Raw genomic sequence first — 56,175 nt, forward strand, 5'->3', positions numbered from 1 at the left:
GGGGGGTCGGCCCCCCGGGGGGGGGGGGCCGCGCGGGGGGGGGTGCGGAGGGGGCTGGGGGGCGGGGGGGGGGGGGGGCCCCCGGGGGCCCCCCCGCCCCCGACCGGGGGGGGGGGGTTGGCCGGCGGACGGAGCGTTGCCATCCGTGCCGGGGCTGGGGACACTGACGGCATGAGCCGAACCCGCCGCGCCATCTCGCTGGCATGTGCAGCCTCGTTCGGCGTCGCCGGTGTCATCTTCCTGGTCGACTCCCACCCCTCGGCCTACCTCGCCATGGCGGTCGGCTTTCTCCTCCTCGGGCTGAGCCGAGGCCGATGGTGGACGGCGATCGTCGGGCTGGTTCCCGCCCTCGGGTGCCTGTTCGTCTGGGACCTCGCGGTGCAGTACCCCTCCTCCACCGTCTACAACCTGAACGACGGTCTGGGTGCGATTGCCGACCTGGTCTGGCCCTTGATGGGTTTCGCGTGGGTGACCGCGCTGATGGCGCCCGACTTTGCCCAGGACGCCGCGACACCCACAGATCACGTGATGTCGGCTGTCGCCTTGAGCGCACTCCTCATCGGTCCGTGGCACCTGGCCTCGTTCAACGTCTCGATCAACGAGATTGGCGGCCCCTACGGCCCGGCGCAGTATGTCGTCGCGGGGACCCTTTTGGTGGCGGCCGCGGCCATGATGGTTCGAGACTTCTCCGCACGGCGCAGGGGTCAGCGGGCGCACCCCGCCGCGACGTGATCCTGGTCGGAGGACCGCAGCGGGACGAGGCGGCACACGCAACGCGTCCTCTGGAGATGGGCGGGCTGGCGACCCGGTCAGCCAGGGCTTCGACCTCGACGCCTTCGCGGCAACGGGTGGAGAAGACCACCGATGACGGTGGCGGAATCCACCCGTTAGCTACGCGGCCCACCTCGTGGGCAGCGCCTCGCAGCAACGGGTGGAGAAGGCCACCGATGACGGTGGCGGATTCCACCCGTTAACCACGCGGCCCACCTCGCGGGCAGCGCCTCGCAGCAACGGGTGGAGACGGCCACCGATGACGGTGGCGGAATCCACCCGTTAGCTACGCGGCCCACCTCGTGGGCAGCGCCTAGCAGCAACGGGTGGAGAAGGCCACCAATGACGGTGGCGGATTCCACCCGTTGGCCACGGCGCGGGCGCTGGCAGGGCCCAGGGCAGTGCTCGCAGCTAGCGGACGAGGCGGTCGAGCAGGGTGGTCAGCTCGGCCGCGGGGTCGCGGGTGAGGCCGCCGTGGGGGCGTGACGGCTGGATCACCGTGCTGCGGGGCGCCTCCAGCCAGCCGAACCTGCGCCAGGGCCGGGCCGCTGCGTCCAGCCCTGCGACGGCCTCGCCACGGCATACGGCACGAACCGTCTCAAGCCCGTCGCCCAGCGCGTCGAGGTCGACGTCCGCGCAGAGGGCCCGCAGCCGCGACGCGTCGACGTGCACGGCCGCGTCGAGGAAGCCCGCGTCCTGGCTGTAGATCACGACCCCCACGTTGACGAACTCCTCGCGCTCGACGCGGGGGACGGCGCGCAGCACGAGGTACTGGTAGGCGAACCAGGGGGAGCGCTCGGCGTCGGCGGTCGGGACGTAGCGCCGGGCCGGCTCGCTCATCGGGTCCACCGCCGACGGGCCTCCTGGGACCGGGCCAGGTCCTCCGGGCCCTCGCTCGGCGGTCCCGCGGGCGGGCCGGGCAGCCAGGCCGAGCGGTCGGCCAGCCGGGCGAGCAGGCAGTCGACGTATGCCGCACGCACGGCCTCGGGGGAGTCCAGGCCGGCGAGGCCCTCGACGGGGTGCAGCCACTCGGCGGGCACCGCCTCGACGGCCGCCCGCACCACGTCCGGCGTCAGCACCGCAGCGCACGCACCGTCGAGCGCCGACACGTCACCGGCCGGGCCGCGCAGGATGTGCCGCTCGGCGTCGTAGGGCTGCGCCGCGAACCGGGCGGGGTCGACGCCGCGGGACGGCCACGAGTGGTGGAAGTACAGCGCCGCCCCGTGGTCGATCGCCCACGTCTGGCCGTGCCAGCGCAGCAGGTTGGGGTTGCTCCAGGTGCGGTCGACGTTGGCGGTGAGGGCGTCCAGCCACAGGATCCGCCCGGCGAGAGCCGCATCCGGCGGCTGGGACCCGTCATACCCGAAGGCACCCGGCAGGAAGTCCACCCCGAGGTTGGGGCCGAGGCTCGCGGTCAGGACGTCCTGGACCTCCTCGTCCGCCTCGAACCGGGCGATCGCCTCGTGCAGCTCCAGCACCACGAGCTCCGGCGTCGGGATGTCGAGGGCGCGGGCGAGCCCGGCCACGATGACCTCGGCCACGAGCACGCGCGGGCCCTGGCCGGCGCCGGTCAGCTTCATGACGTAGGTGCCGTCGTCGGACGCCTCCACCAGGCCGGGCAGCGAGCCGCCCTCACGCAGCGGCAGGACGTAGCGTGTCGCCGTCACCCGCGCGAGGGCGGTGGACAGGGTCATCGGCGGGCGACCGTCATACGCGCCCGGCCTCCTTGGCGACCGCGTAGGTCTGGCGGGCGATCTCGCCCTCCTCGTCGGTCGGGATGACGAAGACGCGCACCCGCGAGTCGGCGGTGGCGATGTCGTGGGCCTGCTTGGAGCGGCCGGCGTTGAGCTCGGGGTCGACCTCGATGCCGAGGATGCCGAGGCCCTCGGTCGCCATGCGCCGCACGACGACGGAGTTCTCACCGATGCCGCCGGTGAAGACGATGGCGTCGAGCGACCCGAGGGCAGCGGTGTAGGCGCCGATGTACTTCTTGAGGCGGTAGGTCGCGACCTCCTGCGCGAGGCGGGCGCGGTCGTCGCCGGAGGCGCGCAGGTCCTCGACGTCGCGGCTGTCGCTGTGCCCGGTCAGGCCCTTGAGCCCCGACTCCTTGTAGAGCGCGTGGTCGACCCCTTCCATGGTCAGGCCGGCGGCGCGGACCATGTGCATCGGGATCGCGGGGTCGATGTCGCCGCTGCGGGTGCCCATGACCAGGCCCTCGAGCGGGGTGAGGCCCATCGACGTGTCGATGCTGACGCCGCCCTTGACGGCGGTGACGGAGGCGCCGTTGCCGAGGTGCAGGACGATGACGCTGACCTCGCTCGGGTCCTTGCCGAGCATCCGCGCGGCCTCCTGCGAGACGTAGAGGTGCGAGGTGCCGTGGAAGCCGTAGCGCCGCACGCCGTGCTGCTCGCGCCACGCGTGCGGGACGGCGTAGGTGTAGGCGTAGTCCGGCATCGTCTGGTGGAAGGCGGTGTCGAAGACGCCCACCTGCGGCAGGTCGGGAAAGAGCTCGAGCGCGGCGCGCAGCCCGACGAGGTTGGCGGGGTTGTGCAGCGGCGCGAGCGGCGTCAGCTCGTCGAGCGTGTCCAGCAGCTCGTCGGTGACGAGGACGGCGTCACTGAACTTCTCGCCGCCGTGGACGACGCGGTGGCCGACCGCCACGAGCTCGGCGTCGGCGAGCCTCGGCCCGACGCGGTCGAACATCTCGACCACGGCGGCGATGGCGGCCTTGTGGTCGGGGCAGTCGATGGCCTTGGCGACCTTGTCGCCGCCGCCGGTGTGGGTGATCTTGGCGCTGGGCAGCCCGATCGCCTCGACCAGCCCGACGGCGAGCACGTCACGCGTGCCGACCTGGACGAGCTGGTACTTCAGCGAGGACGACCCGGCGTTGAGGACGAGGACCGAAGGCATGGGTGTGACTCTCTGGCTGGCGGGGCGGTCTGGGCGGGCTGGTCAGGGGGTCTCGGCCAGCTGGGCGGCCGGCGCGGGCAGGGTGGACTGGATGGCGGTGATCGCCACCGTGTTGACGATGTCGCGCAGGGTGGCGCCGCGGGACAGGTCGTTGACCGGCTTGCGCAGGCCCTGCAGCACCGGGCCGATCGCCACGGCGCCGGCGGTCCGCTGGACGGCCTTGTAGGTGTTGTTGCCGGTGTTGAGGTCGGGGAAGATCAGCACGGTCGCCTGCCCGGCGACGGCGGAGCCGGGCGCCTTGCTCGACCCGACCGCGGGGTCCACGGCGGCGTCGAACTGGATCGGTCCCTCGACGAGCAGCTCCGGCGCGCGGCGGCGCACGATCTCGGTCGCCGCGCGGACCTTGTCGACGTCGGCGCCGGACCCGGACGTGCCGGTGGAGTACGACAGCATCGCCACGCGCGGCTCGATCCCGAACGCCGTGGCGGTCTGCGCCGAGGAGATGGCGATGTCGGCGAGCTGCTCGGCGTCGGGGTCGGGGTTGACGGCGCAGTCGCCATACACCGTCACGTGGTCCTTGAGGCACATGAGGAAGCTCGAGCTGACCACGGAGACACCGGGATTGGTCTTGACGACCTCGAGGGCCGGCCGGATCGTGTGGGCCGTGGTGTTGACCGCGCCGGAGACCATGCCGTCGGCCTCGCCCATCAGCACCATCATCGTGCCGAAGTAGGACGGGTCGATCACGACCTCGCGGGCCCGCTCGACGGTCATGCCCTTGTGCGCCCGCAGCTCGGCATAGCGCGCCGCGAACCGCTCGACGTGGTCAGGGTCCTGGGGGTCGATGATCTGGGCGCCGGTCAGGTCGACGCCGATCTCGCGCGCCCGCGCCTGCAGCTCGTCGGCGACGCCGAGCAGCGTGATGCGCACCGTCTTGCGGCTGAGCAGGATCTCGGTGGCGCGCAGGATCCGGTCGTCCTGCCCCTCCGGCAGCACGATGTGGCGGTCGGCGGCGCGGGCCTGCTCGAGGAGGCGGTGCTCGAACATCAGCGGCGTGACGATCGAGGGGTGCGGCTCGCGCAGGTGGCCGAGCAGCGCGTCGGTGTCGACGTGCTCGGCGAACAGCTCGACGGCGGTGGCGACCTTGCGGGTCGAGGCGGGCGTCATCCGGCCGCGGACCCCGCTCAGCGCCATGACGGTGTCGTGGGTGCCGCCCTGCGTGGTCATGATCGGCAGGCTCGAGCCGAGGCCGTCGATCAGCCGGCGCACCTGCGGGGGCAGCTCGAAGCCGCCGTTGAGCATGACGCCGGCGATGCTCGGGAAGGTGCTCGACTGGTGCGCGAGCAGCACGCTCAGCAGCACGTCGGCCCGGTCGCCGGGGGTCAGCACGAGGGACTCGTCGAGCAGCCGGTCGAGCACGTTGGGCATGGTCATCGCCGCGGTCACGAAGGCGAGCGCCTCGCGGTCGAGCAGCGACTCGTCCCCGGAGATCAGCTCTGCGTCGGTGGCCTTGAGCAGGTCGCGGACCGTCGGGGCGGACAGCACCGTCGAGGCCGGGATGACGTATGTCGGCAGGCCGGCGCCTCCCGCGGAGCCCGCCGTCACGCCCTGGACCGCCGCACGGAGGTCCTCCGCAGCGGCGTCGGCGCGGTTGACGACGACGGCCAGGGGAGTGGCGGAGTTGGTGCGCAGCTCGGTGAGGGCCATCTCGACGACGGTGGCGACGTCCTCGGTCTCGCGGCCGTGCGCGCCGACGACGAGCAGGACCGGGGCCGCGAGGTTGGCGGCGATCCGGGCGTTGTAGGAGAACTCTGTCGGGCTGGTGACGTCGGTGAAGTCGGAGCCGAGCACGAGGACGATGTCGGCGCCGTGCTGGATCTCGTGGTAGCGCTCGACGATCCGGGACAGCGCGCCGTCCGGGTCCTGGTGGACGTCGTCGTACGACACGCCCACCGCCTCGGCCGGCGACAACGGCACCGAGCTGCGCGACAGGACGGTCGCGAGGACCGTGTCGTCCTCGGGCACCCCCTCGGTCACGGGTCGATAGACCGCGACCCGGGCATAGCGCCGGGTCAGGGACTCGAGCAGCCCGAGGGCCACGGCGGACTTACCGCTGTGGCCCTCGGCGGACGCGACATAGACGCTGGTCTCCACAGGGACGAGGGTAACGGGCGGCGCCCGTCGACGTCGGGCGGGGTCAGCGGGCGAGGGCGAAGACGCGCCCGGAGACCTCGTCGAGCTCGACGAGGACGAAGACCTCCTTGCGCGTGTCCACCCACGGGTGCAGGCCGAGCTCCTCGAGGCGGTCCGCCTCGTCCATGTTGTGCACCACGTGCGCGTCGCCCTTGCCGATGACGCTCCACGCGGTCTGGGTGGTGACGTCGTCGATCTCGATGGCGACGCGCGAGGCCACGACCAGGGAGGCCAGCTTGCTGCCCTCGGCGGTGCGGAACACGAGGCGGCCGTCGTGGACCACGTAGTTGATGGGGGTGATCTGCACGTCCCCGACGGCGGCGGTGGCGAGTCGGCCGAAGGTGGTGGACCCCAGGCGCTCCCAGCACTGCTCCTCGGTCATCTGCTGCACGGGCTCGTTGACGTCGCTCATGGGTCAATCCAAGACCCGCCCCCGGGGGTTGTCGACCGGAGGATCGTGTCTGCTTCCTCACGCCCGCGCGCCCGCGCTGGTCGGAGCCCGAGGGTTGAGCCCCCGGGCGGTCGGGGTATCCGACCCGCCATGACCTACCCCCCGCAGCCCGGTTCCGGCCCCTACGACCCCCGGCCCGGCGACGCCTACGACCCGCGTCCCGGTGACGCCTACGCCAACCGCCCGACGGACGCCTACGGCAACCCGTCCGACGCCTACGGCCAGCAGGGCGGACAGTTCGGTGGACAGCCTGGGCAGTATGGCGGCCAGCAGGGCCAGTACGAGGCGCAGGAGTCCGGCCGGTCCGGCCCGAGGCTCTTCCCCTTCCCGCACTGGAGCACGCGCACCCGCAACGGCACCTCCGTGTCCGTCGGCGGCTGCTGCCTGCCGCTGCCGATCGGCTGCCTCGCGACGACGCTCACGGTGGGTGCGGTGGCCGCCTCGCGCGTCTATCGCCACGTGCGTCGCTGAACGTCATTGAGCGTCTCTGAGCCTCTCCCAGCGCGGCTGACCAGAACCTCGCCGTCGATGGCGTAGGGTGTGGGCAGCGGTCCGCCCTGTCTTGCCTCGGGCTGCAGGTGTCACGACCGGTGTCCTCACCCCGGTCACGCTCGTCGGCTCGTGCCGGCGCGCCAGGTGCACACGTCGATGCGTCATCGCGTCGCTCGTGCCCGGCGAGACGCTCGCCGTCTTACGGAGATCTTTTGAGCAACAATGCTTTTGCGCGCCTTGGCGTGCCCACGTCCCTGTCCTCTGTCCTGGAGGGCAAGGGCATCACCGAGCCGACGCCCATCCAAGCCGTCACCCTGCCGGACTCGCTCGCCGGCCGCGACGTCCTCGGTCGGGGCCGCACCGGCTCCGGCAAGACCTACGCGTTCCTGCTGCCGCTCGTCACGCGTCTCGCGTCGTCGGGCAGCCGCCGCACCCCGAGCCGCCCCCGCGCGCTGATCCTGGCGCCGACCCGTGAGCTCGCCACCCAGATCGAGGCGGCCGCCGCGCCGCTCGTCGCGGCCGAGGGCCAGCGCACGCTGACCGTCTTCGGCGGCGTGGGCCAGGGCCCGCAGGTGTCGGCCCTCAAGCGTGGCGTCGACATCCTCATCGCCTGCCCCGGCCGTCTGCAGGACCTCGTCCAGCAGGGTCTGTGCGACCTCGGCGGGATCGAGATCACGATCCTCGACGAGGCCGACCACATGGCCGACCTGGGCTTCCTGCCCACCGTCAAGCGCCTGCTCGACCGCACGCCCGAGCGCGGTCAGCGCATGCTGTTCTCCGCGACGCTGGACGCCGGGGTCGACGTGCTGGCCAAGCGCTACCTGCACGACCCGGTCACCCACCACGCCGACTCGGCGCAGTCGCCCGTGTCGGCCATGGACCACCACGTGCTGCACGTCCACACCGACGACCGCCTGCCGGTGCTGGTCGACCTGACCGCGGGCCCGGGCCGCACGGTCGTGTTCACCCGCACCAAGTACGGCGCCAAGAAGCTCACCAAGCAGCTCAACCGCTCCGGCGTGCCGGCCGTCGAGCTGCACGGCAACCTCGGGCAGGGGGCGCGCACCCGCAACCTCGACGCGTTCCACTCCGGCACGGTCCAGACGCTGGTCGCCACCGACATCGCCGCCCGCGGCATCCACGTCGACGACGTCGCGCTGGTCATCCACGCCGACCCGCCGGTCGAGCACAAGGCCTATCTGCACCGCTCGGGGCGCACCGCGCGCGCCGGGGCCGCCGGCACCGTCGTCACGATGATGCTGGACGACCAGATCAAGGACGTCCGCGACCTGACCCGCGCGGCCGGCATCAAGCCGACCACCACGCGCGTCGGCCCGGACCACGCGCTCCTGCGCCGTCTCGTGCCGGGGGAGCGCACGTATGCCGCGCCCACCGACGCCACGGTCGTCTCTCCTGACGCCCAGCAGGGCTCGGGCCGTCGTGGGGGAGGCCGCCCCGGCGGTCGCTCCGGCGGTGGCGCACGCCAGGGTGGCGGCAGCCGCACGGGCCAGTCGCAGGGTCGCCGTCAGGGCTCCGGCTCAGGCACCGCCCAGGGCGGCTCCGGCGCCCGTCAGGGTGGCCAGCAGCGTCAGCAGTCCGCCGGCCAGCCCCGCCAGGGCGCGTCCGGCGGTGGCTCCCGCGGCGGTGCCCGTCCGGCCCGCACCGGCGGCGCCGCGGCGTTCTCGTCGGGCTCCTCGGCAGGCCGTCGCAGCCGCTGACCGACCGCGCCTCGCGATTCGGTGATCGGTGCTGCGTCTGCTAGAGTTTCACGTCGTTGCCCCGGTGGTTCCCACCAGGCGCAGCACCACCTGTCCGGGTGGCGGAATGGCAGACGCGCTAGCTTGAGGTGCTAGTGTCCTTTATCGGACGTGGGGGTTCAAGTCCCCCCTCGGACACCAAGTAATGTCTCAGATGTCAGTCAAAAGACCGGACCCTTAGGGTCCGGTCTTTTGACGTCTGGACGGCACCAAGGGTTCAACGGTTGGTGCGGAGGCAGATTGCTGGCGACTTGTCGGGCCCCTTGGTAGGCGGGGCCCTAGGGACGGCTCGGGCCCAGATCCCGGCGCGTGTGGCGGTCGCGCGGCACGACCTCGCCGAACGAATCAGCCGTGCAGGGTGCGCAGGACGACGAGCTCGCGGAGGGAATTCGCCGAGCAGGTGGCCCTGCCCTGCAAGACGTCCCCCAGGCTGTTGCCGTCGACGACGTCGTGTACCGACAAGCGGGCAAGCCGGGTCCCCAGGGCTACCGCGTACCCATCTCGCATCGCGTCGTACAGGGCGCGCTGCCGCCACCGCGCAGGCCCCACCGGGTGGCCCAGGCCCGTCTCACGGGGCCCAGACTTGCCGAATTGGATCTCGCTGCTCGGGTTCGTCCAAAACTTCTGGTGTGAGGCCGCCTTCATGCAGACGTCCTCGAAGGCGTCACAGTAGCTGCGATAGGCACCTTGCCATGGCAGGGCGGCGGCCCACGCGGGAGCGAGGGTAACCCCACGGAACCGATTGAAGTGCTGCTCCTCGTCGAGTTCCACCACAATCCCACCCAGGCAAGCATCCCAGGAACGGGGCGCGAGCCGGGGCTTCAATTGGACCCCACCCAATTGCTCGTACAGCAAGTCGATTTCGTGGGCGAGTGCCTTCAAATGCTCCCTGCGCGGTGAGGGCGGACGGTCTGTGGGTATGGATGTCAGGCCAGCGCTTTCGAGCAAGCGTATGAGAGCCCTACCGCGTTCGCCGTTACTGACCATTTCGCGATAATGCCCCACCACCAGGTTCCGTCACGCGCTCGCCGCCACTCTTTACGCAGATGGGCTATGGGTCCCGTTGCCGAAACCTGCCACAGCAGCCCGGCTCGCGCGTTAGGGTGCGAGAACGTTAGTTGTCTGGAGCGACGATGTTCCGGGGCAGGAGTGGGTCATGAGTGGATACACGGTCATCGATTTCGAGACGACCGGGGTGGTCCCCGAGCGCGGAGACCGCATTGTCGAGATCGGTGTCGTCAATGTTTCTGACCTAGGGGAGATCCAGGGCCACTGGTCGACACTGGTCAACCCGCAGCGCGACGTCGGGCCATCCAACATTCACGGCCTGACCGCCTCCGATGTGCTCGGCGCACCCACCTTCGATGAGATCGCCCCCTATGTCCTCGACGCCGTCGCTGGCCGCACCGTCGTTGCACATAACGCAGTCTTCGATCTGCGCTTCCTAGCCCACGAGTTGCTGCACGTCGGGGTCCCGTTGACGGACTTGCCACTTTCCGGTGTCTGCACCATGCGATGGGCCAGCGCCTACCTGCAGACGCCCAGCCGCAAGCTCATCGACTGCTGCACCTCCTGCGGCGTCGACCTCGTCGACGCCCACTCCGCGCACGCGGACGCACTCGCCACCGCAGGCCTGCTCGCGCACTACCTGGAGGCATGCCGGTACGAGCCCCCGTGGATGGATGTTGTCCAGTCGACCCGCGGCTACGTGTGGCCGCCGTACGCAACGTCTTACCCCGAGTTGCGGATGGTCCGCAGAGGGGAGGGCCGGGATACGCAGCGCGGTGACACATGGCTGGACCGGCTCGTCAGCCGACTCCCGCGATCGGCCGACTACCGCGTCGACTCCTACCTTGAGGTCCTCGGCCGCGCTCTGCTCGACGGAATCCTTGCCGAGCACGAGAAGGATGAGCTCGTCGCCGTTGCCGACATGTGCGGCCTTACCCGCGGGGTGGTCCTAGACGTCCATGGCTCCTACCTCGAGGCAATGGCTCGCGCTGCGCTGGAGGATGGTGTCGTCACCCCTGACGAGCGCGCCGAGCTGAACCGGGTGGCGGCCCTGCTTGGCTTGCACCGCGGTGACGTGAGTGCCGCGCTGGCGGCTGCCAGCGACGCCCTCGACCAGGACGTACCGGCAATCGACTCGCCCATGACGACCGCTGGTATCCAGCTCGAGGTGGGGGACCGAGTCGTATTCACCGGCGTGATGAGCCGCGAGCGGCCCGAGTGGGAGTCGCTCGTGCGATCCCATGGGCTGCAGCCCGGCGGGGTCACGAAGCAGACCAAGGTTGTGGTGGCTTCAGATCCGAACTCTATGTCCGGCAAGGCTGCCAAGGCGCGCGCCTACGGCGTTCCGATCATCACCGAGGCGGCCTTCGAGCGGATCTTCATCGCCTGGGCGGCGACCGCGGCATAACCTGCTCGCCCCGCATTTCGACTTCCTGGGGATGGACAACCAGAACGACTGTTCCGGCGGCGCACCTCGGTGTCATCGGCCAATCTTGGCGATTGTTTGATGTGAGTCCTGACGCAGCAAGTCATCCACGCACAGCGCCGTGGCCATCCGAGGCGCGGAGTCTCCCTTGACATCCGTGGGCACCCCGCAGTCGCGAATCCACGTTGTTCGCACGGTAGCAGGCGGCCACCCGTTCGCGGCTGCTTCAAGCGTCCTCCTCGCTGCATGTCTCCTGGGGCGCTGGTTGACGGCCGAAGCGTGCAGCTCAACCGGGGGATTCGTCGTCAAGGACCCATGTCATTCGCAGTGGCAGGGCTGCCCGCGTCCTGGCCGGGAGTCTGTCATAGGTCTCGTACACGCGCTTGAGCAGCGCATCTGCGTCCCAGATACGCAGGCGGGTACGCAGCTGCCTGAACTCCCGGTCAGCGGCGCTCGTGACACCGCCCCAGGCGACGAGGAGTGCTTGGTCGGCCTGGTACTGCGCCATCGCGCTGTGCAAGCCACGAACCACCGGGGCCCCCACTGCCGTGTGCTCCGACTTCACCTCGACGATGAGCGTGGGCGAGTCAAGCCCGAGACGACCCGTTCCCGCCAGGATGTCGACCCCTCCGTCCGGACCGGCAGGAGAGACGACGCACTCGAAGCCCAAAACTTCGAGAACGTCCGCGACGAGCCGCGTGAGCTTGTGCCCTGCGAAGTTCTCCACGAGATGGGTGCGAATCCGGTCCTGGATGGCCTCCAGGGTCGGCATGGACACGGGATCGAGAACATCGCTGGCGTCATCGTCGGGGGCGGGCTCCACAGGGACGCTCCGGGTGGCTGCTGACCTGGGTGGCTGGTCAGCAGTCGGGGTCGATGTGGGCAACAGGTTGTTGCCCACATCGGTCCCGGTCTCCATGACCGCAGCGAGGCCGGCCTCTGCATTGTTCCGGGAGGGGCTGAAGACGGTGCGGATCGCGTTGAGGCTGTACAGCAGGTCGTCCTTGATGGCTCCCTTCGAGACGGGCTCAGGGGACCACGTCACGGGGATCCTGTGGCGACGGCTCGCATCAGGATTGGCGTGGTCGTACTCGTAACGGCCCGAGCATCGACCGATGGTGAGTTAGCCGCTCCGCAGCTTCGACGGCATGACGACGATGTCGCCCGGTTCGATGGTTTCGCGAAAGGCCCATAGCTGCCCAGCGGTGGCGCCGATCTTATGGGGGCTCTCGTCGGGCAGGTGCGCCTCAACCAGAGCACGAACGTCCTCGCGCGAGCGGCAGCCGCTCAGGTCTGGAACGCCCCAGCCGACCGTGGCGCAGCCCGTGTCGAGCGTACTGCTCGTTCTCGCCGCCCGCGCCTGCGCGTACTACCCATGCGGTCACGATGCTGGTCCTTTCCTCGCGTCAGTGGGGAGGATGTCGAGGGGTGGGAGGGCGTCAACAATCTTCATCGTCTCGACGCTCACCGTGACGATCCGAGCGAGCAAGTCGAGGATGTAACGGGGGTCGTCGACCTCGTGGGACCAGTCGTTCGGGTCGTTGACGATGCCCGACGCTTTGTCCGTCTTTACCTGGTAGCGGTCCATGATCCACTCAACGGCCGATCGGGAGCCGAGCATGTAGCGGTAGGCGTCCTCGGGCATGCCGGACACGGTGATGTGACCGTTGTACTTGATGGTCGACTTGTCGGCCACGAGCTTCTTCGTCTCGGGGTCGCGCTGCTTGGCGAAGGCCATCTTCTCCACGCGGTAGAACTCCCACGCCACCGCGCCGGACGGCTGCGCGTCGAGGCCCTCCAACGGGTAGGGCTCGACGGTCTCGTAGTCGAGGTGCAGCTTCGCGAGCTCTCGGCCGGCCTCGACGTACGGCCATGGGTCGGTGACGAGCGGGATGCGCGGCAGCACCTTCTTGAGGTCAGCTGCGTACGTGGCGCGGTAGTCCTGGGAGTGGAGCAACCCGTAGCAGTAATCGAAAATGTCGTCCTTGGTCAATCGTTGACCATAGGCGGCGCGGAAGCGGGCCAGGGCGCCATCGGTGATCGCGTCAACGCGCACGTGGCCGTCGATAGCGCGTCCTCCGTCGTCAACCTCGTCGAACGCAAGCAGCCCCTCCAGCTCTTGAGGGGCGACAGGGGCGTTTACCCAGCGAGGAAAGCACTGGCCAGTGCTTAGCGTATGGAAGTTCGGGATGGCGTCGACGACAAGGATGGAGCTGTCAGACGTCGCGCTGGGGCCTGACACGTACAGTGCTTGAGTGGCGACGCCCTCGCGGAAGAATTTGACTGCGCCCGGACGTTCATGCAGCGACTGGTTAGCTGACACCCACTGCTTGAAGAAGGGACGGTACACGGCGACCCTCGGAGGCTTATCATCTGGCGGTAGGTGGCGCCCACGGCGCAATTCATTCTCGAGACCGTCGCTCCAACTGATCTTCCGCTTGTCCAGCTCCGCGGATCGGTCCCGGTGGCCCTCGTCAACAAGTCTGTTGAACGTGGAAACCATTCGCTCAACGCTCTCCCGCAGGTTTTCGCGAGAGGAGGCGTAGACCCACGGATCACGGCTAGTGGACGTCCCCGGTGCGAAGTCCTGGAAGATGCCGCCCTTGAGGGGGATGAAGGCTTCGAATGACACAGATCGCTGGTCTAGCCAGTCGCCGTACTGGTTGGGCGTGACGGCTGTGGTTGGAACGTGTGTGATATCTATTGCTCTTGCGACGGTCGTTAGCTTCTGCTCTCGTGTGAGATAGTCTCCCACCATGCTGTAATGAATTTTGGCCGGTCCCGCGTTGCCTGGGCTCTTGATGAGTATCGTAATAGCAACTGTCGCCTGCGAGCCTGCTCCGAAAATTTGACCACCTTCTCTCTTCCAGTCGGTGGCTCGCATATTTCCCTTGAGATTGTAGATGTAGATGTCGCTGAATTCTGTCGACAGGGATCGACGCATTTGCGCAAAGGCATTGTTCTCGAGCCAGCCACCGTTGGTCACATAGGCAACGACGCCGCGCTCCCCGATGCGCATCGATGCCCATTTGATAGCGCGAACATAAGAATCGTATAGATTTCTCAAAAGTTTGACGCCAGAAGCGCTCCCGTACGAATTCCTGATGGCTTCATCCAGGTCCGGGTACTTTTCGTTGGCGCTGGCATCGTTGGCTGACCTCTGCCCAACTGAGTAGGGTGGATTTCCGACAAGGACGGTGATGTCGAGCTTCTTGAGGTGCTCGAGCCGCTCGTTGTTCTGGACGAAGACGGTGGTGTCGAGGCGGTCGTCGTTCTCCCAGGACTGAAAGGTGTCGGTGAGGATGAGCCCGGGGAAGGGCTGGTACTCCCCGGGGTCGTCGAGGGTGCCGGCCTTCTGGTCCTGAAAGGTGGTCTCAATGTTGACGGCGGCGATGTAGTACGCGAGCAGCAGGATCTCGTTGGCATGCAGCTCGTGCCGGTACTTGCGCACGAGGTCCTTCGGTTCGATGAGGCCAAGTGAGAGCAGGCGGGCGACGAACGTGCCGGTGCCGGTGAACCCGTCGAGGACGTGGACGCCCTCGTCGGTGAGGCCCTGGCCGAAGTGCTTGCGCAGCACGGCGTCGGCCGAGCGGAGGATGAAGTCGACGACCTCGGTGGGGGTGTAGACGATGCCGAGCTTGTCGACGGTGCGCTTGAACGCGGTGGCGAAGAACTTGTCGTAGAGCTCCACCATGATCTTCTGTCGGCCCTCGGCGTTGTCGATGCCCTCGACGCGGCTGCGGACGGAGGCGTAGAAGCCTTCGAGGCTGCTGTTCTCGGTATCCAGGGAGTGCTCGTCAAGGGCCTCGAGCATGCGCTCCATGGTCTGGGCGACGGGGTTGTGGGCGGCGAAGTCGTACCCGCCGAAAAGCGCGTCGAACACGGGCCTGGTGATGAGGTGCTGGGCGAGCATCTCGACGGCGTCGTCGCGGGTGATGTTGTCGTTGAGGTTGCCGCGCAGGCCGGTGAGGAACCGGTCGAACTCCGGCTGCACTCCCGACGCCGGGTTGTCGAGGAGAGCGGTGATGCGGGTGATGTGCTGCTGGGCGATGCCGGCGACGTCCTTGGCCCAGGTCTCCCAATAGCGGCGTTCGCCGACCTTCTCGACGATCTTGGCGTAGATGGCATCGCGGTAACCGCCGAAGTCGAGGTCGAGCATCGCCTGCTCGGTGGCGTCGTCGACCCCCGTCAGGTTGCCGTCGCCGTCGATGTGCCCGATGCCGATCTTGTCGTTGCGCTTGTCGCGGTTCAGGTCGAGCTTGTTGATCGTCGCCTCGAACCGGTCGTCGTGAGACCGCAGCGCCCGCAGGACCTTCCACACGCCGGCGTACTTGGCGTTGTCCGACAGCGCCGCCTCGGGGGACATGCCGGTGGGGATGGCGATGGGCAGGATGATGTAGCCGTAGTCCTTGCCCTTTGCGGTGCGCATGACGCGGCCGACGGACTGGACGACGTCGACCTCGCTGCCGCGCGGGGACAGGAACATCACGGCGTCCAGGGCGGGCACGTCAATGCCCTCGGACAGGCATCGGGCGTTGGTCAGGATGCGGCAGGTGTTCGGCTCGGGCTCTGCCTTGAGCCAGTCCAGGGCGGTGTTGCGGGCGAGGGCGTTGAAGGTGCCGTCGACGTGGCGGCACTCCACGCGCAGGTCCATCGACGCCGCGACGTCCTCGGCCTCCGTGTTGTCCTCAGTGCCGACGGGCGCGTCGAGGGTCTCGATGTGCTGGTCGACGACGGTGGGGAAGGCGGTGGCGATGGCCTTGCTCGTCTTGATGTTGGGCGCGAACGCGACGGCCCGCTTCATGGGGGTGAGCGACTCGCCGGTCGTGGTGTCGAAGTGCTTGGCCAGGCCGTTCCAGCAGCCGATGATCCGGGCGGCGTCGCCGAGCTGGATCTCGCCGTCCTGTGCGAGCTCGGTCTGGAAGTTCGAGGCGACGTACTTCTCGTCGACGGTGAGGATGAGCACGCGGTAGTCGGTGAGGTAGCCCTGCTCGACGGCCTTGCCGAAGCCGATGCGGTACAGCTCGGGCCCGTAGAGGGTCTCGTCGTCCATGGAGGCGATGACGGCGGCGTGGTCGTCGGCCTTGCTGCGGGCGTCGGAGCCGAAGATTCGCGGCGTTGCGGTCATGTAGAGCCGCTTGATGGCCTTGAGGTAGGTGTCGTCGTGGACGCGCATGAAGGGCGACTCGTCCGCGCCCGCGATTTTCGCGCCGGTGGTGCGGTGGGCCTCGTCGCAGATGACGAGGTCGAACGGAGCGAGGTCGCCGGCCTTCTGCGCACGGTGGATGACGTCGATGGACTGGTAGGTCGAGAAGACGACCGTCATCCGGTCCGTCTTGGCCTGCGCGGAGCGGATGCGGTTGATGAGCTCGTCGGTGTTCGTCGTCGACGGCAGTGCGAGGTCGGAGGCACGGATGTCCTCGCTCGTTGCGCCGGACCTCGCGGTGGCCTTGGTGTCGGAGCACACTGCGATCGGAGCCAGGGGGACCTCTGCCGCAGCGGACCACTCGCGCAGCGTCTGGGAGAGCAGGCTGATCGACGGCACGAGGAACAGCACCGTCGTGCCGGGCCCGGCGATCTGCTCGGCGAGGCGCAGGCTCGTGAAGGTCTTGCCGGTGCCGCAGGCCATGATCAGCTTGCCGCGGTCATGCGCCTGCAACCCTTCGGTGACGGCGGCGATAGCCTCGCGCTGGTAGGGGCGCAGCGGCTTGTCGTCGGACTTGGTGGGTAGCTGGTCAGGGCGGTCCCAGGTGAAGGAGTCCCAGTCGAGGTCTGCGGCCTCGAGGTCGGGCAGGCCGATCACCGTGACCGGGACGGCCTGGTCCTCGATCGTGCTGCGGGCGTGGGAGTTCCACTTGTCAGTGGTAGAGACGATGATGCGGCGCTTGAATGCCGACCCGCCCGAGGCGGACAGGAAGGTGTCGACATCCGGCTTCGAGACAGTCGTTCCCGGGGCGTAGAACTTCGACTGGATCGCGACCATCCCACCTGTCAGGGCGTCCTTGGCGACGAGGTCGATGCCCGTGTCCGGACGCCCCTGACGGCCGGGCCAGTCCTGCCAAAGCCACACGTCGTCGAACTGCTCGGTCCACAGCGGGTCCGTGCGCAGATACTGCAGCAGCAGACGCTCAAGCATGCTGCCCTTGTCGTGCTCGGACGTCGCCATGCCACGCAGCTGGTCCAGGACTTCGTACACCGTCGTCGACATGGGCCTGATTCTCACCGGCGATGCGCGATGAGCAAGCCATCAAGCCCGGCGCGTCTCCGTCCCGTCTGCTCCCCCGCGATGTAGGTGACGCCCAGTTCCCGCTGACCAGCGGGTCCAGGCGCCATCGACACGCACTCCCGGGTGGGGATTTCCGGCCACGGTGTAAGTCATCCACTCGACCGGGGTCTACGCGTCCGTCTAGTCCTGGGAGATGAGGTGAGAGATGACCTCGTCGCGAGGATCGAAGGCGACGAGGGCGCGGGGTCTGTCGGTGGTAGCGGCTAGCGTGGACGACGTAGTGACGAGAATGAGGGAGGCCGTCATGGGAGACGCGATCGTCGAAGAACTCACGCGCGAACAGGCGACGCAACAACTGCAGGACATCCAGGCCAAGCTCGGGCCGATCGGCGACGCCCGCGCCCGGTCCAAAGCGGGTCTCCTCACCACACAGGAGGAGGACCTGCTGCGGTGGGCCGAGTCGCTGCTCTGGCTCCTGGCCGACCAGTGAAGACCGTTGACCGGAGGTGAGCACCGGGCCTGAGGCCGTTGGTCGTGGCGGTGGCCGGGGGATCGTCATACGGAAGGGATAGGGTCGGGGGCATGACCGACTCGAGCGCTCAGACGACCGTGACGGACCCGACGCAGGAGGTCGAGCGCATCTGTCGCGACCTGATCCGGATCGACTCCTCCAACTATGGGGACGGGTCGGGGCCGGGGGAGCGGGCGTGCGCCGAGTACGTCATGGAGCAGCTCACCGAGGTGGGGTTGGACCCCTTCTACGCCGAGTCCGAGGACAAGCGGGCCAACGTGTCGGTACGCGTCGAGGGCAGCGACCGCGAGCGGCCCGCGCTGGTCGTGCACGGCCACCTCGATGTCGTGCCCGCCGACGCGGGGGACTGGTCGGTGGACCCGTTCAGCGCCGAGGTCAAGGACGGCTGCATCTGGGGACGCGGCGCCGTGGACATGAAGGACATGGACGCCATGATCCTGGCCAACCTGCGCCACCTCGCCCGCACCGGCAGCAAGCCGCCCCGCGACGTGGTCTTCACCTTCTTTGCCGACGAGGAGGCCGGCGGCGTCAAGGGGTCGAGCTGGATGGTCGACCACCACCCCGAGCTGTTCGAGGGCGCCAGCGAGGCGATCAGCGAGGTCGGCGGCTACTCCGTCACGATCCCGCGCAAGGACACGGGGGAGCAGGTGCGCGCCTATCTCCTGCAGACCGCCGAGAAGGGCATCGCTTGGCTGCGCCTGACCGCCCACGGTCGCGCCGGCCACGGCTCGGTCCCTAACGACGACAACGCGATCGTGCACCTCGCCCAGGCGATCGAGCGCATCAACGCCCACAAGTGGCCGCGCACCTACATCGCCAGCGTCCGCGAGCTGCTCGACGGGCTGTCATCCGTGACGGGCACGGGCTACACCGACGAGGACGCGAGCGAGCTCCTCGAGCACATCGGCGGCGCACGGGGATTCGTGCTCGGCACGCTGCAGGACACGAGCAGCTTCACCATGCTCGACAGCGGCTACAAGCACAACGTCATCCCGCAGACCGCCTCCGCCACCCTCGACTGCCGCTTCCTGCCCGGCCACGAGGACGAGCTCATGGACACCGTCCGGGCCCTCGCCGGCGACCGGGTCGAGGTCTCGGTCCACCACCGCGACACCGCGCTCGAGGCCCCCTTTGGCAGCGACCTCGTGGATCGTATGGCGGACGCCCTGCAGGCCGAGGACCCCGGATCGCTGCTGCTCCCGTACTGCCTGTCCGGCGGCACCGACAACAAGGCGCTGTCGCGGCTGGGGATCACGGGCTACGGCTTCGCCCCGCTGCGCCTGCCCGCCGACCTGGACTTCGTGGGGATGTTCCACGGCATCGACGAGCGGATCCCCGTGGACTCCCTGGAGTTCGGGACGCGCGTGCTGCAGCGGCTGCTCGCCACCTGCTGAGCCGTATGCCGAGCAGCCCCCGCCCGGATCACGGCGACCCGCGCGACGGGCGGGGGCCGCGGCATACGGCTCAGGCGGTGCGCGACACCCGGATGACGCGCCGCCGGATCTCGGCCCGTCGCACGCCTCCCCAGTAGAGCGACATCTTGGTCAGCTCCCAGTGGCCGTACTCCGCCTCGTCGGTCAACGCCTGCCGGATCTCGCCGCGGCTGGCGTCCCGACGGAAGGTCACGGTGCGGTACTCGTACTCCGGCATACGGCTCGGCTCCCTCCACGTCCATCAGGCCCGATCCTGGCTCCGACCAGGCCCGCAGCACCACCATGCCATGAACCCCCAGATGCCATGGCCCCCGTCCGTGCCGACGGGGTAACGTCTCTCCCATGAGCACCGAGCCGCGCGCCGCCCTCGCCACCTTCATCTCCGCGATCGAACGTCACTTCGAGGCTGCGGCCTCGCGCCGTGACGACGACGACCCCGCCGTGGTCAACGCCTACCAGGAGCTCGCCGACGCGTTCGAGGCCTACGACGAGGCCCTCGACGACGCCTTCGGCGAGGTCACGCCGCTCGGCATCTACACCGACGACGACGATGACGACGACGAGGACGGCCCCTACGTCGGCCTCGACGACGAGGGCTACGACGACGAGGACGACGACGACGATGACGAGGACGACGAGGAGGAGGACGGCGACGATCGCCGCCCCCGCCGCTGAGGGCTTCTCGCCATACCGGCCGGTCGCCCACCACCGCACCGGCCACCCGCGCGCCTGACGACGCCGAGATCCACCCGGATCTCGGCGTTGTCAGCGTTCGTGGAGCCGAGACCCGTCACAATGGTCGACGGCGCCCATCGCGCGGCTCGTCGTCAGCCCCCACCTCACCACTGCGAAAGCGAACTACGTGTCTGCCCTGAGCTATCTGGACTCGATCATCCTCGGCATCGTCGAGGGCGTCACCGAGTACCTCCCCGTCTCCTCGACCGGCCACCTCACCATCGCCGAGAAGATGCTCGGACTCCCGATCGACGACCCGGCCATCACGTCGTTCACCGCCGTCATCCAGCTCGGGGCGATCCTCGCGACGCTCATCTACTTCTGGGACAAGATCAAGACGATGTTCCTCGCCTGGGTCGCTGGCCTGCGCGACCCGAAGGCCCGTGAGCACGAGAACTACTCGCTCGCCTGGGCCGTCATCGTCGGCTCGATCCCCGTGGTCGTCGCCGCCCTGCTCTTCAAGGACCTGATCAAGGGGCCGCTGCGCAGCCTGTGGGTCGTCGCCGGCGCCCTGGTCCTATGGAGCATCGTGATCTGGGCGGGGGAGCGCTATCACGCGCGGCTCGTCGCCGCTGGCCAGGACCGCCCCGAGGGCAGCCGCGTCACCGTCAAGGACGGCGTGATCATCGGCCTCATGCAGTGCTTCTCGCTGGTCCCCGGCGTGTCGCGCTCCGGCACCACGATCACCGCCGGCCTGTTCCGCGGCCTCGACCGCGTCACCGCCACCGAGCTCTCCTTCTTCATGGCCATCCCCGCGCTCGTCGGCGCCGGCCTCTACGAGCTCAAGGACGTCAACACCTCCGTCGTCGGCCTCGGCCAGCTCGCGGTCGGCACGATCGTGTCCTTCATCGTCGCCTACGCCTCGATCGCGTGGCTGCTGAAGTTCGTCAAGAACAACAGCCTGATGTTCTTCGTGTCGTGGCGCGTGCTCGTCGGCGCGGCCGTGCTCGTCGCCCTGGCGGCCGGCTGGATGTCCGCCACCTGATCGCCGAGCCTCACCCCGTAGGGCGCGTTGGAGTGGCACGGCTGTGGCTCCTCTGTCGGTAGAGCGAAAGGAGTCGACATGTCGCTTCCCCCTGCGGACCAGCAATGGATCGTGGTCGCTGCCGATGAGGTGCAGGAACAGCTTGCGCGATCCCCTCTCGAGCTCAAGCCCAAGCGGGTGGAGGTCTTCACCGAGACCGACGCCTTCGACGAGGAAGCGTGGCGGTTGCGCCTCTACCTCCCCCGCCCCGTCGGCCGGACCTGGGGCAGCCGGGCGTCGTTCGACACGCGGCGCGCGGCAGTGGACGCCTTCGACATGTTTGCGGCGCGGACCCAGCACGCCCTCCCCGGGCGCACGCTGGCCCTGGTGACGACCGACGAGGCACCGGAGGCCGACATCGCCGAGCCCGAGGGGCCGGCGAGCAGCGAGGAACGTGAGCACGCCGAGTGAGCCCGATCTGGCCGGCCGGACTCCTGGCGACGGCCGAGCGGCTGGCCGGCACCTCGTCCGGCCCCGGACGACCCGCTCTGGGTCCCCGGGCGAGATAGCGGACGGCCGTTGCGTGGAAGCTGGTCACGCCGCGCGAGAGGGCGAAGGTGGGTGTTGCGGCCTGCGCGGGGGACCCGTTTGCGCCCACTTGAGGGCTGGGGGAGGCGCGGTTGTCGCGTCGGTCGCGGGTTGTCGCCTGCGTGGCGATGGGTGTCGGTGGTGGCGCTCTGCAGCACGCCACCGGCGCTGGAACCTGCCACGGGGGATGGCAGGCCATCCGGGTGCTGGACGTCGCCGCGCCGGGGACTGCTCTTCGGCGGCCTCGGTCGAGACAGGGGCGCCGTATGCCGGAAGCCGGTCACCTCACGACGAGGTGGCCGGCTTCCGGCATACGGCCTGGGCCCAGGTGCGGGCACGGTCCGCGCCCCGAGCGCGAGGAACGCACGCCACCAGCCCCGGCACCGTGCACGCTCCGCGCTCCGAGCGCGAAGGTGCGGCCAGACCGCAGCTTTGCCACGTGCGAGGGGCCCCAGCGGCCGAAAAGTGCAGCCAGACCGCAGGTTTGGCACGTCGGGCGTGGAGGACCTCAGCGAGCGGGGGTGGGTCAGAGCCAGCCGGAGCGTTTGAACAGGCGGTAGAGGAAGGTGACGCCGGCGGCCATGAGCGCCATGACCACGAAGTAGCCGTAGTAGAACTCGCTGCCGCCGACATTGACGCTGGCCTTGAGCTCGGGCATGTACTCGAAGTTCTGGCCGTAGATGCCGGCGATCATCGTGGGGAGGACGCCCATCGCGGCCCACGCGGAGATCTTGCGCATGTCCTCGTTCTGCTTGACGCCGATCTGCGCGAGGTGCGCGTTGAGCACATCGGTGAGCAGCCGGTCGTAGGACTCGACGTGGTCGTTGACCTTGAGCAGGTGGTCCAGGACATCGGCGAAGAACGGGCGAGCCGCCTTGTGCACCACGGGAACCGAGCGGTCCTTGGCGAGGCGGCGGACCGGCTCGGCGAGGGGGACGGAGGCGCGCTTGAACTCCAGCACCTCGCGCTTGAGCTCATAGATCTCGGACGCGTAGTCGCCCTTGGTGCCGCCGAAGATGTTGCGCTCGATGCGGTCCAGGTCGTCCTCGAGCTCGGAATCGATCAGGACGTAGTTGTCGACGATGGAGTCGAGCACGGAGTAGAGGACCGACGCGGGGCCGTGCGCGAGCTGGTCGGGCGCGAGCTCGAGGCGGGCGCGGACGCCGGCGAGGGGGTTGGCGTCGCCGTTGCGGACGGTGAGGGCGAACTTGTCGCCGACGAAGAGCATGACCTCGCCGGTCTCGACGTCGCTCGTGCGCTCCACGTAGCGCAGCGTCTTGACCACCATGAAGATCGTGTCGTCGTAGATGTCGAGCTTGGCGCGCTGCTCGCCGGTGAGGGCGTCCTCGACGGCGAGGGGGTGCAGGCCGAGCTCGTCGTTGACGAGGGCGAACTCCTCGTCGGTCGGGTCCTTGAGCCCGATCCACAGGAATCCGTCGTCGGCGCGGTCCCGCAGCGCGGCGAGCTCCTCGCTCAGATCCCCGCAGGGCATGCGGCGGCCGTGGCGGTAGAGAGCTTGGTCGACGATCACAACCAGCAAGCGTACGTCCTGGTGGGGCTGCCGCGACCCCGCCACGTCCGACGAGCCCCACCGGCGCGCGCGGGCGGGGGCGTGCAGCAGGCCCGACCCACCGGCGCGCGCGGGCGGGGGCGCGTGGCACAGTGGTGCGGTGCCCACGCTGCTGCTCGTCCGCCACGGACGCACCGACGCCAACGCGACCGGCCTGCTCGCCGGGTGGACCGAGGGGGTGGGGCTCGACGAGCAGGGACGGACCCAGGCCCGCGACCTCGCGACCCGCATCGCCGGGCTGCCCGTCCGGCTCGCGGCCGTCAGCCCGCTGCAGCGCTGCCAGGAGACCGCCGACGAGCTGTATGCCGCCGCGCAGGCGCACGACACCGGCTGGGGCGAGGCGCGCCGGGTGACCGTGGACGCGATCGGGGAGTGCCACTACGGCGCCTGGACCGGGCGCCCGCTGTCCGAGCTCGCCCAGGAAGACCTGTGGCGCACGGTGCAGGACCACCCGTCGCGGGCGCGCTTCCCCGCGTCGCCGGACCACGCGAGCGAGTCGATCGCCGACCTGCAGCACCGCGCCGTCGCGGCGGTCCGCGACCTGGACCGGCTCGTCGAGGCGGAGCACGGCCCCGACGCCCTGTGGCTGCTCGTCAGCCACGGCGACGTGATCAAGGCGATCCTGGCCGACGCCGCGGGCTCGCACCTCGACCTCTTCCAGCGCTTCGTGGTGGGGCCGGCGTCACTGTCGGTGATCCGCTACACGGAGCCGCGGCCTTTCGTCATACGGATCAACGACGGAGGCAACGACCTCTCGGGCCTGGCCCCCGCCCGGCCAAAGGACGAGACACCGCGCGGTGACGCGGCCGTGGGGGGCGGAACGGCTTAGGGTCAGGACATGCCGCAGCAGATCTTCGACCCGCCCGAGAGGTTCGTCTCCGGGACCGTCGGGCCGCCCGGGCAGCGCACGTTCTTCCTCCAGGCCGCGGGGAGCGGGCGGCTCACGAGCATGTCCCTGGAGAAGCAGCAGGTCGAGGTCCTCGCCGACCGCTGCAACGACCTGCTCGACGTGCACGCCCCCCTCACCGGCTCGGACGCCGCCGCCGCGCGCCTGGTCGACAACGAACCGCTGGGCACCCCCATCGAGGACGAGTTCCGCGTGCAGAGCATCGGGCTCGCGTATGACGACCGCCGCGACGTCGTGATCATCGACTGCTCCGACGGCGACCTGGAGGAGCAGCCCGACCCCGAGGACGTGGCCGCGCTGGGTCTCGAGGGCGCCGTGCCGACGGACCCGCAGGTCGTGCGCGTCGTCCTGACGCCGGCGGAGGCACGAGCCTTCGCCCGGCGCTCGCTGGCGCTGGTGGCGGCGGGGCGCGCGCCGTGCCCCTTCTGCGGCGAGCCGCTCGACCCCGAGGGGCACATCTGTCCGCGCGCCAACGGCTACAAGCGGTGACGTGAGTCCCGACGACGTCCCCGCCGAGCTGATCGTGCCGAACCCGCTGGTCGACCCCACGGACCGGCCTGCTGTCGAAGCGATGCTCGGCCGGCTGGCGGGGGAGGAGCTGCGCCTGGTCGGGCAGCTCGTGGAGGCGTCGAACGGCGTGTTCCTCGGGGTCCTGGGCGGCGGCGAGCCCGTCCGCGTGATCTACAAGCCGACGCGCGGCGAACGGCCGCTGCACGACTTCCCGCCCGCGACGCTGGCGCAGCGCGAGACGGCGGCGTTCCTGGTGTCGCACGAGGGCGGGTATGCCGTCGTGCCGCCCACCGTCCTGCGCGAGGGGCCGCTCGGTCCGGGGTCGGTGCAGCTGTGGATCGATCACGACGAGGCCGCCGCTCCGATGGTCGACCTGGTGGCGCCCGACGCGATCGAGGAAGGCGTGATCCCCGTGTTCACGGGGGAGACCCCCACCGGCGAGCAGGTGGTCGTCGTCCACCGCGACACGGAGGCGGCGGCCCGGTTCGCGGCATACGACTGCGTGGTCAACAACGCCGACCGCAAGGGCTCCCACGTCCTGGTCGACCCGACCGGCCGCGAGTGGGGGATCGACCACGGGATCACCCTGCACGCCGAGCCCAAGCTGCGGACCGTGCTGTGGGGGTGGGTCGGGGACCCGCTGCCCGCGGCGGAGGTCGCGCGCCTGGCGCTGCTGGAGTCGCTGCTCGGCGACCCCGGGTCCGCACTGGTGCGCGGGCTGCTGGGACTGCTGAGCTCGGACGAGATCGAGGCCCTGGCGGCGCGCGTGTCGGCGCTGCTGGCCGCCGGGACCTATCCGGAGCCGGACCCCGGCCACTACCCGATCCCCTGGCCCCCGCTCTGACCCGCCGCGGGTAGAGGCATCAGCCGCGCTTCGTTCCCCAGGCTGATGATCCCGCCGGGGGTAGGTCCTGGACGTGGACGGGGGTTGTCCGTGACCGCCGCTAGGCTCTGCGCGTGAAGTCCTGGCCCGCCCCCGCCGTCCCGTCCGTCCCCGGCAGCCCGCTGCCCGTGCGCATCCACGACACCGCGCGCGGCGAGGTCGTCGAGCTGTCACCCGGCCCGACGGCCCGCATCTACTGCTGCGGCATCACGCCCTACGACGCGACCCACATGGGGCACGCGGCGACCTACGTGACCTTCGACCTGCTCGGTCGCGCGCTGCGCCAGGCCGGTCACGAGGTGCGCTACACGCAGAACATCACCGACGTCGACGACCCGCTGCTCGAGCGCGCCGCCCGCGACGGCGTCGACTGGACTGCCTTGGCCACCAAGGAGATCCAGCTCTTTCGCGACGACATGACCGCGCTGCGGGTGCTCCCGCCGGACCACTACGTCGGCGTCGTCGAGTCGGTCGAGGCGATCGCCGACCAGGTGGCCCAGCTCGTGCGGGCGGGCGCCGCCTATCCCGTGCCGGTGCCGGACGACGAGCACGACCTGGTGGCTGAGGGTGCCCAGGACTACTACCTGGACCTCGCGCAGCAGCCGACCTTCGGCGAGGTGTCGGGGTGGACCCGCGAGCAGATGCTGGACGTGTATGCCGACCGCGGCGGCGACCCCGACCGGGCCGGCAAGCGCGACCCCCTCGACCCGCTGCTGTGGCGCGCGGAGCGGCGCGGCGAGCCCGCCTGGGCCGGAGGCATCCTCGGCTGCGGCCGCCCGGGATGGCACATCGAGTGCACGACGATCGCCCTCGACACCCTCGGCATGCGCTTCGACGTGCAGGGCGGCGGCACCGACCTGATCTTTCCCCACCACGAGATGTCCGCGGTGCAGGCCGTCGGGCTGACGGGGGAGCCCGAGTTCGCCACGGCCTACCTCCACCAGGCGATGGTCGGTCTCGACGGCGCCAAGATGAGCAAGTCCAAGGGCAACCTCGTGCTCGTGTCCCGGCTCCGCGAGAGCGGCGTCGACCCGATGGCCGTGCGGCTCGTGCTGCTCGACCAGCACTACCGCACCGACTGGGACTGGACCGACGACCTGCTGGCCCGCGCCCAGGACCGCCTCGACCGCTGGCGCGCCGCCGTGGCGCGAGCGGGTGCTCCGGCTGCGGGCGAGGTCGTCGCCCAGGTCCGCGCCGCCCTGTGCCAGGATCTCGACACCCCGGCCGCGCTGCGGGCCGTCGACGCCTGGGCCGCCGCGAGCGGGACGGATGCGGGAGCCGGTGGCGAGGTCGCGGCTGCGCTCGACGCGCTGCTCGGCGTCGACGTGCGCTGACCCCGCACAGCGGGTTGACGGTCGGCATACGGGTTGGGCAGGCTGGGCCCCAGCGGCGTCGCCCGACGCCCAGCCCGCGCATCGGTCCCCAGCCCGTGCAGCACCGGGCCAAGGGGAGCAGATCCTCGGGCGAGCATCCACCACATCGTCGGCGACCCCGCTGCGCTCGTGGGCTGGGGGCACGCGCAGCGTCGAGGACCCACGATGACCCAGGACGCAGACCTCAAGACCGTCATCCGCGCGCGCATGGAGCGCACCGGTGAGACCTACACCGCGGCGCGGGCGGCCGTGCTCGCCCTCCCGCCCCCGGAGGTGACCCGCGCCGTCGACGAGATCGCCCGGCTGGTGCGGCCGTTCGTCGACGGGGAGCAGATCGTGTCGATCCCCGTCAAGAGGCGCCGGCGGGTGGCCGTGCTGCTGCACCTGCTCAGCCGGTTCGAGATCGGGCGGTCGTATGCCGAGAGCGAGGTCACCGCGATCCTCGGCGCGGCGCACGAGGACCACGCCTGGCTGCGGCGCGAGCTGGTGAACTACCGCTACCTGCACCGGGACTCGGGGATCTATCGGGTCACGACGACCGTGCCCGAGCGCGACGCAACCGAGGCGCAGGAGATCCCGGTGGACGAGGCGGCGTTCCTGCGCAGCCTGGGCACCCACGGCGGGTAGGCCCAGGCGCCGGGCCCGCCATGACGGGGGCCGCCTCCGGCATACGGCCACGCTCACCCAGCGCCATTGGTCACCAGTGACGTTTTGGATCGTTCCAAAACGGTGCGATCCGTTCATTGGTGACCAATGGCGCCAGCAGGGCGCGCGAGCGGGGTGAACGAAGGCCGGTCGATGCCTTTACCGGGGGCGGATGCATCAGCCTGGCGAACGAAGGCCGGTCGATGTCTTTACCGGGGGCGGATGCATCAGCCTGGCGAACGAAGGCGGGTCGATGTCTTTACCGGGGGCGGATGCATCAGCCTGGCGAACGAAGGCCGGTCGATGCCTTTACCGGGGGTGGGTCAGTGGCCGAGGTCCTTGCCGGGCGGGCCGCCGGGGCCAGGACCGGGGCCGGGGCCAGGGCCAGGACCGGGGCCGTCGGAGTCGCGGCGGCGCAGGAACTTCTCGAACTCGCGCGCGATCGCCTCGCCGCTCGCCTCCGGCAGCTCGGCCGTGTCCTGCGCCTCCTCGAGGGACGAGATGTACTCCGCGACGTCCTCGTCGCCCGACGCCAGCTCGTCGACGCCGTGCTGCCAGGCCACCGCGTCCTCGGGGAAGTCGCCCCGCGGGATCGTGATGTCCAGCAGCTCCTCGAGGCGTCCGAGCAGCGCCAGCGAGGCCTTGGGGGAGGGCGCCGACCCGGCGTAGTGCGGGATCGCGGCCCACGCGCTGACCGCCGGCATACCGATCTGCTCGGCCGCCAGCGCGATCACCCCGACGATCCCGGTCGGGCCCTCGTAGCTCGACGGCACGATGTCGAAGCGGTGCGCGAGCTCGGAGCTCTCGGACGAGACGTCGGTGCCGATCGGGCGGGTGTGGGGGATGGGCGCGAGGTAGGCGCCGAGCGTGATCAGCAGCTCCACGCCCGCCTGCTCGGCCAGGTCCAGCAGCTCCTCGGTGAACGCGCGCCACCGCACGGACGGCTCGATGCCCTCCACGAGGAGCACGTCGCGGTCCTCGCCGTGCAGCGTCGCGTGCAGGATCCGCGTGGTCGGCCAGGTCACGAGCCGCTCGCCGCCCTGGCTGACGACGCGCGGGCGGGTCACCTGGAAGTCGTAGTACTCCTCCGGGTCGATCGCCGCGACGGGCTCGGCGTCCCAGGCCTCGGACAGGTGGGACACGAGGTCGGTGGCGGCCTCGCCGGCGTCGTTCCACCCCTCGAAGGCGGCGATCATGACCGGTCGACGCAGGGGTGGAAGGTCGTCGAACTGGATCACGCGCACTCCTCGTGGGCTGACGGCTGGACTGACGGCTGGACTGACGGCTGGACTGACGGCTGGACTGACGGCTGGACTGACGTACCCCGGACGCGTCCACGCCAGGGCTTCGACCCAGCCTAGACTTCGGCAGGTCCCCGACTGCAAAGGCAGGCCCACCCGTGAGCGCACGCTCGGACGAGCTCCGCACCGCACTGACCCGACGAGTCCTGGTCGCCGACGGCGCCATGGGCACGATGCTCCAGGCGGCCGACCCGAGCATGGACGACTTCCAGGGACACGAGGGCTGCAACGAGATCCTCAACGTGACCCGCCCCGACGTCGTCCGCTCGGTGCACGACGCCTACTTCGAGGCCGGCTCGGACCTCGTCGAGACCAACACCTTCGGCGCCAACCACGCCAACCTCGGCGAGTACGACATCGTCGACCGCATCTACGAGCTGGCCCGCGCGGGCGCCGAGATCGCCCGCCAGTCCGCCGACCACTGGTCGACGCCGGACAAGCCCCGCTATGTCATCGGCTCGATGGGCCCCGGCACCAAGCTGCCCTCCCTCGGGCACATCGACTACGCCACCCTGCGGGACGCGTATGCCGAGAACGCCCGCGGCCTCATCGACGGCGGCGCCGACGCGCTGCTGGTCGAGACCGTGCAGGACCTGCTGCAGGCCAAGGCCGCGGTGGTGGGCGCCAAGCGCGCGCTGACGGCGGCCGGCGAGACGCTGCCCGTCATCGTGCAGGTCACGGTCGAGACGACGGGCACGATGCTGCTCGGCTCCGAGATCGGCGCGGCGCTGACCGCCCTCGAGGCGCTCGGCATCGACGCGATCGGGCTCAACTGCGCGACCGGCCCCGCCGAGATGAGCGAGCACCTGCGGGTCCTGTCGCAGCAGTCGCGCATCCCGGTGACCTGCATGCCCAACGCCGGTCTGCCGCAGCTGGGCAAGGACGGCGCCACCTACCCGCTGCAGCCGGACGAGCTGGCCGCCGCCCACCGCACCTTCACCCAGGACTACGGCGTCGCCCTGGTCGGTGGCTGCTGCGGCACGACCCCCGAGCACCTGCGCGCCGTCGTCGAGGCGGTCGGCGGCCAGCCGATCGGCGAGCGCAACCCGACCCCCGAGCCCGGCGTCGCCTCGCTCTACGCCCCCGTCCCGTTCCGCCAGGACGCGTCCTTCCTGTCCATCGGCGAGCGCACCAACGCCAACGGCTCCAAGGCCTTCCGCGAGGCGATGCTGGCCGAGAAGTGGGACGACTGCGTCGAGATCGCCCGCGCCCAGACCCGCGACGGCGCCCACCTGCTGGACGTCTGCGTCGACTACGTCGGCCGCGACGGCGCCGCGGACATGTCCGAGGTCGTGGCCCGGTTCGCCACCGCGAGCACCCTGCCGCTGGTGCTGGACTCGACCGAGCCCGCCGTCATCCAGGCCGGGCTCGAGCGCCTCGGTGGCCGCGCGGTCATCAACTCGGTCAACTTCGAGGACGGCGACGGGCCCGACTCGCGCTACGCCAAGATGATGCGGCTCGTGGCCGAGCACGGCGCCGCCGTCGTGGCCCTGACCATCGACGAGCAGGGTCAGGCCCGCACCCGCGAGCACAAGGTCGCCGTCGGGTCGCGCCTGATCGAGGCGCTGACGGGCGAGCACGGCATGCACGTCGAGGACATCGTCGTGGACTGCCTGACCTTCCCGATCGCCACCGGTCAGGAGGAGACGCGCCGCGACGGCATCGAGACGATCGAGGCGATCCGCGAGCTCACCACCCGCTACCCGGGCGTGCAGACCACCCTCGGCGTCTCCAACGTGTCCTTCGGCCTCAAGCCCGCTGCCCGCCAGGTCCTCAACTCGGTCTTCCTCGACGAGTGCGTCAAGGCCGGGCTGAGCAGCGCGATCGTCAACTCCGCCAAGATCGTCCCGATCTCGCGGATCCCCGAGGACCAGCTCAAGGTCGCCATGGACCTCGTGCACGACCGGCGCGAGTGGGCCGGCGAGCCGGGGGAGTCGGAGTGCACCTACGACCCGCTGTCCCGGATGCTCGAGCTCTTCGAGGGGGTCGACTCGACCTCGCTCAAGGAGGAGCGCGCCAACGCCCTGGCGTCCCTGCCGCTCGAGGAGCGCCTCGCCCAGCGCATCATCGACGGCGAGCGCAACGGCCTCGAGGCCGACCTCGACCTGGCGATGGACTCCGGGCACGACCCCCTGGCGATCATCAACGACATGCTCCTCGCGGGCATGAAGACCGTCGGCGAGCTCTTCGGCTCCGGCAAGATGCAGCTGCCGTTCGTGCTGCAGTCGGCCGAGACGATGAAGGCCGCCGTCGCGCACCTCGAGCCGCACATCGAGGCCGCCGCGGGCGGTGCCAAGCGCGAGGCCAAGGCCAAGGTCCTGCTCGCCACCGTCAAGGGCGACGTCCACGACATCGGCAAGAACCTCGTCGACATCATCTTGTCCAACAACGGCTTCGAGGTCGTCAATATCGGCATCAAGGTGCCGGTCAACGAGATCATCGACAAGGCCGAGGAGCACGCGGTCGACGCCATCGGCATGTCCGGCCTGCTCGTGAAGTCCACCGTGATCATGAAGGACAACCTGCTCGAGCTGAACTCCCGCTCCCTCGCGGACCGCTGGCCGGTCCTGCTCGGGGGCGCGGCCCTGACCCGGGCCTACGTCGAGCAGGACCTCGCCGAGCTGTATGACGGGCACGTGCGCTACGCGCGGGACGCGTTCGAGGGGCTGCGGCTCATGGACGCGGTGGCCAAGGCCAAGGCCGACCCCGCCGTGCAGCTGACCGACGCGCTGCCCCCGCTGCGCCAGCGTCGGGTCGCGGCCCGGCATACGGAACCGACCGAGCCCGTCGAGATCGACACCCGACGGTCCGACGTCACCACGGACCACCGGATCCCGACCCCGCCGTTCTGGGGCACGCGCGTCGTCAAGGGCATCGCGACCAGCGACATCGCGGGCTACCTCGACGAGCGGGCGACCTTCCTCGGGCAGTGGGGGCTCAAGCCGTCCCGCGCCGACGACGGCCCCTCCTACGAGGAGCTCGTCGAGCGCGAGGGCCGGCCGCGGCTGCGCATGTGGCTGGACCGCATCAAGACCCAGGACCTCGTGCAGCCCGCCGTGGTCTACGGGTACTTCCCGTGCTACAGCGAGGGCAACGACGTCGTCGTGCTCGAGCACACCGAGCGCCCCGACGGCACGATCGAGCTCGGCGGCGAGCGCGCCCGCTTCACCTTCCCCCGGCAGGGACGCGACCGGCGCCTGTGCCTGGCCGACTTCTGGCGGTCCAAGGAGGCCGTCGAGGCCGACGGGCAGCCCGACGTCATCACCTTCCAGCTGGTGACGATGGGGGACCGCGTGGCGCTGGCGACGGCGGAGCTGTTCGCGGACAACGCCTACCGCGACTACCTCGAGCTCCACGGCCTGTCCGTGCAGCTCACCGAGGCCCTCGCGGAGTACTGGCACGCCCGCGTCCGCGCCGAGCTCGGCCTGGCCGACGGCGACGCCGACGCGCTCGGCGACATCCTGCGCCAGAAGTACACCGGCGAGCGCTACTCCTTCGGCTACCCGGCCTGCCCGGAGCTCGAGGACCGCGCGACCCTGGTGGCGCTGCTCGAGCCCGAGCGGATCGGCGTGACGCTGTCCGAGGAGCTCCAGCTGCACCCCGAGCAGTCCACGGACGCCCTCGTCGCGCACCACCCCGAGGCGAGCTACTTCAAGGCATGACCGACCGCACCGAAGCTGTCTACCCGGGCCGTCGCATCCCGGCGGCCCGCGAAGACCGCGCAGACCGCGCACGCCGACGAACCCGAGGAGCCCGATGACCGAGCGCGCCGCGCTGCCCGCCGCCGTCCTGTGGGACATGGACGGCACCCTGGTGGACTCCGAGCCCTACTGGATCGCCGAGGAGTACGCCCTCGTCGAGTCCTTCGGCGGGCAGTGGTCCGACGAGCACGCGCACCAGCTCGTCGGGCAGGCGCTGCTGTGGTCGGCGGACTACATCCGCGAGCACACGCCCGTGACGATGCCGCGCGAGGAGGTCGTGCAGACCCTCCTCGCCGGCGTCATCCGGCGGTTCCGCGAGCACATCCCGTGGCGGCCCGGCGCCCAGGCGCTGCTCGCCTCGACCCGTGAGCTCGGGGTGCCGTGTGCCCTGGTCACGATGTCGTATGCCGCCTTCGCCGACGTCATGGTCCAGGCGCTGCCCGCGGGGACCTTCGACGCGGTCGTGACCGGGGACGTTGTCAAGCAGGGCAAGCCGCACCCCGAGCCGTACCTCACCGCGGCGAGCCTGCTCGGCGTGGCGCCGGGGGACTGCCTCGCGGTCGAGGACTCCAACACGGGGCTGGCATCCGCGCTGGCCGCCGGCGTGCCCACCGTCGGCATCCCGCACATGGTGGACATCGCCGAGCAGGAAGGCCTGCGTATCGTCCCCACCATGACCGGCGCGTCGATCCCCGACCTGTGGCGGCTGTTCGCCTGACACCGGCGAGGCTCGCGCGCGGCGTTCATGAGCTCCAAGCGCACCAACGGCCGGTGAGGGCGCCCCGAATCGCGCTTTCCTGAGCTGCGAGCCCACGAACGGCCGGCGCGGACGCCTCGGATCGCGCTTTCCTGTGCTCCCAGCGCACGAACGGCCGGTGAGGGCTCCTCGGATCACGCCTTCGTGAGCTCCCAGCGCACGAACGGCCGGTGAGGGCTCCTCGGATCACGCCTTCGTGAGCTCCCAGCGCGCGAACGGCCGGTGAGGGCTCCTCGGATCACGCTTTCGTGAGCTCCCAGCGCGCGGACGGCCGAGCGCAGGGTCCGAGGCTGCGCCGACGGGTGGGATCTGCGTCCGGAACGCACCTTTGGCACGTGTGGGGGACCCAGGTGCGACATACCTGCTTCCCGCACGCACCTTTGGCACGTGCGGCGTCCCGGGTGCGACATACCTGCTTCCCGCACGCACCTTTGGCACGTGCGGCGGTCCCGGGTGCGACATTCCTGCGTCCCGCACGCACCTTTGACACGTGCGGCCGGCGTGGACGCGGCGTTTGTGAGCTGCGAGCGCACGAACGGCCGGTGAGGGCGCCCCGAATCGCGCTTTCGTGAGCTGCGAGCGCACGAACGGCCGGTGAGGGCGCCCCGAATCGCGCTTTCGTGAGCTGCGAGCGCACGAAGGGCCCGACGAGAGCAGGGTCCGAGGCTGCGCCGACGGGTGGGATCTGCGGCCCGCACGCACCTTTGGCACGTGTGGGGGACCCAGGTGCGACATACCTGCACCCCGCACGCACCTTTGACACGTGCGGCCGGCGCGGACGCGGCGTTTGTGAGCTGCGAGCGCACGAACGGCCGGTGAGGACGCCTCGCATCAGACTTTCGTGAGCTCCCAGCGCGCGAACGGCCGGTGAGGGCGCCTCGAATCGCGCTTTCGTGGGCTGCGAGCGCGCCAAGGCCCGAGGAGTGCAGGGCGGGTCAGACCAGGGAGCGCAGACCCTCGACGACCGCGTCCACCCAGGCGCCGACGGAGGCCTGGGCCTGCGGCGTCGCGGGGGATCGCAGGCGCACGTGCAGGCCGGACCCGTCGGCGACGAACCACACCTGCACGCCCTGGGTCGGCGCGACCGCCGACACGTGCTGCGCCCGCCAGGCGGGGTCGAGCGCGACCGGGAGCCGGCGGTGGTCGAGCCACGACACCGCGAACATGCCTGGGGTGACAGGCATCCCGTCATACGGCGCCATGATCGGGGCGAGCGCGTGCGACCCGAGGCCCACCGCCTCGCGCACCGCAGCGCCGCACGCCTGGGGCGTCGGGTCCGCCGACTCCAGGACCGCGTTGGTGATGAACCAGCCGACCGATTGGCGCCAGCGCGACTGGTGGCGGCTGTGCACGGGAAGGACGGCTCGCAGCGGCGCGCCGGCCAGGGAGGCCGAGGCCCGCGTCATCACCGAGACGGCCATGGCGAGCGGCCCGACCCCTTCGAGGCTGGCCCGTGCCTCGAGCCGGGCGAGGCCGCGGGGGTCGAGCAGGTCGTGGGTCGAGACCACCTCGGGCCGGGGCGCGGACACGTCACCGAGCGGCAGCGGGAAGGTCGGCATCGCGCCGCCGCCCGCGCCGAGGATCTCGTGCCACCGGCGCAGCACGTGCTCGGGCGCCGGCGGCTGCGCGGCCAGCTCGGCCGTGTGCTCGGCGAAGGACCCGACCCGGGGCAGCCGCGAGGCGGGCACCCGGCCGGCGCGGTGGTCGTCGAGGCAGGAGAGCAGGTCGCGCACGAGCAGGGGAAGGGACCAGGCGTCGACGTGGGCGTGGTCGGCGGCGATCACGACGACCGGGTCGTTGCCGTGGGTCGGCTCCAGCAGCGCCAGCCGGTGCGAGGGGGACTCGAGCGGGGAGCAGGCGGCGTCGAACAGGGTGCGCAGGGCGGTCCGGGTCGGGGCCGGGAGCTCCGGGTCGGTCGGGTGCTCGACCCAGCGCGCCGGCTCGTCGGCGAGGGCGAGCTCGAGGGGGTGCAGCCGCAGGCCCTCGTCGGTCTCGGCGAAGGCCGAGCGCAGCGTGCCGTGCCGCTCCACGACGGCGCGCCAGGAGGCGGCGAGCTCGTCCGGTCGTACGCCGCCGGGGACGCGCAGCGCCGCGGCCATCCACGAGCCGGGTCGTGCCCCGGCGCGCAAGTGCATACCCTGGTCGAAGGACACCGGCAGCTCACCGGGAGCACGGTGCAGCGGGAGCTCGAGGCTGCGCAGCCGCCCCTCGGGCAGGTCGACCTGGTCGGCGTTGGTCAGGCGCACGGGCGGCCTCCTGCGGGTACGGCGGGGCCTGCGGCCCGGCGGACGACCCGGGCGTCGGTGACCAGGACGGATGTCGGAGCCCCACTGTCGCCGCGCCATACGCGCAGGTCAAGGCGGGTCCACGGTGAGGGATGGCCGTGAACCGCCCTGGCTATGATGGCGACTCACGTGAGTCGCGCCGGGGCGTCACCCCCGGTCCGCGCGGGTGACCGCCTCGGCACCGAGGAGTGGTCATGAGCACGATCGACGTCGACGGAGCCAGCCTCGACGTGGAGGTCCACGGCAACGGCCCGTTCGTGGTGCAGCTGCACGGCCTGACGTCCAGCCGCCGCGCCAACGCCGACGCCGGCCTGGACCTCACCCGTCACCTGCACGAGCACACGGTCATCCGCTACGACGCGAGAGGGCACGGCGCGTCCACGGGTCGGCCGGAGCCTGGGGACTACGGGTGGGAGACGCTCGCCGACGACCTGCTCGCCGTGCTCGACCGGCTGGCCCCGGGCGAGGCGGTGCACGGCGTCGGGCCGTCGATGGGGACCGGGACGCTGCTGCACGCCGCGGTCCGGGACCCCGGCCGGTTCCGCAGCCTGACGCTGACCGTGCCGCCGACGGCGTGGGAGACGCGGGCGGCCCAGTCGGAGGCCTACCTCGACAGCGCGGAGCTGGTGGAGCGTCGCGGTGTGCAGGCGTTCATCCGGGTGGGGCGGGTCGCCGCCCGCCCGCCCGCGGTCGCGGACCAGGAGGTGCCGGTGCCCGACGTGCGCGAGGAGCTGCTGCCGTCGGTGTTTCGCGGCGCGTCGCAGACCGACCTGCCCGACCCGGACCGGCTGCGTGCGTTGTCGGTCCCGACCCTGCTGCTGGCCTGGCCCGGAGACCCCTCGCACCCGCTCAGCACGGCCCGCGCCCTGCACGACCTCCTGCCGCTGAGCGAGCTGCACCTGGCCCGGGACCCCGACGAGCTGTCGGGGTGGCCGCACGTGCTGGAGCGCTTCCTCACCCGGCAGCGCGCCGCCGGCGTCACCGCGAGGGAGGCCCGCCGATGAAGTCGACCACGGAGTTCCACCGCGCCTCGTGCCGGCGCTCCCGCTCCTCGGCGAGCAGGTCACGCGGGCTGCCCGGCTCATAGCGTCGGGCCCAGCGCGATCGCGGTCGCGCGAGACGCACCGCCCCGACCCAGGCGATCCCCGGCACGAACATCCCCACGACCGCGAGCCACGGCTTGCCCTTGAGCAGGCAGACCACCGCGGCGACGACGTTGACGACGAGGACCCCCGTCACGGCCCAGCGCACGGCCCCCGACCCGCGCGGGGTGGAGGCCAGACCCAGCGGGTCGGTGCCGAGCAGGAGGGCCAGGGCGATGATCGCCGTGGTGATGAGGGCCGTCACGGAGGTGCGGCCCTGGGGCGACCAGTAGACGTCCTCGAGGTGCAGCCACAGCGCGAACTGGTCCAGCGTCAGCGCCGCCCCGACCCCGAACGCCGCGGCGGCCACGTCGGCCCACGCCCCGGACGGTCGGTAGGCCACCTGGAGCAGGCCGACGAGCAGGATCAGCAGGATCCCCCACACCTGGTGGTGGATGTGCACGCCGTTGATGAGGATGTCGCGGATCGGTCCGCTGGGCCGAGCACCCGCGGGGGCCCGGTCGGCCCGGTGCCGGATGTAGCGCGTGGCCGCCCGCGTCAGCACCGTCGTGACGACGAACGCCAGCAGCAGCCATAGCAGGGACACCCGCTCCGGCGTGGCGCCCGCCCGCGGCAGCACCTGCGGCAGCACCTGAGCAGCCCCGTCGACGACGAAGGCACACGCGGCAGCGCAGGCGGCGATCGTGAGGGCGGCAGTCATGGCGCCTCGATCATGTCAGGCCTCGAGCGGGTCGTCCTCGTCCTCGACGTCGTGGTCGACCGGGGCCGAGGCGGCCGGGTCCAGCGCGCGGGCGACCGCGCCCTCCGGGATGGGCGGGGGAGTGCCGCCCCACGCGGGGCAGATGTCGCGGTGCGCGCACCAGTCGCACAGCCGCGACTTGTTGGGACGCCAGTCGCCGGTCTCGGCGGCGCGGACGATGGCCTGCCAGAGCGCCTTGAGCTTGCGCTCGGTGGCCCGCAGGTCCGCCTCGTCGGGCTGGTAGCGCACGATCTCGGCGTTGCCGAGGTAGACCAGCTGCAGCATCGACGGCACCACGCCGCGCAGCCGCCACAGGACGAGCGCGTAGAACTTCATCTGGAAGAGCGCCTTGCCCTCGAAGAGCACCGAGGGGGAGCGCCCGGTCTTGTAGTCGACCACGCGCATCATGCCGTTAGGCGCGACGTCCAGGCGGTCGACATACCCCCTCAGCAGGAGCCCGTCGAGGTCGCACTCGAGGTAGAGCTCGCGCTCGGCGGGCTCGAGGTCGGTCGGGTCCTCCAGCCCGAACCACCGCTCGACCAGCGAGGTCGCCGAGGTCAGCCAGGCCGTGAGCTCGGTCGCCTCCTCGCCGTCGCCGATCAGCTCGGCCAGCTCCGGCCGCTCGGCCAGCAGCGCCTCCCACTGCGGACCCACGAGGGAGGCCGCGTGCTCCAGCGTGCGCTCGGGCGCCGGCACGTCGAACAACCGCTCCAGCACGGAGTGGACCAGCGTGCCTCGGGCCGCCGCGGAGGACGGCGGCTCGGGCAGCCGGTCGATGACGCGGAAGCGGTAGAGGAGCGGGCACTGCATGAAGTCGGCGGCTCGGCTCGGGGACAGGGCGGCAACCATGGGACCGACGATAGGACGTCGCACCGACATACCCCCTGCGCCACGTAGGCTCGCGCCATGTCCGACCCGCGTGGACCCCAGCCGACGCCGCCCGACCGCCCCGTCGAGCCGGCCGTCGCGGACGCCGACGTGCAGGCCCACCCGGGCTGGCGGATCGGCTCGCTGCGCGGCACCCCCATCTATCTCGGCCGCACCTGGCCGATCCTCGTGCTGGTGATCCTCGCGACCTTCGGTCCGTCCCTGTCGCGGTCGCGGCCCGACCTCGGGGCGGGCGCGTACGCCGTCGCGTTCGCCTACGCGCTCCTGCTGCTCGTGTCGGTCCTCGCGCACGAGGCGGCGCACGCGCTGACCGCGCAGGCGTTCGGGCACCGGGTGCACCGGATCGTCGCCGACCTGATGGGCGGGCACACGTCATACCAGTCCGACAGCAACACCCCCGGCCGCAGCGCGATGGTGGCCCTCGCGGGGCCGCTCGCCAACGCGGCCCTGGCCCTGGTGGCCTGGCAGCTCCTCGCCGTCACCCCCGCCGGGGTGCCCCGGCTGCTCATGGGCGCCATGGCCTACTCCAACGCGTTCGTCGCCGTCTTCAACCTGCTGCCGGGCCTGCCCCTGGACGGCGGGTTCGTGCTCGACGCTCTCGTATGGCGGATCACCGGTCGCCGCACCACCGGGCTGCTGGTCGCGGGGTGGAGCGGACGCGTGCTGGCGGCGCTCGTCGCCCTGTGGTTCATCGGGCGGCCGCTGCTGTCCGGTCGTGCACCGGACTTCTTCTCCATCGCGTGGGGCGCGCTCATCGGCAGCTTCCTGTGGGCCGGGGCGGGCGGGGCCATCCGCTCCGCGCGCGCCCGCGCCCTGCTCGACCAGGTCCGGCTCGGCGACCTGCTGCACCCCACGGCCCTGGTGCCCGCAGGCTCGTCGGTGGCGGACGCCGTGCGGCTCTACGGCGTCCACGGGGCGCAGGTCGTCGCCGTGCAGGACGCGCAGGGGGTCCCCACCGCGGTCGTCGACCCCCGCGCGGTGCAGTCGGTGCCCGTGGACCAGCAGGCCGTCACCCCCGTCCTCGCCGTGGCCCACCAGCAGCCGGCCGGGTGGGTCATCGACCTCGCGCCGGACGTCCCCGTCACCGACGCCGTCGAGCGCATGGCCCAGCTCGAGGTCGGCGTGATCCTGGTGCGCCTGCCGGGCGGCGGGCACGGCCTGCTGGACGCCGGCGAGGTCGAGGACGCGGCGAGCCGCCGAGCCTGACGCCCGAGCCTGACGCCTGAGCCTCGCTACCGATCCTGACGCCCACGCCGAGTGCCCCAGCCCTGCACCCGGGCCCCGCCGGACGTGGTCGAGGTCTGTCGGTGCGGCTCACTACAGTGGAGGGACCATGACGACACAGCCCGACGCCACCGCGCCCCTCGCCCCACCGCAGCCCACCGGCGCGGCCGGACGCCGAGGCCCCTTCCAGCCCGGCGAGCGGGTGCAGCTGACCGACGCGCGCGGCCGCATGCACACGATCACGCTGGCGGTCGGCGGCGAGTTCCACACCCACCGCGGCCGCATCCTGCACGACGTCGTCATCGGCCTGCCCGACGGGTCCACGATCACCAACACGGCCGGCGAGGAGTTCCTCGCGCTGCGCCCGCTCCTGTCCGACTACGTCATGTCCATGCCCCGCGGCGCCGCCGTCGTCTATCCCAAGGACGCGGGCCAGATCGTGCAGTATGCCGACATCTTCCCCGGCGCCACCGTGGTCGAGGCCGGCGTGGGGTCCGGGGCGCTGTCCATGTCGCTGCTGCGCGCCATCGGCGACCAGGGTCGGCTGCTGTCCTTCGAGCGCCGGGCCGACTTCGCCGAGATCTCCCGCGGCAACGCCCGCACCTTCTTCGGCACCGACCACCCGGCCTGGACCGTGACGGTCGGCGACCTGGCCGAGACCCTGCCCGAGGTGTGCGAGCCCGGCACGGTCGACCGCGTCGTCCTCGACATGCTCGCGCCGTGGGAGTGCCTCGAGGCCGTCGCCGACGCGCTCGTGCCCGGCGGCCTGCTGATCTGCTACGTCGCCACCGCCACCCAGCTGTCCCGCGTCGCCGAGGGCGCCAAGGAGCACGGCGGCTTCACCGAGCCCCACGCCTGGGAGACGATCGAGCGCGACTGGCACCTCGAGGGGCTCGCCGTCCGTCCGGTCCACCGCATGCACGGCCACACCGGCTTCCTCATCACCACGCGTCGCCTGGCCCCCGGGGTGACGCCGCCCCTGCGCAAGCGCCGCCCCGCCAAGGGCCCGGACGACCCCGAGGAGCAGCCCTTCGGCGTCGAGGTCGACCGCGCGTGGTCGCCCGAGGACGTCGGCGAGCGGGTCGTCTCCGACAAGCGGCTGCGCAAGATCCGCCGCACCGTCACCGGCGAGGCCCCGCCGCCCGACATGCCGCCCAAGCGCCGCGACGAGGACCCCGCGCCTGACGGCGACCCGGGAGAGACGCCAGCGGAGCGGCATACGGCCCAGGACGACGCGAGCACCCCGGAGGTGGACCAGTGACCTATGACCCGACGAGCGAGGCGCACGCCGCCCGCATCCGTGACCTGACCACCCAGCTGTCCGCGCTGCGGACCGCCAACGGCGCGCTCGGTCAGGCCAACGAGCGACTCACCACGACCCTCAAGGCGGCTCGCGACCAGATCACGGGCCTGCGCGAGGAGATCGACCGGATCGCCGCGCCGCCGTCGACCTACGGGGTCGTGCAGCGCACGTATGACGACGGCACCGCCGACATCACCAGCGCCGGGCGCAAGATGCGGGTCGCCGTGTCGATGGACCTGCCCCTCGCCGACATCCGGCCCGGGCGCGAGGTGCGGCTCAACGAGGCGCTGGTGGTCGTGGCGCTGGCCGACTACGAGCAGGCCGGCGAGATCGTCATCGTCAAGGAGCGCCTCGACGACCACCGGGTGATCGTGCTGCTGCGCAACGACGAGGAGCGCGTCGTCCGCGTCGCGGGGTCGCTGGACGGGGTGCGGCTGCGCCCGGGCGACGCGGTGCTGCTCGACGCCCGCAGCAGCTTCGTGCTCGAGACGGTGCCGCACGCCGAGGTGTCCGAGCTGCTGCTCGAGGAGGTGCCCGACATCTCCTACTCCGACATCGGCGGGCTGACGCCGCAGATCGACCAGATCCGCGACGCCGTCGAGATGCCCTTCCTGCACCCGGAGCTCTATCGGGAGCACCACCTGCGCCCGCCCAAGGGGGTCCTGCTCTACGGCCCTCCCGGCTGCGGCAAGACGCTCATCGCCAAGGCCGTCGCCGCATCTCTCGCGCGCAAGGTTGCGGAGCGCAACGGCCAGACCGGCGAGGACGCGCCCAAGAGCTACTTCCTCAACATCAAGGGCCCCGAGCTGCTCAACAAGTACGTCGGCGAGACCGAGCGGCACATCCGCCTGATCTTCGAGCGGGCCCGGGAGAAGTCCGACGAGGGGACACCCGTCGTGGTGTTCTTCGACGAGATGGACTCGCTGTTCCGCACGCGCGGGTCGGGCGTGTCCTCCGACGTCGAGACGACGATCGTGCCGCAGCTGCTCGCCGAGATCGACGGCGTGGAGCGCCTCGACAACGTCATCGTCATCGGCGCCTCCAACCGCGAGGACATGATCGACCCGGCGATCCTGCGGCCGGGCCGCCTCGACGTCAAGATCAAGATCGAGCGGCCCGACGAGCAGGGGGCGCGCGAGATCTTCGCGAAGTACCTCACCACCGAGGTGCCCCTGCACGCCGACGAGCTCGACGACCACGACGGCGACCCCGCCGCGACGGTCGAGGACCTGATCGACGCCGTGATGGAGCGGATGTTCGCCACCACCGAGGACAACCGCTTCCTCGAGGTGACCTACCTGTCCGGCGCCAAGGAGGTCCTCTACTTCCGCGACTTCGCGTCCGGCGCGATGATCCAGAACATCGTCGACCGGGCCAAGGCCGCCGCCATCAAGGCGCTGATCACGACCGGCGAGCGCGGGCTGCGGCTCGAGCACCTGATGGAGGCCTACGTCGCGGAGTTCCGCGAGAACGAGGACCTGCCCAACACCACCAACCCCGACGACTGGGCCCGCATCTCGGGCAAGCGCGGCGAGCGGATCGTCAACATCCACACGCTGGTCGGCGGCAAGGACCTCAAGGTCGACTGAGCACGCCCCACGCGACGGGGTTCACTCGGGCACCGACGGCGATCATTGCGACCGTCGGGAGTGGGGTGCTTGCACAGTGGCGCCGATGGCGCCACACTGGCGCCATGCCCAGCGTGCAGATCAAGGACGTGCCCGAGCAGACGCACGCCGTCTTGCGACGTCGGGCCGCGGAGGCACACCAGTCCCTGCAGGAGTACCTCCTGGGCCGGCTGGTGGACGAGGCGTCCCGGCCGACGCTCGACGAGGTTCTCGATCGCGCCGGCTCTCGGGCAGGCGGAGCGGTGACCCTCACCGAGGCCAGCGATCTGATTCGCTTCGACCGTGATCGTCGTTGACGCGAGTGTCCTGACCGTGGCGCTCGTCGACGACGGTGTCGACGGTGACCGTGCCCGGTCCCGCCTGCGCGGGGAGCGCCTCGCAGCGCCCGAGCTCGTGGATCTTGAGGTGCTGTCCGTCCTGCGAGGGCTGGTGCGGTCCGGGCAGGTGCTGCCGCGGAGGGCCTCACTGGCGATCGATGACCTCCGGGCCATGCCCATCGAACGCGTCCCGCATCGTCGGCTTCTCGAGCGGTGCTGGGAGCTGCGGGACAACATCACACCGTACGACGCTGCCTACGTGGCGCTGGCCGAGGCGCTCGAGGTATCCCTGGTGACAGGTGACGCACGTCTGGCGCGGTCCACGGGACCGCGCTGCCGGATAGAGGTCTTGACGGTGTCCGGCTGAGCACGGCGCAGTGGTGAGGCACCACGACCGGAGCCAGCGTGCACAGTCCGCGCTCCCAGCGCGAGATCGGCACATAGGCGTGGGCTGGGGGCGTCAGGCGTCGGCGCGGCGACCCGAGCGCTGGGCGACGAGGCGGGGGAGCAGCAGGAAGAGCGCGAGGGCCGTGGTCGCGACGAGGACGAAGCTGAACGCGGTCCCGGCGCCCGTGACGGCCCGCAGCAGCATGCCCACCGCCACGGTGCACAGCCAGATCGGGACGCCGCCACGCAGCGTGGTGGGGGACAGGCGGGCCGCGAGCGCCACGCCCCAGCCGACCAGGGCGCCCACGAGGAAGGGCCACGCGGTGCCGAGGACGGCGAGCAGGGCGCCCTCCTCGGCGTGAGACCGGCGACCGATGGCGGCGAAGACGACGACGAGGACGAGATCCAGAGCGAGGAAGGCCGGGGCACGCATGGCCCCGAGCCTACCCGTGAGGTATGCCGCCCCCTGGCCCGGCATACCTCACGGGAGAGGATGGAGGTCAGGACGTCTGCCGACCGGCCGGAGGCTGCGGGACCTCATCCTCGCGGCGCTGCTGGGGGAGCCAGCCGCCGGCGATGGCGAGGACCGCGATAGCGATGCCGGTGGGGCCGTACTCGACGCCGCGGTTCTCGTGGAGCCAATAGCCGAGGTAGCCGAGCACCAGGCACAGGATGGGGAAGACGATGGCGTAGTAGCGGTTGCGCGTCATGGCTCCATGGTTGTCGGGCGGGCGCTGACGGCATACGCACAGCAGTCAGGGGTGGGGCGTGACAGCTGTCATGCCCCACCCCTGACCGCCCCCCTGACCACGAGGGACGACGAGGTCAGCGGCGTGAGCCCAGCTCGCTGAGGAACCGGATCTGCGCGAGCATGATCCGCTCGATCTCGGCGGGGTCCACGGACTCGTCGGGCCCGTGGATCTTGGCCTTCTCCTCGTCCTCGGGACCCCACAGGATCGCCTCGGCGCCGGGGGAGGCATGCAGCAGCTCGGTCACGAGGGGGATCGAGCCACCGGAGCCGACCTGGGCCGGGGTCCGGCCGTAGACCTCCTCCAGCGCCGCGAGCGCGGTCGCCGTGATCGGGCCGGACGTGTCGCCGAGGAACGGCGAGCCGGCCTTGTCGTCCGAGAACTCCAGCGTGGCGCCGTACGGCGCGTGGGACCGCAGGTGCTCCTTGACCGTCTCAAGCTCGCGGGCCATGTCGGCGCCGGGGGCGATGCGCACCGAGACCCGCGCCCGCACCGAGGGGACCAGCGCGTTGGAGCACTGGTCGACGGGCACCATGTCGAGCCCGATGACCGTCGCCGACGGGTGCGACCACAGGCGTGAGGCGAGCGCCCCGGTGCCCTGCAGGCCGACGCCGTCCTTGACGCCGGCGGACGCCGCGAACTCGGCCTCGTCGACCTCGGCCCCCTCCCAGTCGAAGGAGTGCAGCCCCTCGATGACCGTGTTGCCGTCCTTGTCGTGCATCGTCGACAGCAGCTGGATCATGCCGACCAGGGCGTCGGGCGCCGCGCCGCCGAACAGGCCCGAGTGGACCGCGTTGTCGAGGGTGGTCAGCGTGACGGTGAAGGCGACGTCGCCGCGCAGGCCGGAGGTGATGGACGGCTCGCCCACCTTGGCGGGGCCGGAGTCGCAGATGATGAACGCGTCGCTGCGCACCATGTCGGGGTTGGCGGCCACCCAGTCCTCGATGTGGCTGAAGGTCTCCTCCTCGCCCTCGAGCAGCAGGCGGACCGTGCACGGCGGCGTGCCGTCGAAGGCCCCCATGGTGCCGAGGATCGCGACGACGCCGGCCTTGCAGTCGGCGGTGCCGCGGCCGTAGATGCGCCCGTCGTCCTTGCGCGTGGCGACCCACGGGTCCGAGTGCCACTGCTGGGACTCGGGGCAGGGCTGCACGTCGTAGTGCGCGTACATCGTGACCGTGGGGGAGCCCTCGGGGCCGGGCACCACGGCGTGGATCGCGGGGTAGCCGCCCGGGATGTCGAGCAGCTCGACGTCGGGGACGCCGTTGCGGCGGAACATCTCGAGCAGGTCCTGCGCGATGGCGTCCATGGGCTCCCGGGGGTAGCCGGGGAAGGCGACGGACGGGTGGCCCACCAGGGTGGCGTGGTCCTCGAGCAGTCGGGGCATGGCCTCGCGGGCGTAGTCGCGGGCGGCGGAAAGGTCCATCTGTGCTCCTCGATGAGTGTCGATGCAGCCACCCTATCCACCACCGGGGCTGCGCTATCCTGGACCCAGGTGAACGGATGTTCACCTCGCGATCTACCACTCCTTCCCCGCACGAGAGGCACGCGTGACCGCCGCCCCCACCACCCGGGCAGCGCTGCACCGCAGACGCGCCAACCCCACCCTCGTCACCACCGTGCTCGCCCTGACCGGCACGATCGTGGCGCTGCAGCAGACCCTGATGGTCCCGCTGCTGCCGGAGTTCCCGACCCTGCTGCACACGACCGCCGAGGACGCGTCCTGGCTCGTCACGGCCACCCTGCTGACCAGCGCCGTCGCGACCCCCGTCGTCAGCCGGCTCGCCGACATGCACGGCAAGCGCCGGATGATGCTGGTCTGCCTCGTGCTCCAGATCCTGGGGTCGGTGCTCGGTGCCCTCGGGGGGACGCTGGCCGTGGTCGTCGCCGGACGAGCCCTGCAGGGCTTCGCGGCGGCGCTCATCCCGGTCGGCATCTCGATCATGCGCGACGAGCTGCCCCGCGAGCGGGTCGGCGGGGCGGTCGCCCTGATGTCCGCCACCCTCGGCATCGGGTCCGCCGCGGGCCTGCCGCTGGCCGGCCTGATCTCGGCGCACACGAGCTGGCACGCGTTGTTCTGGGTCTCCGCGGCCATGGCGGCGGCCATGCTGGTCGCCATACCGCTCGTCGTCCCGGAGTCGACCCTCCGGACCCCCGGGTCCTTCGACGGGGTCGGCGCGGTCCTGCTGTCCCTGGCGCTCGTGGCCTTCCTGCTGCCCGTGACCAAGGGCAGCCACTGGGGCTGGACCAGCGAGACCACCCTCGTCCTGGCCGTGGCCTCCGTCGTGCTCCTCGCGATCTGGGTGCCGTGGGAGCTGCGCGCCAGGACGCCGATGGTCGACCTGCGCACCGCGGCGCGCAAGCCGGTGCTGCTGACCAACCTGGCGTCCGTGCTGGTCGGTTTCTCGATGTACGGCAACATGCTGTCGACCACCCAGCTCCTCCAGCTGCCCGAGCGGACGGGGTTCGGCTTCGGCCTCGACGTGCTGCAGGCCGGCCTCGCCATGGTCCCCGGCGGCCTGATGATGGTGCTGCTGTCGCCCGCCTCGGCCGCCATCACCCGCCGCTGGGGCGGACGCACCACGCTGGTCACGGGGGCGCTGGTGCTGGCCGGCGGCTACGTCCTGCGCGTCTTCCTCGTCGACCACCTGTGGCAGATCGTCCTCGGGGCGATGCTCGTCTCGGCCGGCACGGCGATCGCGTATGCCGCCATGCCCACCCTCATCATGGCCGCCGTCCCGATCACCGAGACCGCCTCGGCCAACGGCCTCAACTCGCTGCTGCGCGCCGTCGGCACCTCCTCGGCGAGCGCCGTCGTCGCGATGATCCTCACCACCACCGTGACCCGCGTCGGGGGCGTGGCGCTGCCGACGCTGGACGCGTTCAGGCACATCTTCTGGGTGTGCGCGCTGGCGGCCCTGGTGTCGGCGCTCGTGGCGGCGTTCCTGCCGTCCGCGCGTCCGGCGCCCGCCGTGTCGCCAGGCCGGGCGCGTGCCGACGACGCGGACGAGATCGTCGTGGCCGGCCGGGTCACCGCCACGGGCGTCCGGCCGGTCCGGTCCGCTGTCGTCACCGTGATCGACCTCGAGGGCGACCAGGTGGACTGGGCCCGCGTCGAGCCGGACGGCAGCTACGCGATCGTCCTGCCCGGCCCCGGGGACTACGTGACCGTGACCGCGGCCGACGGCTGGGAGCCGCACAGCGAGGTCGTCCACGTGAGCGGCACGCACGCCCAGGACATCGACCTGGGGGACCGGCTGCAGCTGGCGGGCCAGGTCACCGCCGACGGACGCCCCGTCCCTGGCGCGCTCGTGACCATGACGGCGCTCACCGGTCAGGTCTCGGGCGCGACGCGGACCGGAGCGGACGGGGGCTATGTGCTGCCGCTGTCCACCCATGGGCGCCACGTGGTGACCGCCGCCGACCCGAGCACCGGCCGCACCGGCTCGGTCGGCGTCACCCTCACGGGGGTCGAGCGCCGGGTGGACCTCGACCTCGGCCCCGCTCCCCGCCATACGCAGCCCGATCAGCAGCCGACCGACCAGCAGCCGACCGACCAGCACGCCGCGGCGGTGCTCGCCGCGAGGGCGACCACCTGAGAGGATCACCGGGTGAGCCAGAGCCGAGAGCTGATCGTCCGAGCCGCGCGGCGCCTGTTCGCCGAGCGCGGCTACTCGTCGGTGTCGGTGCGCGACGTCGCCGCGGAGGCGGGGGTGTCCGCGTCCCTCGTGATGAAGCTCGTGGGCAGCAAGGCCGAGCTGTTCAGCTCCTCCGTCGAGTTCGCCCCCGACGAGCAGGACCTGTCCCACCCCGTCGACCGCCTCGGGCACGAGCTGGTCCGCAGCGTCGTCGGTCGCCTCGGCTCCGACGGGCCCGAGCCCCTCGCCCGGGCAGTCGTGCTCGCACTCCCGGCACCGGACATCGAGCAGGTGCGGTCCCGGTTCCACGCCGCGTATGCCGTCCCCCTCGCCGCCCGCCTCGGGGGTGGCGACACGGCCGAGCAGACCGCCGAGATGGTCGTCGCGACCGTCGTCGGCCTCGCCGTCTCCGCGCGGGTGCTGGGCCTGCTCGGGGACCGGGCCCACGACGAGGACCTGGTGGAGCGCTACGGCGCGGCGGTCCAGCTGATCATCGACCGAGGCGGGGCCTCCGGGGGCTCGCACTAGGGTGGGCGCATGACCGTACGCCGAGTGATGGGCATCGAGACGGAGTACGGCATCTCCGTCCCGGGGGAGCCGCACGCCAACCCGATCGTGCTGTCCGGGCAGATCGTCAACGCCTATGCGACGCGGCCCGAGATCACCGTCTCGCGCACCCGCTGGGACTACGAGACCGAGGCGCCGCTCGCCGACCAGTTCGGCCACGAGATGCCGCGCGCCGTGGCCGACTCCAGCCAGCTCACCGACGAGGACGACGAGATCGCCGCCAACGTCGTGCTCACCAACGGCGCCCGGCTCTACGTCGACCACGCCCACCCGGAGTACTCCTCGCCCGAGGTCACCTCGCCGCACGACGCCGTCGTCTGGGACCGCGCTGGGGAGCTCGTCATGGCCGAGGCCGTGCAGCGCCAGGCCGAGCTGAGCGGTCGGCAGATCAACCTCTACAAGAACAACACCGACGGCAAGGGCAGCTCCTACGGCACCCACGAGAACTACCTGCTGGCGCGGGACGTCGAGTTCGCTGCTGTCGCACGGCAGCTCATGCCGTTCTTCGTCGCGCGACAGGTGATCTGCGGCGCCGGCCGCGTCGGCATCGGGCCCGAGTCGCACCAGGCGGGGTTCCAGATCAGCCAGCGCGCCGACTTCTTCGAGCGCCAGGTGGGGCTCGAGACCACGATCCGCCGCCCGATCGTCAACACCCGCGACGAGCCGCACGCCGACCCCACGCGATACCGCCGCCTGCACGTCATCATCGGCGACGCCAACCAGGCCGAGACCGCCACCCTGCTCAAGCTCGGCTCCACCAGCCTGGTGCTGCGCCTCATCGAGCACGGCGACGTGACGCGGGCCCTCATGCCGGCGGACCCGGTGGCGGCGCTGCGGCAGATCTCGCACGACCCGACGCTGCGGACCACCGTGGAGCTGACCGACGGACGGCGCATGACGGGGCTGGACATCCTGTGGGCCTACTACGAGATGGTCGACGACCACCTGTCGCGTCACTACGGCCACGACCTGGACGAGGAGACGCAGGAGATCATGACCCGGTGGGACCACCTCATGGTCATGCTCGGCGACGACGTCCTGTCGGCGGCCCACAGCGTCGACTGGGTGGCCAAGCTCGCGCTCTTCGAGCAGTACCGCTCGCGCGACGGGCTGGGCTGGGACGACGCCCGCCTGCGCGCCATGGACATCCAGTGGAGCGACGTGCGCCCCGACAAGGGGCTGCACCACAAGCTCGAGGCCGCCGGACGGATCGACCGCCTCACCTCGCCGGAGCAGGTGCGGTCCGCCGTCACCGCGCCGCCCGACGACACCCGGGCGTGGCTGCGCGGCACGATGGTCGAGCGCTATCCGCACGAGCTGCTCGCCGCGTCGTGGGACTCCGTGATCGTGCGTCGTGCCCCGGGAGAGCCGCCGAGTCGCCTGTCGCTGCCCGAGCCCGAGCGCTGCACCCGGGCCCACCTCGAGAGCATCGTCGACGCCAGCCCTACCATGGCCGACCTGCTCGACCGGATCGTCTGACCCCGTCAGCACCAGCACGCACCGACCTGAACGCCCTGACCAGAACGCCCTGACCAGCAGGAGGCACCCCATGTCCCAGGAGCAGATCCAGCCCCAGCGCCGCGAGCCGGACCCCGCGGACGTCCCGGCACCCGTGCCGACGGCCCCGGTCACCACCTCCGTCGACGACGCCGGCCTCGACTCCGTGCTGGACGAGATCGACCTGGTGCTCGAGTCCAACGCCGAGGAGTTCGTCAAGGGCTTCGTGCAGAAGGGCGGGCAGTGACCCGCTGAGGTCTGCGGACGTCCCGTCAGTGCGTGTCGAACATGTCCTGGATGCGCGCCGTGTCGTCCGTGACCGTCAGCGCCAGGGCCAGCAGCGCGCGCGCCTTGTAGGGCCCCAGGTCACCGCCGGCGACGTAGTCGTGCCCCTGGTCGTCATACGCATCCCCCCGGGCCACCGTGCCCCGGGCCACCCGGCTCGACCGGACGACCACCACCCCGGCGGCGCGAGCCCGGTCGAGGGCCTCGGCGACGCGGTCGGGGACGTTGCCGGCTCCCGGCCCCGCGTGGACGATGCCGCGGGCGCCGGTCGCGACGACCGCGTCCACCAGGGCGCTGGACATCCCGGCGCGCGTGACGAGCACCTCCACCGGGGGCAGGTCGTCGAGCCCCTCGAGGGCCTCGAGGTCGTATGCCGACGCGACCCCGTGCAGCCGGCGGGACACGTGCGCGTAGCGGGGCACACCCCCGGCCACCTCGCCGAGCGGCCCGTGCGGCGAGCCGAAGGCCTCCACGCGTGACGTGTGCTCCTTGCGGACCTCACGAGCCGAGTGGATCTCCTCGCCCACGACGACCAGGGTCCCCAGACCACGTGACGACGGGTGGGCCGCCACGCGGACGGCGTTGAGCAGGTTGCTCGGCCCGTCCGCACCAAGGGCATCGGCCGGGCGCATGGCGCCGACCACCACGACCGGCTTGTCCGTGGGCACGACCAGGTGCAGCAGGTAGGCCGACTCCTCCAGCGTGTCGGTGCCGTGGGTGACGAGGACGGCGTCGACGTCGTCACGGGCCGCGAGCTCGGCGACGCGCCGGGCGAGCGTGAGCTGCAGCGGCAGGTCCATCTCGACCGAGTCGATCTGGCACAGCTGCTCGCAGGTGATGGTGGCCAGGGAAGCGAGCTGCGGGACCGCCCCCAGCAGGTCCTCGACCGTCAGGACGCCCGCCTGGTAGTGCTTGGCCGTCGTCGCCGCGGACGACCCGGCGATCGTGCCGCCGGTGCCGACGACGACGACGCGGGGGAGCCGGCCGTCGAGTGCAGGAGCATCAGCAGGTGCCGGTGAGCCAGCAGGTGCAAGAGAGTCAGCAGGAGCAGCGGAGGTGGCGACGTCGGCTACGGCATCAGGCATGCGCCCATCATGCCGTGGGCGCCGAAGGGGTCGTGGACGTCGATGCCGCCGATGCCGCCGAGGCAGGAGTCCAGTCGAGGTCGTAGCCGAACGAACGGGGTCCCAGCAGCTCGAGACCACGGGCCGTCCGCCACGGAGCGGGGGCCGGCAGGACGAGCACGCTGTGCCGCCGGCCGACCTCGACGTCGGGGTTGAGCGCCGGCAGGCCGGACTCGTCGACGAGGACGATCAGGTCGGGGACGCAGGCGTCGAGCGCGCCGTCGCGCCGGGCGAGGATGAACTCGTTCTGCACGTCGATGGCGTAGCGCGAGCCCGCGTCGTCCCGCAGGACGACCTTGCCGCGGCTGAAACCCCCTGCCAGGGCACAGCCGTAGTCGGTCACGACTCCCCGGAACGCCACGTGCCCTCCCGCGTGGGCCGCGATCACGTCGGCGAGCTCCTCGCCGGACGCGCCGGACTCGCGGGCCTCGCGACAGGTCCGCCCGAGCCGGCCGGCCGCGCTGATCGTGCCGGGGATGAGCGCCCCCCGAGCTCTGAGATCTCGGCCCCGCAGGGGGTGATCGGCCACCCCGACGGAGTGGCCGCTGGCCGCGGAGACCGCTCGCACGAGGTCCTCGGCCCGCTGCTCGGACGCGACGTGGGGGACGACGAGCGTGTCCCCCTGACGGGTCGAGAGGGCCAGCGGGGCGATGGGCAGCCCGACGAGGTGGTAGGTGCTGTGGGGCAGCTCGGGCACGGCACGCCCCGCCAGGTCCGCGTCGAGCAGCGGTCGGCCGAGGGCGGCGGCCGCTGACATCGCGTCGGCGGTGTTCTCGGCGCCGAGCTCGGTCGCGACGATCGCCCCGACCGGCTCGCCCAGGTGCTGCTCGAGGGCCAGCAGCGCGCCCAGCGCCTCGGGCGGCACGCCCGGAGCCAGCGGCGGGAGCTCTCCTCCCGGGGGCAGGGCGCCGGCGACGTACGGGCAGGCGGTCCAGGTGTCGTCGGGCAGCTCGGACAGGTCCAGCGCGACACGGCCCGTCGCGACGCGGCGCTGCTGCCCACCGTGCAGGCCTACCTCCGGCACGGCCGCAGCGTCCCGGCGACGGCTCGGGCCTGCTTCGTGCACCACAACACGGTGCGCTACCGGCTGGGCGTGGCCCGCGACCTGCTGCGCGGACGGACCGCGAGCGCCGACCCGCTCGACGACGTCGCCGTCGCCCTGCTCGCCGACGCCGTGCTGAACCCGTCGGCGGACTGACGACGTCGAGCGCCGGCCCCTGCTGCCCGGACGACGGGCATCCGGGTGCGATCTGGTCCGAATCGGCCGAACGCGGGTCAGGTCGGACATATCCTTGCCCGGGCCGTCCGGGTCCGTGGTGGAGGGGACCGGCCGGGGCCCGTCATACCTCCGCAAGGCACCCCGAAGGCAGCACGTGACCGTCAACCCCACCCCCCACCACCTCATGTGGGAGCTCCAGGAGCAGTTCCGCCTCTCCCTGGACCGCGCCACCGACCGCGCGACCGACCAGATCGGGGCCATCGTCTCGGCCGACGCGCTGCTCGTCGGCTTCCTCGCCGACGACGTCACGGTGCCCGGCGCACCCGACGTGTGCATCGCCCCGGCGGACCGCGGCTTCAGCATCCAGGACCTCGAGGGCATCCGCGCGGACGCGCAGCGCCGGTTCGAGGCCCACCCGGCGCACGACGAGACCTACGAGTCGGCCGCGGTCCAGCAGGCCGGCTCGACCACTTCCTCGACGAGACCCGCCGCGAGGCCGTCGCCGCGGCCCTCGACAGCGGTCGGGCCGGCCGCGGGCGCACCTTCTTCATCGGCAGCGGCGCCCGGGTCGGGGACTACGTCGTGCACCCCGCCATCAGCGTGGACAGCAGCGCGTATGCCGAGCTCAACGCCCTCCCGTACGACGAGATCGACGGGGTCCCGCTCACGACCTCGCTCGCGCACGGCATCGTCGTCGAGCTGCTGCGCATCGCCACCCACGCCCTCCTCGCGGCCCGGCCGCCGCGCTCGATCTCGCCGATCGACGACGACGTCCCCAACGACGCGATCCGGCGGTCGGCCAACCACCTCGTCTACTCCGCCGCCCTCATCGCGGGGGAGCGGCTCGGGCAGGGGCTGTTCGACGCGTTCGAGGGCCTGTCGTCGACGCCCTACGAGGGTCGCGTCGGCTCCGGCACCGTCGTCATGGCCCGCGAGGGGCACCCCCGCATCTCCGTCGACGTCCAGCTGCGCTCGGCGGTGTCGGTGCGCGAGCGGCGGCAGTTCCGCAAGCTCCTGGAGATGACCCGCCCCGGGCTGCACCTGCTGATCGACGGCCAGCGCATCTACGGCCTCGGGTCGGTCCAGCCGCTCGCCCACGACGAGCCCGACGACTCCGACAACGACATCTTCCGGTTCACGCTGCTCGAGCAGGGCTCCTGGCAGATGGCCTACAACCGCAACCCGCTCCTGCGGGTGTCCAGCGGCCACCCGCAGCTGCCCCGCCCGCGGATGTCGACCAGCCTGTTCATCGACGCCATGCGGCGCGTGTTCGACGAGGTGTCCGACCACGACATACGAGGTATCTGGATGCTGGCCCAGAGCGCGGCGCAGCAGGCCCGCGGCGCCCTGCTCGTCGTCACGACCGCGGCCGCCGAGGAGGCCAGGCGGCTCGCACCTCAGGCGCTGTCGATCCGGCCGCAGCAGCTCAGCTCGGACGTGCTGGACGCGGTCACGCGCATCGACGGGGCGGTCCTGCTCACCCCCGACGGCGTCTGCCATGCGGTCGGCGTCATCCTCGACGGCGTCGCCACCGGGGCCGGCGACCCGAGCCGCGGGTCCCGCTACAACTCGGCCGTGCGCTACACCGAGGCGTCCACCGCCCCCTGCCTCACGGTCATCGTCTCCGAGGACGGGATGATCGACGTCTATCCCGAGCTGGCGCCCCGGGTCCGGCCCGAGGACGTCGAGCAGGCCCTCGCCGACCTCGAGGCCGCCGGCAGCCTGGACGTCGACGAGGCCCGCGACCTCGACCTCGAGGCGTTCTACGCCCTGCACAAGCGACTGCGCCGATTCGCCTTCTATCTGTCCGAGAGCCAGTGCGAGCGCGCCAACGCGGTGTGCCTCACCATCGAGGACCTGCGCTGGGAGCGCTCGCGGACCCGGGTGCGCACGGTGCCGTTCCGCACCGACCCCCGCATGAACGCCTCCTTCTTCGCCTGAGGTTCACCTGACCTCGTGACACCTGTCACGGGCGCGCGGCGAGGCGTGCCCCGTAGTTTCGAGGCAACCGCGATCGAGGGGGATCCCATGGACCTACGGACCGGGGCGAGCATCGTGGGGCTGCTCGCCGTCATCTACGGCTTCGCCGTGGCGCTCGGGCCACGCGCGCACCAGGACGCCGGCTTCTGGCACCGCTTCACCGTCGTGGGGGCGCTCCTGCTGCTGGTCGCCGTCGTCGTGCTGGTCGGCGTCCCGTTCTACCGAGAGGGAGGTCTGTCATGACCCAGGCTCCATCAGCGCGCTACGGCCGCAACCCCGGCTGGGGCGTCACCGCCGTCCTCGCGATCGTCTACGGGATGCTCGTGGCCTTCGGCGACCTCCTGCACGACGACCGGGTGTTCTGGGACGCCTTCACGATCTGGGCCGGGCTGCCGGTCCTGGCCGTCTTCGTCATCTGCATGGTGATCCCGTTCATCCGGTGGCTCGCCTCCTCGCGACAGACCTACCGGCGGTAGGTGCATCAGCCTGGCGGACGAAGGCCGGTCGACGTGACTGCCGCCGGTAGGGTCGTGCCATGGATCGACGCATCTTCGGGATCGAGACCGAGTATGGCGTGACCGCCACCTCCGAGGGCCAGCGGCGACTGACCCCCGACGAGGTGTCGCGCTACATGTTCCGTTCCGTCGTCGCCTGGAGCCGCAGCTCCAACGCCTTCCTCGCCAACGGCTCACGGCTCTACCTCGACGTCGGCTCGCACCCGGAGTACGCCACGGCCGAGTGCGACTCGCTGCTCGACCTCGTCGCCCAGGACAAGGCCGGCGAGCGCATCGTCCAGGGCCTCGCCGACGACGCCCAGCTGCGCATGGCCCAGGACGAGATCGTCGGCGACGTCTACGTCTTCAAGAACAACGTCGACTCCTCCGGCAGCTCCTACGGCTGCCACGAGAACTTCCTCGTGCACCGGTCCACCGACCTGCGCACCGTCACCGACACCCTCGTGCCCTTCCTCGTCAGCCGCCAGATCACCTGTGGCGCAGGCAAGCTCGTCGTCGACCCCCAGGGACGGCCGACCTACTGCGTCAGCCAGCGCGCCGACCACATGTGGGAGGGCGTGTCCTCCGCCACCACGCGCTCGCGGCCCATCATCAACTCCCGCGACGAGCCCCACGCCGACGCCGAGAAGTTCCGCCGCCTGCACGTCATCGTCGGGGACTCGACGATGTCGGAGACGACGATGCTGCTCAAGGTCGGGTCCGCCGACCTCGTGCTGCGGATGATCGAGGAGGGCGTCCCGCTGCCCCACCTCACCCTCGCGAGCACCACGGCCGCCATACGCACCATGAGCACCGACCCGACCGGCCGCGCCGAGGTCGCCCTGCAGCGCGGCGGGACCACGAGCGCCCTGGCGGTGCAGAGCGCCTACCTCGAGGCCGCGCGACGCTTCGTCGACGAGGGCGGCAGCGACGACCCGGTGCACGAGCGCGTCCTGGACCTGTGGGAGCGGGTGCTGTCGGCCGTCGACTCCGGGCGGCTGCAGGAGGTCGGCACCGAGATCGACTGGGTGATCAAGCGGCGCCTCATCGAGCACTACTCCAGCCGCAACGGCCTGCCGCTCGAGCACCCGCGGCTGCAGCAGATCGACCTCGCCTACCACGACCTGCACCCGCGCCGGGGTCTGTTCAACCTGCTGCAGGCCAGGGGGCTCGCCGCGCGGGTCACCACCGACGAGCAGATCGAGCACGCGGTGACGGCGCCCCCGCAGACGACCCGGGCCAAGCTGCGCGGGGACTTCATCGCCGCGGCGCGGGCGGCTCGGCGGGACTACTCCGTCGACTGGGTGCACCTCAAGCTCAACGACGGCAACCAGCGCACCACCTTGTGCAAGGACCCGCTCGCCTACGAGGACCCGCGGGTCGAGCGGCTCGTCGCGAGCCTCGGCGAGCACCCCGCCCCGGCCGGCACCTGGCCCGGCACCTGAGCCAGGGAGCCGGACGCCGACAGCCCCGCCACAGGATCGCCCGCTAGGGTGGCACGAGCTCAAACGACCCACATCCGAGCGAAGGACCCCTCTTTTGCGCCTGCGCACCAGCTCTGCCCTCGCCCTCGCGGCCGTCCCGGCCATCGCGCTCAGCGCGTGCGGGAGCGGCGGGG

General features: G+C 71.3%; 50 protein-coding genes, 1 tRNA gene and 1 pseudogene. 33 read left to right on the forward strand and 19 right to left on the reverse strand.

Annotated features, from left to right (window positions below; translation table 11 throughout):
- Positions 1–171 precede the first annotated feature (171 nt).
- Positions 172–732 (forward strand): hypothetical protein, encoded by a 561-nt coding sequence (locus B4E97_RS07755; protein WP_286959368.1) that lies wholly within the window; start codon positions 172–174, stop codon positions 730–732.
- Between the two features lie 450 nt (positions 733–1,182).
- Here the strand turns inward: B4E97_RS07755 and B4E97_RS07760 are convergent, their stop codons facing one another.
- Genes B4E97_RS07760 through B4E97_RS07780 form a run of 5 tightly spaced genes read right to left on the reverse strand, consistent with a single transcriptional unit; the run spans position 1,183 to position 6,286 of the window.
- Complete coding sequence (locus B4E97_RS07760; protein WP_286959371.1) at positions 1,183–1,611, reverse strand: DUF3037 domain-containing protein; 429 nt, start codon at positions 1,609–1,611, stop codon at positions 1,183–1,185.
- A complete protein-coding gene (locus B4E97_RS07765) occupies positions 1,608–2,465 on the reverse strand; it encodes a HipA family kinase (protein ID WP_286959373.1) in 858 nt (285 codons plus the stop codon). Before B4E97_RS07765 ends, B4E97_RS07760 begins: the two co-directional genes overlap by 4 nt.
- A 13-nt stretch (positions 2,466–2,478) precedes the next feature.
- Positions 2,479–3,681, reverse strand: coding sequence for an acetate/propionate family kinase (locus tag B4E97_RS07770; protein WP_286959375.1), 1,203 nt, complete (start codon positions 3,679–3,681; stop codon positions 2,479–2,481).
- Between the two features lie 42 nt (positions 3,682–3,723).
- Positions 3,724–5,835 (reverse strand): phosphate acetyltransferase, encoded by a 2,112-nt coding sequence (pta, locus tag B4E97_RS07775; protein WP_029212614.1) that lies wholly within the window; start codon positions 5,833–5,835, stop codon positions 3,724–3,726.
- A gap of 43 nt (positions 5,836–5,878) precedes the next feature.
- A complete protein-coding gene (locus B4E97_RS07780; protein ID WP_029212615.1) occupies positions 5,879–6,286 on the reverse strand; it encodes a pyridoxamine 5'-phosphate oxidase family protein in 408 nt (135 codons plus the stop codon).
- A gap of 129 nt (positions 6,287–6,415) precedes the next feature.
- Here B4E97_RS07780 and B4E97_RS07785 point away from each other — a divergent pair, with 129 nt between their 5' ends.
- The 3 genes from B4E97_RS07785 to B4E97_RS07795 all read left to right on the forward strand — a co-directional run bounded on the left by B4E97_RS07785 (position 6,416) and on the right by B4E97_RS07795 (position 8,715).
- Positions 6,416–6,796, forward strand: coding sequence for a hypothetical protein (locus B4E97_RS07785; protein ID WP_286959378.1), 381 nt, complete (start codon positions 6,416–6,418; stop codon positions 6,794–6,796).
- 263 nt (positions 6,797–7,059) lie between these two features.
- Positions 7,060–8,535 carry a DEAD/DEAH box helicase gene (locus B4E97_RS07790; RefSeq protein ID WP_349681171.1) on the forward strand — a complete coding sequence of 492 codons (1,476 nt, stop codon included), beginning with the start codon at positions 7,060–7,062 and terminating at the stop codon, positions 8,533–8,535.
- Between the two features lie 92 nt (positions 8,536–8,627).
- A tRNA-Leu gene (locus B4E97_RS07795) sits at positions 8,628–8,715 on the forward strand.
- A 204-nt stretch (positions 8,716–8,919) separates the two neighbouring features.
- Here the strand turns inward: B4E97_RS07795 and B4E97_RS07800 are convergent.
- Entirely contained in the window at positions 8,920–9,561 is a 642-nt protein-coding gene (locus B4E97_RS07800; RefSeq protein ID WP_422652879.1) for a DUF7255 family protein, read from the reverse strand.
- A gap of 169 nt (positions 9,562–9,730) precedes the next feature.
- Between B4E97_RS07800 and B4E97_RS07805 the strand changes: the two genes are divergently transcribed.
- Positions 9,731–10,990: an exonuclease domain-containing protein gene (locus B4E97_RS07805; protein ID WP_286959383.1), complete on the forward strand. Its 1,260-nt coding sequence runs from the start codon at positions 9,731–9,733 to the stop codon at positions 10,988–10,990.
- Positions 10,991–11,294: 304 nt separating this feature from the next.
- On the opposite strand, the gene B4E97_RS07810 is transcribed toward B4E97_RS07805, so the two are convergent.
- Entirely contained in the window at positions 11,295–12,053 is a 759-nt protein-coding gene (locus B4E97_RS07810; protein WP_286959385.1) for a restriction endonuclease, read from the reverse strand.
- A gap of 336 nt (positions 12,054–12,389) precedes the next feature.
- Positions 12,390–17,216 (reverse strand): DEAD/DEAH box helicase, encoded by a 4,827-nt coding sequence (locus B4E97_RS07815; RefSeq protein WP_286959386.1) that lies wholly within the window; start codon positions 17,214–17,216, stop codon positions 12,390–12,392.
- A 322-nt stretch (positions 17,217–17,538) separates the two neighbouring features.
- Here B4E97_RS07815 and B4E97_RS07820 point away from each other — a divergent pair, with 322 nt between their 5' ends.
- Entirely contained in the window at positions 17,539–17,724 is a 186-nt protein-coding gene (locus B4E97_RS07820) for a hypothetical protein (protein ID WP_239263844.1), read from the forward strand.
- A 92-nt stretch (positions 17,725–17,816) separates the two neighbouring features.
- Positions 17,817–19,160, forward strand: coding sequence for a M20/M25/M40 family metallo-hydrolase (locus tag B4E97_RS07825; RefSeq protein ID WP_286959390.1), 1,344 nt, complete (start codon positions 17,817–17,819; stop codon positions 19,158–19,160).
- 70 nt (positions 19,161–19,230) lie between these two features.
- On the opposite strand, the gene B4E97_RS07830 is transcribed toward B4E97_RS07825, so the two are convergent.
- The gene (locus B4E97_RS07830) at positions 19,231–19,416 is read right to left on the reverse strand and encodes a DUF5703 family protein (RefSeq protein ID WP_019284879.1); all 186 of its coding nucleotides are present in this window, start codon (positions 19,414–19,416) and stop codon (positions 19,231–19,233) included.
- A 125-nt stretch (positions 19,417–19,541) separates the two neighbouring features.
- Between B4E97_RS07830 and B4E97_RS07835 the strand changes: the two genes are divergently transcribed.
- The 3 genes from B4E97_RS07835 to B4E97_RS07845 all read left to right on the forward strand — a co-directional run bounded on the left by B4E97_RS07835 (position 19,542) and on the right by B4E97_RS07845 (position 21,369).
- Complete coding sequence (locus B4E97_RS07835) at positions 19,542–19,874, forward strand: primosomal protein (protein ID WP_286959391.1); 333 nt, start codon at positions 19,542–19,544, stop codon at positions 19,872–19,874.
- Between the two features lie 187 nt (positions 19,875–20,061).
- Positions 20,062–20,919 carry an undecaprenyl-diphosphate phosphatase gene (locus B4E97_RS07840; protein ID WP_029212870.1) on the forward strand — a complete coding sequence of 286 codons (858 nt, stop codon included), beginning with the start codon at positions 20,062–20,064 and terminating at the stop codon, positions 20,917–20,919.
- Positions 20,920–20,997: 78 nt separating this feature from the next.
- Positions 20,998–21,369, forward strand: coding sequence for a hypothetical protein (locus B4E97_RS07845; protein ID WP_286959392.1), 372 nt, complete (start codon positions 20,998–21,000; stop codon positions 21,367–21,369).
- 643 nt (positions 21,370–22,012) lie between these two features.
- On the opposite strand, the gene corA is transcribed toward B4E97_RS07845, so the two are convergent.
- Positions 22,013–23,017, reverse strand: a complete 1,005-nt coding sequence (corA, locus tag B4E97_RS07850) for a magnesium/cobalt transporter CorA (protein ID WP_239263865.1) — start codon at positions 23,015–23,017, stop codon at positions 22,013–22,015.
- A 139-nt stretch (positions 23,018–23,156) separates the two neighbouring features.
- On the opposite strand from corA, the gene B4E97_RS07855 reads away from it, so the two are divergent.
- From B4E97_RS07855 to B4E97_RS07875, 5 genes are all read left to right on the forward strand, one after another.
- On the forward strand, positions 23,157–23,885 hold the full coding sequence (locus tag B4E97_RS07855; RefSeq protein WP_286959393.1) for an MSMEG_4193 family putative phosphomutase: 729 nt from the start codon (positions 23,157–23,159) through the stop codon (positions 23,883–23,885).
- 9 nt (positions 23,886–23,894) lie between these two features.
- The gene (locus tag B4E97_RS07860) at positions 23,895–24,452 is read left to right on the forward strand and encodes a DUF3090 domain-containing protein (protein ID WP_286959394.1); all 558 of its coding nucleotides are present in this window, start codon (positions 23,895–23,897) and stop codon (positions 24,450–24,452) included.
- A 1-nt stretch (position 24,453) separates the two neighbouring features.
- Positions 24,454–25,317, forward strand: a complete 864-nt coding sequence (locus B4E97_RS07865; protein WP_286959396.1) for an SCO1664 family protein — start codon at positions 24,454–24,456, stop codon at positions 25,315–25,317.
- 113 nt (positions 25,318–25,430) lie between these two features.
- Entirely contained in the window at positions 25,431–26,690 is a 1,260-nt protein-coding gene (gene mshC / locus B4E97_RS07870) for a cysteine--1-D-myo-inosityl 2-amino-2-deoxy-alpha-D-glucopyranoside ligase (RefSeq protein WP_286959398.1), read from the forward strand.
- A 204-nt stretch (positions 26,691–26,894) separates the two neighbouring features.
- Complete coding sequence (locus B4E97_RS07875) at positions 26,895–27,356, forward strand: DUF2087 domain-containing protein (RefSeq protein WP_286959399.1); 462 nt, start codon at positions 26,895–26,897, stop codon at positions 27,354–27,356.
- 341 nt (positions 27,357–27,697) lie between these two features.
- On the opposite strand, the gene B4E97_RS07880 is transcribed toward B4E97_RS07875, so the two are convergent.
- Complete coding sequence (locus B4E97_RS07880; protein ID WP_286959401.1) at positions 27,698–28,612, reverse strand: PAC2 family protein; 915 nt, start codon at positions 28,610–28,612, stop codon at positions 27,698–27,700.
- A gap of 161 nt (positions 28,613–28,773) precedes the next feature.
- On the opposite strand from B4E97_RS07880, the gene metH reads away from it, so the two are divergent.
- Both metH and B4E97_RS07890 read left to right on the forward strand, forming a co-directional pair.
- Complete coding sequence (gene metH / locus B4E97_RS07885; RefSeq protein ID WP_286959403.1) at positions 28,774–32,337, forward strand: methionine synthase; 3,564 nt, start codon at positions 28,774–28,776, stop codon at positions 32,335–32,337.
- Positions 32,338–32,431: 94 nt separating this feature from the next.
- Positions 32,432–33,094, forward strand: a complete 663-nt coding sequence (locus tag B4E97_RS07890; RefSeq protein WP_286959405.1) for an HAD family hydrolase — start codon at positions 32,432–32,434, stop codon at positions 33,092–33,094.
- Positions 33,095–34,068: 974 nt separating this feature from the next.
- Here the strand turns inward: B4E97_RS07890 and B4E97_RS07895 are convergent.
- Positions 34,069–35,379, reverse strand: coding sequence for a peptide synthetase (locus B4E97_RS07895; RefSeq protein WP_286959407.1), 1,311 nt, complete (start codon positions 35,377–35,379; stop codon positions 34,069–34,071).
- A 233-nt stretch (positions 35,380–35,612) separates the two neighbouring features.
- On the opposite strand from B4E97_RS07895, the gene B4E97_RS07900 reads away from it, so the two are divergent.
- Positions 35,613–36,422, forward strand: coding sequence for an alpha/beta fold hydrolase (locus B4E97_RS07900; RefSeq protein ID WP_029212368.1), 810 nt, complete (start codon positions 35,613–35,615; stop codon positions 36,420–36,422).
- On the opposite strand, the gene B4E97_RS07905 is transcribed toward B4E97_RS07900, so the two are convergent.
- Together B4E97_RS07905 and B4E97_RS07910 are read right to left on the reverse strand one after the other, a co-directional pair.
- Entirely contained in the window at positions 36,397–37,221 is an 825-nt protein-coding gene (locus tag B4E97_RS07905; RefSeq protein ID WP_286959410.1) for a hypothetical protein, read from the reverse strand. The genes B4E97_RS07900 and B4E97_RS07905 overlap by 26 nt on opposite strands.
- 15 nt (positions 37,222–37,236) lie before the next feature.
- Positions 37,237–38,109, reverse strand: a complete 873-nt coding sequence (locus tag B4E97_RS07910) for a RecB family exonuclease (protein ID WP_286959412.1) — start codon at positions 38,107–38,109, stop codon at positions 37,237–37,239.
- Positions 38,110–38,166: 57 nt separating this feature from the next.
- On the opposite strand from B4E97_RS07910, the gene B4E97_RS07915 reads away from it, so the two are divergent.
- The 5 genes from B4E97_RS07915 to B4E97_RS07935 all read left to right on the forward strand — a co-directional run bounded on the left by B4E97_RS07915 (position 38,167) and on the right by B4E97_RS07935 (position 42,987).
- Positions 38,167–39,354 (forward strand): M50 family metallopeptidase, encoded by a 1,188-nt coding sequence (locus B4E97_RS07915; RefSeq protein ID WP_286959414.1) that lies wholly within the window; start codon positions 38,167–38,169, stop codon positions 39,352–39,354.
- 127 nt (positions 39,355–39,481) lie between these two features.
- The gene (locus B4E97_RS07920) at positions 39,482–40,633 is read left to right on the forward strand and encodes a tRNA (adenine-N1)-methyltransferase (RefSeq protein ID WP_286959416.1); all 1,152 of its coding nucleotides are present in this window, start codon (positions 39,482–39,484) and stop codon (positions 40,631–40,633) included.
- Entirely contained in the window at positions 40,630–42,264 is a 1,635-nt protein-coding gene (arc, locus tag B4E97_RS07925; protein ID WP_414632787.1) for a proteasome ATPase, read from the forward strand. Before B4E97_RS07920 ends, arc begins: the two co-directional genes overlap by 4 nt.
- Positions 42,265–42,368: 104 nt before the next feature.
- Positions 42,369–42,599, forward strand: coding sequence for a FitA-like ribbon-helix-helix domain-containing protein (locus B4E97_RS07930; RefSeq protein ID WP_019284899.1), 231 nt, complete (start codon positions 42,369–42,371; stop codon positions 42,597–42,599).
- The gene (locus tag B4E97_RS07935; protein ID WP_019284900.1) at positions 42,586–42,987 is read left to right on the forward strand and encodes a type II toxin-antitoxin system VapC family toxin; all 402 of its coding nucleotides are present in this window, start codon (positions 42,586–42,588) and stop codon (positions 42,985–42,987) included. Before B4E97_RS07930 ends, B4E97_RS07935 begins: the two co-directional genes overlap by 14 nt.
- A 93-nt stretch (positions 42,988–43,080) precedes the next feature.
- Here B4E97_RS07935 and B4E97_RS07940 read toward each other — a convergent pair whose 3' ends face one another.
- From B4E97_RS07940 to B4E97_RS07950, 3 genes are all read right to left on the reverse strand, one after another.
- Positions 43,081–43,440 (reverse strand): DUF3054 domain-containing protein, encoded by a 360-nt coding sequence (locus B4E97_RS07940; protein WP_029212373.1) that lies wholly within the window; start codon positions 43,438–43,440, stop codon positions 43,081–43,083.
- Positions 43,441–43,507: 67 nt separating this feature from the next.
- Positions 43,508–43,717, reverse strand: a complete 210-nt coding sequence (locus B4E97_RS07945) for a hypothetical protein (RefSeq protein ID WP_019284902.1) — start codon at positions 43,715–43,717, stop codon at positions 43,508–43,510.
- 115 nt (positions 43,718–43,832) lie between these two features.
- Positions 43,833–45,179 (reverse strand): M20/M25/M40 family metallo-hydrolase, encoded by a 1,347-nt coding sequence (locus B4E97_RS07950; protein WP_286959418.1) that lies wholly within the window; start codon positions 45,177–45,179, stop codon positions 43,833–43,835.
- Between the two features lie 124 nt (positions 45,180–45,303).
- Between B4E97_RS07950 and B4E97_RS07955 the strand changes: the two genes are divergently transcribed.
- The 4 genes from B4E97_RS07955 (at position 45,304) to B4E97_RS07970 (ending at position 49,702) form a co-directional block, all read left to right on the forward strand.
- On the forward strand, positions 45,304–47,352 hold the full coding sequence (locus B4E97_RS07955; RefSeq protein ID WP_286959419.1) for an MFS transporter: 2,049 nt from the start codon (positions 45,304–45,306) through the stop codon (positions 47,350–47,352).
- Positions 47,353–47,364: 12 nt separating this feature from the next.
- The gene (locus tag B4E97_RS07960; RefSeq protein ID WP_286955951.1) at positions 47,365–47,919 is read left to right on the forward strand and encodes a TetR/AcrR family transcriptional regulator; all 555 of its coding nucleotides are present in this window, start codon (positions 47,365–47,367) and stop codon (positions 47,917–47,919) included.
- 9 nt (positions 47,920–47,928) lie between these two features.
- Positions 47,929–49,437 (forward strand): depupylase/deamidase Dop, encoded by a 1,509-nt coding sequence (dop, locus tag B4E97_RS07965; RefSeq protein WP_037212216.1) that lies wholly within the window; start codon positions 47,929–47,931, stop codon positions 49,435–49,437.
- Positions 49,438–49,507: 70 nt separating this feature from the next.
- Positions 49,508–49,702 (forward strand): ubiquitin-like protein Pup, encoded by a 195-nt coding sequence (locus B4E97_RS07970; RefSeq protein WP_019284907.1) that lies wholly within the window; start codon positions 49,508–49,510, stop codon positions 49,700–49,702.
- Positions 49,703–49,727: 25 nt separating this feature from the next.
- Here B4E97_RS07970 and B4E97_RS07975 read toward each other — a convergent pair whose 3' ends face one another.
- Together B4E97_RS07975 and B4E97_RS07980 are read right to left on the reverse strand one after the other, a co-directional pair.
- Positions 49,728–50,825, reverse strand: a complete 1,098-nt coding sequence (locus tag B4E97_RS07975; protein WP_286955949.1) for an asparaginase — start codon at positions 50,823–50,825, stop codon at positions 49,728–49,730.
- A gap of 7 nt (positions 50,826–50,832) precedes the next feature.
- A complete protein-coding gene (locus B4E97_RS07980; RefSeq protein ID WP_414632788.1) occupies positions 50,833–51,888 on the reverse strand; it encodes a DUF917 domain-containing protein in 1,056 nt (351 codons plus the stop codon).
- On the opposite strand from B4E97_RS07980, the gene B4E97_RS07985 reads away from it, so the two are divergent.
- From B4E97_RS07985 to pafA, 6 genes and pseudogenes are all read left to right on the forward strand, one after another.
- Positions 51,868–52,062 (forward strand): helix-turn-helix domain-containing protein, encoded by a 195-nt coding sequence (locus B4E97_RS07985; protein ID WP_376786855.1) that lies wholly within the window; start codon positions 51,868–51,870, stop codon positions 52,060–52,062. The two genes, B4E97_RS07980 and B4E97_RS07985, sit on opposite strands and share 21 nt — an antisense overlap.
- Positions 52,063–52,267: 205 nt before the next feature.
- A pseudogene (locus tag B4E97_RS19125) lies at positions 52,268–52,531 on the forward strand (hypothetical protein); the annotation flags it as partial.
- Positions 52,414–54,024 (forward strand): diadenylate cyclase, encoded by a 1,611-nt coding sequence (locus B4E97_RS07990; protein ID WP_349681172.1) that lies wholly within the window; start codon positions 52,414–52,416, stop codon positions 54,022–54,024. The pseudogene B4E97_RS19125 and the gene B4E97_RS07990, both read left to right, overlap by 118 nt.
- 87 nt (positions 54,025–54,111) lie before the next feature.
- On the forward strand, positions 54,112–54,306 hold the full coding sequence (locus tag B4E97_RS07995; RefSeq protein ID WP_286959428.1) for a hypothetical protein: 195 nt from the start codon (positions 54,112–54,114) through the stop codon (positions 54,304–54,306).
- A complete protein-coding gene (locus tag B4E97_RS08000; RefSeq protein WP_019284912.1) occupies positions 54,303–54,539 on the forward strand; it encodes a hypothetical protein in 237 nt (78 codons plus the stop codon). Before B4E97_RS07995 ends, B4E97_RS08000 begins: the two co-directional genes overlap by 4 nt.
- 59 nt (positions 54,540–54,598) lie before the next feature.
- The gene (gene pafA, locus B4E97_RS08005) at positions 54,599–56,002 is read left to right on the forward strand and encodes a Pup--protein ligase (RefSeq protein WP_286959430.1); all 1,404 of its coding nucleotides are present in this window, start codon (positions 54,599–54,601) and stop codon (positions 56,000–56,002) included.
- Positions 56,003–56,175: the final 173 nt, after the last annotated feature.

This window comes from Arsenicicoccus sp. UBA7492 (assembly GCF_002479615.1).
Taxonomy (GTDB): domain Bacteria; phylum Actinomycetota; class Actinomycetes; order Actinomycetales; family Dermatophilaceae; genus Arsenicicoccus; species Arsenicicoccus bolidensis.

Bases quoted from the DNA above. Each gene is read 5' to 3' on its own strand.
- B4E97_RS07755 (WP_286959368.1), top strand. From the start codon at position 172: ATGAGCCGAACCCGCCGCGCCATCTCGCTGGCATGTGCAGCCTCGTTC.
- B4E97_RS07760 (WP_286959371.1), bottom strand. From the start codon at position 1,611: ATGAGCGAGCCGGCCCGGCGCTACGTCCCGACCGCCGACGCCGAGCGC.
- B4E97_RS07765 (WP_286959373.1), bottom strand. From the start codon at position 2,465: ATGACCCTGTCCACCGCCCTCGCGCGGGTGACGGCGACACGCTACGTC.
- B4E97_RS07770 (WP_286959375.1), bottom strand. From the start codon at position 3,681: ATGCCTTCGGTCCTCGTCCTCAACGCCGGGTCGTCCTCGCTGAAGTAC.
- B4E97_RS07780 (WP_029212615.1), bottom strand. From the start codon at position 6,286: ATGAGCGACGTCAACGAGCCCGTGCAGCAGATGACCGAGGAGCAGTGC.
- B4E97_RS07785 (WP_286959378.1), top strand. From the start codon at position 6,416: ATGACCTACCCCCCGCAGCCCGGTTCCGGCCCCTACGACCCCCGGCCC.
- B4E97_RS07800 (WP_422652879.1), bottom strand. From the start codon at position 9,561: ATGGTCAGTAACGGCGAACGCGGTAGGGCTCTCATACGCTTGCTCGAA.
- B4E97_RS07805 (WP_286959383.1), top strand. From the start codon at position 9,731: ATGAGTGGATACACGGTCATCGATTTCGAGACGACCGGGGTGGTCCCC.
- B4E97_RS07815 (WP_286959386.1), bottom strand. From the start codon at position 17,216: ATGTCGACGACGGTGTACGAAGTCCTGGACCAGCTGCGTGGCATGGCG.
- B4E97_RS07820 (WP_239263844.1), top strand. From the start codon at position 17,539: ATGGGAGACGCGATCGTCGAAGAACTCACGCGCGAACAGGCGACGCAA.
- B4E97_RS07825 (WP_286959390.1), top strand. From the start codon at position 17,817: ATGACCGACTCGAGCGCTCAGACGACCGTGACGGACCCGACGCAGGAG.
- B4E97_RS07830 (WP_019284879.1), bottom strand. From the start codon at position 19,416: ATGCCGGAGTACGAGTACCGCACCGTGACCTTCCGTCGGGACGCCAGC.
- B4E97_RS07835 (WP_286959391.1), top strand. From the start codon at position 19,542: ATGAGCACCGAGCCGCGCGCCGCCCTCGCCACCTTCATCTCCGCGATC.
- B4E97_RS07845 (WP_286959392.1), top strand. From the start codon at position 20,998: ATGTCGCTTCCCCCTGCGGACCAGCAATGGATCGTGGTCGCTGCCGAT.
- B4E97_RS07860 (WP_286959394.1), top strand. From the start codon at position 23,895: ATGCCGCAGCAGATCTTCGACCCGCCCGAGAGGTTCGTCTCCGGGACC.
- B4E97_RS07875 (WP_286959399.1), top strand. From the start codon at position 26,895: ATGACCCAGGACGCAGACCTCAAGACCGTCATCCGCGCGCGCATGGAG.
- B4E97_RS07890 (WP_286959405.1), top strand. From the start codon at position 32,432: ATGACCGAGCGCGCCGCGCTGCCCGCCGCCGTCCTGTGGGACATGGAC.
- B4E97_RS07900 (WP_029212368.1), top strand. From the start codon at position 35,613: ATGAGCACGATCGACGTCGACGGAGCCAGCCTCGACGTGGAGGTCCAC.
- B4E97_RS07905 (WP_286959410.1), bottom strand. From the start codon at position 37,221: ATGACTGCCGCCCTCACGATCGCCGCCTGCGCTGCCGCGTGTGCCTTC.
- B4E97_RS07910 (WP_286959412.1), bottom strand. From the start codon at position 38,109: ATGGTTGCCGCCCTGTCCCCGAGCCGAGCCGCCGACTTCATGCAGTGC.
- B4E97_RS07915 (WP_286959414.1), top strand. From the start codon at position 38,167: ATGTCCGACCCGCGTGGACCCCAGCCGACGCCGCCCGACCGCCCCGTC.
- B4E97_RS07920 (WP_286959416.1), top strand. From the start codon at position 39,482: ATGACGACACAGCCCGACGCCACCGCGCCCCTCGCCCCACCGCAGCCC.
- B4E97_RS07930 (WP_019284899.1), top strand. From the start codon at position 42,369: ATGCCCAGCGTGCAGATCAAGGACGTGCCCGAGCAGACGCACGCCGTC.
- B4E97_RS07940 (WP_029212373.1), bottom strand. From the start codon at position 43,440: ATGCGTGCCCCGGCCTTCCTCGCTCTGGATCTCGTCCTCGTCGTCGTC.
- B4E97_RS07945 (WP_019284902.1), bottom strand. From the start codon at position 43,717: ATGACGCGCAACCGCTACTACGCCATCGTCTTCCCCATCCTGTGCCTG.
- B4E97_RS07950 (WP_286959418.1), bottom strand. From the start codon at position 45,179: ATGGACCTTTCCGCCGCCCGCGACTACGCCCGCGAGGCCATGCCCCGA.
- dop (WP_037212216.1), top strand. From the start codon at position 47,929: ATGACCGTACGCCGAGTGATGGGCATCGAGACGGAGTACGGCATCTCC.
- B4E97_RS07970 (WP_019284907.1), top strand. From the start codon at position 49,508: ATGTCCCAGGAGCAGATCCAGCCCCAGCGCCGCGAGCCGGACCCCGCG.
- B4E97_RS07975 (WP_286955949.1), bottom strand. From the start codon at position 50,825: ATGCCTGATGCCGTAGCCGACGTCGCCACCTCCGCTGCTCCTGCTGAC.
- B4E97_RS07995 (WP_286959428.1), top strand. From the start codon at position 54,112: ATGGACCTACGGACCGGGGCGAGCATCGTGGGGCTGCTCGCCGTCATC.
- B4E97_RS08000 (WP_019284912.1), top strand. From the start codon at position 54,303: ATGACCCAGGCTCCATCAGCGCGCTACGGCCGCAACCCCGGCTGGGGC.
- pafA (WP_286959430.1), top strand. From the start codon at position 54,599: ATGGATCGACGCATCTTCGGGATCGAGACCGAGTATGGCGTGACCGCC.